At 41.5% G+C, this 57,671-nt stretch carries 47 protein-coding genes, 1 tRNA gene and 1 pseudogene; 27 read left to right on the forward strand and 22 right to left on the reverse strand.

The annotated features are described in order from the left end of the window. Positions 1–316 precede the first annotated feature (316 nt). Positions 317–2,305 carry a putative porin gene (locus D0S24_RS08025; RefSeq protein WP_117019372.1) on the reverse strand — a complete coding sequence of 663 codons (1,989 nt, stop codon included), beginning with the start codon at positions 2,303–2,305 and terminating at the stop codon, positions 317–319. Between the two features lie 406 nt (positions 2,306–2,711). Between D0S24_RS08025 and D0S24_RS08030 the strand changes: the two genes are divergently transcribed. From D0S24_RS08030 to D0S24_RS08045, 4 genes are all read left to right on the forward strand, one after another. Then, positions 2,712–3,308: a ribonuclease HII gene (locus tag D0S24_RS08030; protein ID WP_117019373.1), complete on the forward strand. Its 597-nt coding sequence runs from the start codon at positions 2,712–2,714 to the stop codon at positions 3,306–3,308. A 29-nt stretch (positions 3,309–3,337) separates the two neighbouring features. Next, positions 3,338–5,797: a ribonuclease HII gene (locus tag D0S24_RS08035; protein WP_117019374.1), complete on the forward strand. Its 2,460-nt coding sequence runs from the start codon at positions 3,338–3,340 to the stop codon at positions 5,795–5,797. Between the two features lie 291 nt (positions 5,798–6,088). Beyond that, the gene (locus D0S24_RS08040) at positions 6,089–7,432 is read left to right on the forward strand and encodes an OmpA family protein (RefSeq protein ID WP_117019859.1); all 1,344 of its coding nucleotides are present in this window, start codon (positions 6,089–6,091) and stop codon (positions 7,430–7,432) included. A 32-nt stretch (positions 7,433–7,464) separates the two neighbouring features. Then, positions 7,465–8,157 carry a hypothetical protein gene (locus D0S24_RS08045; protein ID WP_117019860.1) on the forward strand — a complete coding sequence of 231 codons (693 nt, stop codon included), beginning with the start codon at positions 7,465–7,467 and terminating at the stop codon, positions 8,155–8,157. Positions 8,158–8,205: 48 nt separating this feature from the next. Here D0S24_RS08045 and lipB read toward each other — a convergent pair whose 3' ends face one another. Next, positions 8,206–8,925 carry a lipoyl(octanoyl) transferase LipB gene (gene lipB, locus D0S24_RS08050; protein ID WP_117019375.1) on the reverse strand — a complete coding sequence of 240 codons (720 nt, stop codon included), beginning with the start codon at positions 8,923–8,925 and terminating at the stop codon, positions 8,206–8,208. Between the two features lie 44 nt (positions 8,926–8,969). After that, positions 8,970–9,125, reverse strand: coding sequence for a YqaE/Pmp3 family membrane protein (locus tag D0S24_RS08055; RefSeq protein WP_117019376.1), 156 nt, complete (start codon positions 9,123–9,125; stop codon positions 8,970–8,972). A 191-nt stretch (positions 9,126–9,316) separates the two neighbouring features. Between D0S24_RS08055 and lysS the strand changes: the two genes are divergently transcribed. From lysS to D0S24_RS08105, 10 genes are all read left to right on the forward strand, one after another. Next, a complete protein-coding gene (gene lysS / locus D0S24_RS08060) occupies positions 9,317–11,008 on the forward strand; it encodes a lysine--tRNA ligase (RefSeq protein ID WP_117019377.1) in 1,692 nt (563 codons plus the stop codon). Between the two features lie 495 nt (positions 11,009–11,503). Next, positions 11,504–14,242 carry a PSD1 and planctomycete cytochrome C domain-containing protein gene (locus D0S24_RS08065; protein WP_117019378.1) on the forward strand — a complete coding sequence of 913 codons (2,739 nt, stop codon included), beginning with the start codon at positions 11,504–11,506 and terminating at the stop codon, positions 14,240–14,242. 2 nt (positions 14,243–14,244) lie between these two features. Next, positions 14,245–15,753, forward strand: a complete 1,509-nt coding sequence (locus tag D0S24_RS08070) for a DUF1501 domain-containing protein (RefSeq protein ID WP_117019379.1) — start codon at positions 14,245–14,247, stop codon at positions 15,751–15,753. A 25-nt stretch (positions 15,754–15,778) separates the two neighbouring features. Next, a complete protein-coding gene (locus D0S24_RS08075) occupies positions 15,779–16,648 on the forward strand; it encodes a sugar phosphate isomerase/epimerase (RefSeq protein WP_117019380.1) in 870 nt (289 codons plus the stop codon). Positions 16,649–16,651: 3 nt separating this feature from the next. Continuing rightward, entirely contained in the window at positions 16,652–18,049 is a 1,398-nt protein-coding gene (locus tag D0S24_RS08080; protein WP_117019381.1) for a c-type cytochrome domain-containing protein, read from the forward strand. Positions 18,050–18,198: 149 nt separating this feature from the next. After that, positions 18,199–19,629, forward strand: a complete 1,431-nt coding sequence (locus D0S24_RS08085; protein WP_117019382.1) for a DASS family sodium-coupled anion symporter — start codon at positions 18,199–18,201, stop codon at positions 19,627–19,629. Between the two features lie 331 nt (positions 19,630–19,960). Then, positions 19,961–22,459, forward strand: a complete 2,499-nt coding sequence (locus tag D0S24_RS08090; protein WP_117019383.1) for a zinc-dependent metalloprotease — start codon at positions 19,961–19,963, stop codon at positions 22,457–22,459. Between the two features lie 317 nt (positions 22,460–22,776). Continuing rightward, positions 22,777–22,962 (forward strand): hypothetical protein, encoded by a 186-nt coding sequence (locus D0S24_RS08095; protein WP_117019384.1) that lies wholly within the window; start codon positions 22,777–22,779, stop codon positions 22,960–22,962. Between the two features lie 141 nt (positions 22,963–23,103). Then, the gene (locus D0S24_RS08100) at positions 23,104–23,283 is read left to right on the forward strand and encodes a hypothetical protein (RefSeq protein ID WP_117019385.1); all 180 of its coding nucleotides are present in this window, start codon (positions 23,104–23,106) and stop codon (positions 23,281–23,283) included. A gap of 459 nt (positions 23,284–23,742) precedes the next feature. Next, entirely contained in the window at positions 23,743–24,201 is a 459-nt protein-coding gene (locus tag D0S24_RS08105) for a hypothetical protein (RefSeq protein WP_117019386.1), read from the forward strand. Positions 24,202–24,273: 72 nt separating this feature from the next. On the opposite strand, the gene hemL is transcribed toward D0S24_RS08105, so the two are convergent. The 4 genes from hemL to D0S24_RS08125 are packed head-to-tail and all read right to left on the reverse strand — an operon-like array spanning position 24,274 to position 27,658. Then, the gene (gene hemL, locus D0S24_RS08110; protein WP_117019387.1) at positions 24,274–25,563 is read right to left on the reverse strand and encodes a glutamate-1-semialdehyde 2,1-aminomutase; all 1,290 of its coding nucleotides are present in this window, start codon (positions 25,561–25,563) and stop codon (positions 24,274–24,276) included. 3 nt (positions 25,564–25,566) lie between these two features. Further along, complete coding sequence (locus tag D0S24_RS08115; protein ID WP_117019388.1) at positions 25,567–26,415, reverse strand: glucosaminidase domain-containing protein; 849 nt, start codon at positions 26,413–26,415, stop codon at positions 25,567–25,569. Further along, positions 26,412–27,317 (reverse strand): 1-aminocyclopropane-1-carboxylate deaminase/D-cysteine desulfhydrase, encoded by a 906-nt coding sequence (locus D0S24_RS08120; RefSeq protein WP_117019389.1) that lies wholly within the window; start codon positions 27,315–27,317, stop codon positions 26,412–26,414. The genes D0S24_RS08115 and D0S24_RS08120 overlap by 4 nt, the downstream gene beginning before the upstream one ends. Then, the gene (locus D0S24_RS08125) at positions 27,305–27,658 is read right to left on the reverse strand and encodes a hypothetical protein (protein ID WP_117019390.1); all 354 of its coding nucleotides are present in this window, start codon (positions 27,656–27,658) and stop codon (positions 27,305–27,307) included. Before D0S24_RS08125 ends, D0S24_RS08120 begins: the two co-directional genes overlap by 13 nt. A gap of 180 nt (positions 27,659–27,838) precedes the next feature. On the opposite strand from D0S24_RS08125, the gene D0S24_RS21060 reads away from it, so the two are divergent. The 3 genes from D0S24_RS21060 to D0S24_RS08135 all read left to right on the forward strand — a co-directional run bounded on the left by D0S24_RS21060 (position 27,839) and on the right by D0S24_RS08135 (position 30,128). Beyond that, on the forward strand, positions 27,839–28,006 hold the full coding sequence (locus tag D0S24_RS21060) for a DUF5522 domain-containing protein (protein ID WP_181938054.1): 168 nt from the start codon (positions 27,839–27,841) through the stop codon (positions 28,004–28,006). Positions 28,007–28,073: 67 nt separating this feature from the next. Beyond that, a complete protein-coding gene (locus tag D0S24_RS08130; RefSeq protein WP_117019391.1) occupies positions 28,074–28,634 on the forward strand; it encodes a DUF4136 domain-containing protein in 561 nt (186 codons plus the stop codon). A gap of 228 nt (positions 28,635–28,862) precedes the next feature. Beyond that, a complete protein-coding gene (locus D0S24_RS08135) occupies positions 28,863–30,128 on the forward strand; it encodes an acetylxylan esterase (protein WP_251795751.1) in 1,266 nt (421 codons plus the stop codon). 27 nt (positions 30,129–30,155) lie between these two features. Here D0S24_RS08135 and D0S24_RS08140 read toward each other — a convergent pair whose 3' ends face one another. From D0S24_RS08140 to alaS, 7 genes are all read right to left on the reverse strand, one after another. After that, complete coding sequence (locus D0S24_RS08140) at positions 30,156–30,767, reverse strand: DUF4230 domain-containing protein (protein ID WP_117019393.1); 612 nt, start codon at positions 30,765–30,767, stop codon at positions 30,156–30,158. Between the two features lie 43 nt (positions 30,768–30,810). Continuing rightward, positions 30,811–31,461, reverse strand: a complete 651-nt coding sequence (locus tag D0S24_RS08145) for a response regulator transcription factor (RefSeq protein WP_117019394.1) — start codon at positions 31,459–31,461, stop codon at positions 30,811–30,813. 2 nt (positions 31,462–31,463) lie between these two features. Continuing rightward, positions 31,464–33,437 (reverse strand): tetratricopeptide repeat-containing sensor histidine kinase, encoded by a 1,974-nt coding sequence (locus tag D0S24_RS08150; protein ID WP_117019395.1) that lies wholly within the window; start codon positions 33,435–33,437, stop codon positions 31,464–31,466. Positions 33,438–33,590: 153 nt separating this feature from the next. Beyond that, positions 33,591–33,800, reverse strand: coding sequence for a hypothetical protein (locus D0S24_RS08155; RefSeq protein WP_117019396.1), 210 nt, complete (start codon positions 33,798–33,800; stop codon positions 33,591–33,593). Between the two features lie 245 nt (positions 33,801–34,045). After that, complete coding sequence (locus D0S24_RS08160; protein ID WP_117019397.1) at positions 34,046–35,098, reverse strand: hypothetical protein; 1,053 nt, start codon at positions 35,096–35,098, stop codon at positions 34,046–34,048. Between the two features lie 80 nt (positions 35,099–35,178). Continuing rightward, positions 35,179–36,135 (reverse strand): GSCFA domain-containing protein, encoded by a 957-nt coding sequence (locus tag D0S24_RS08165; RefSeq protein ID WP_117019398.1) that lies wholly within the window; start codon positions 36,133–36,135, stop codon positions 35,179–35,181. A gap of 78 nt (positions 36,136–36,213) precedes the next feature. Further along, complete coding sequence (alaS, locus tag D0S24_RS08170) at positions 36,214–38,856, reverse strand: alanine--tRNA ligase (protein ID WP_117019399.1); 2,643 nt, start codon at positions 38,854–38,856, stop codon at positions 36,214–36,216. Positions 38,857–38,960: 104 nt separating this feature from the next. Here alaS and D0S24_RS08175 point away from each other — a divergent pair, with 104 nt between their 5' ends. The 5 genes from D0S24_RS08175 to D0S24_RS08195 are packed head-to-tail and all read left to right on the forward strand — an operon-like array spanning position 38,961 to position 42,107. Further along, complete coding sequence (locus tag D0S24_RS08175) at positions 38,961–39,938, forward strand: M23 family metallopeptidase (protein ID WP_117019400.1); 978 nt, start codon at positions 38,961–38,963, stop codon at positions 39,936–39,938. After that, complete coding sequence (locus tag D0S24_RS08180; protein ID WP_117019401.1) at positions 39,938–40,267, forward strand: MerR family transcriptional regulator; 330 nt, start codon at positions 39,938–39,940, stop codon at positions 40,265–40,267. Before D0S24_RS08175 ends, D0S24_RS08180 begins: the two co-directional genes overlap by 1 nt. Positions 40,268–40,288: 21 nt before the next feature. Continuing rightward, on the forward strand, positions 40,289–40,888 hold the full coding sequence (locus D0S24_RS08185; RefSeq protein WP_117019402.1) for a LemA family protein: 600 nt from the start codon (positions 40,289–40,291) through the stop codon (positions 40,886–40,888). A gap of 6 nt (positions 40,889–40,894) precedes the next feature. After that, on the forward strand, positions 40,895–41,332 hold the full coding sequence (locus tag D0S24_RS08190; RefSeq protein ID WP_117019403.1) for a TPM domain-containing protein: 438 nt from the start codon (positions 40,895–40,897) through the stop codon (positions 41,330–41,332). Then, positions 41,313–42,107: a YgcG family protein gene (locus tag D0S24_RS08195; protein WP_117019404.1), complete on the forward strand. Its 795-nt coding sequence runs from the start codon at positions 41,313–41,315 to the stop codon at positions 42,105–42,107. The genes D0S24_RS08190 and D0S24_RS08195 overlap by 20 nt, the downstream gene beginning before the upstream one ends. 110 nt (positions 42,108–42,217) lie before the next feature. Here D0S24_RS08195 and D0S24_RS08200 read toward each other — a convergent pair whose 3' ends face one another. Together D0S24_RS08200 and der are read right to left on the reverse strand one after the other, a co-directional pair. Next, positions 42,218–44,980: an outer membrane beta-barrel protein gene (locus D0S24_RS08200; RefSeq protein ID WP_117019405.1), complete on the reverse strand. Its 2,763-nt coding sequence runs from the start codon at positions 44,978–44,980 to the stop codon at positions 42,218–42,220. Positions 44,981–45,113: 133 nt separating this feature from the next. Beyond that, positions 45,114–46,418, reverse strand: a complete 1,305-nt coding sequence (gene der, locus D0S24_RS08205; protein WP_117019406.1) for a ribosome biogenesis GTPase Der — start codon at positions 46,416–46,418, stop codon at positions 45,114–45,116. Between the two features lie 160 nt (positions 46,419–46,578). Between der and D0S24_RS08210 the strand changes: the two genes are divergently transcribed. Further along, complete coding sequence (locus D0S24_RS08210) at positions 46,579–47,001, forward strand: GTP-binding protein (RefSeq protein WP_258922825.1); 423 nt, start codon at positions 46,579–46,581, stop codon at positions 46,999–47,001. Positions 47,002–47,085: 84 nt separating this feature from the next. Here D0S24_RS08210 and era read toward each other — a convergent pair whose 3' ends face one another. Together era and D0S24_RS08220 are read right to left on the reverse strand one after the other, a co-directional pair. After that, complete coding sequence (gene era / locus D0S24_RS08215) at positions 47,086–47,973, reverse strand: GTPase Era (protein WP_117019408.1); 888 nt, start codon at positions 47,971–47,973, stop codon at positions 47,086–47,088. Further along, entirely contained in the window at positions 47,960–49,324 is a 1,365-nt protein-coding gene (locus D0S24_RS08220; protein WP_117019409.1) for a sodium:alanine symporter family protein, read from the reverse strand. Before D0S24_RS08220 ends, era begins: the two co-directional genes overlap by 14 nt. 182 nt (positions 49,325–49,506) lie before the next feature. On the opposite strand from D0S24_RS08220, the gene D0S24_RS08225 reads away from it, so the two are divergent. Continuing rightward, positions 49,507–49,579 (forward strand) — tRNA-Met (locus D0S24_RS08225). A 115-nt stretch (positions 49,580–49,694) separates the two neighbouring features. Here D0S24_RS08225 and D0S24_RS21435 read toward each other — a convergent pair. Continuing rightward, positions 49,695–49,811 (reverse strand): annotated as a pseudogene (locus D0S24_RS21435) (transposase); the annotation flags it as partial. Positions 49,812–51,146: 1,335 nt separating this feature from the next. On the opposite strand from D0S24_RS21435, the gene D0S24_RS21440 reads away from it, so the two are divergent. From D0S24_RS21440 to istB, 3 genes are all read left to right on the forward strand, one after another. Then, positions 51,147–51,488, forward strand: coding sequence for a WYL domain-containing protein (locus D0S24_RS21440; RefSeq protein ID WP_408912544.1), 342 nt, complete (start codon positions 51,147–51,149; stop codon positions 51,486–51,488). 845 nt (positions 51,489–52,333) lie between these two features. After that, on the forward strand, positions 52,334–53,887 hold the full coding sequence (istA, locus tag D0S24_RS08245) for an IS21 family transposase (protein ID WP_117019412.1): 1,554 nt from the start codon (positions 52,334–52,336) through the stop codon (positions 53,885–53,887). Between the two features lie 23 nt (positions 53,888–53,910). Next, complete coding sequence (gene istB / locus D0S24_RS08250) at positions 53,911–54,648, forward strand: IS21-like element helper ATPase IstB (RefSeq protein WP_117019413.1); 738 nt, start codon at positions 53,911–53,913, stop codon at positions 54,646–54,648. A 30-nt stretch (positions 54,649–54,678) separates the two neighbouring features. On the opposite strand, the gene D0S24_RS08255 is transcribed toward istB, so the two are convergent. The 3 genes from D0S24_RS08255 to ltrA all read right to left on the reverse strand — a co-directional run bounded on the left by D0S24_RS08255 (position 54,679) and on the right by ltrA (position 57,342). Further along, positions 54,679–55,365, reverse strand: coding sequence for a hypothetical protein (locus D0S24_RS08255; RefSeq protein WP_117019414.1), 687 nt, complete (start codon positions 55,363–55,365; stop codon positions 54,679–54,681). A gap of 35 nt (positions 55,366–55,400) precedes the next feature. Beyond that, a complete protein-coding gene (locus D0S24_RS08260; RefSeq protein WP_147321441.1) occupies positions 55,401–55,730 on the reverse strand; it encodes a hypothetical protein in 330 nt (109 codons plus the stop codon). Between the two features lie 205 nt (positions 55,731–55,935). Next, a complete protein-coding gene (gene ltrA, locus D0S24_RS08265; RefSeq protein ID WP_093977904.1) occupies positions 55,936–57,342 on the reverse strand; it encodes a group II intron reverse transcriptase/maturase in 1,407 nt (468 codons plus the stop codon). Between the last annotated feature and the right edge of the window lie 329 nt (positions 57,343–57,671).

Here is a 57,671-nt window from a genome sequence, read left to right on the forward strand (position 1 = left end):
AGGCATCTTTCCCGGCCCGTTATCTCGATTTCTTTCTCTGTGCCGCCTCCCCGTTTCCAAGAAGGCGGCACGCTGTCTTTACAATATATCAATGAACTTATCAAATTCTTTTTTACTCCCGCTCTTTCTCTAAGCGGGTGCAAATGTAGGATACTTTTTTTATTTACACAAAACCTTTTTTGAATTATTTTTTAAAGATTTTTTAATTCCCCTGTAACAAGCTGATTTGCAGCTGAAATATTTATATAATTTTTTTACGCTTTAAAGAACCATGAAAGTCATCATCCTCAAAAACTCCAGAAATATGATTATTGAACTAGGAAAAGAAATTCCAAACCAATCCAAATCGTATCACAAAATCCCTATAAGGATAATTGGGGGCCGTATAAAAATTGTTGTTGGAAAAAGAAGAGTTAAAATGCTCTGCCTTTAAAAATATCCTAGTTTGCTGCACTTTGGCATTGATGAAAAAGTCCAACATTGGGAACCCTCCCAATTCTTCCTGGTTCTGGGAATAAAATTCTCCCAATACCGGGTTATAGGCATCCGCATTATAAGATGTAAAATACTTGAGAGTCACCCCTGTTTGGAAGTATAGCGCCTTTTTAAACCCGAAGTTCGAATAATACAAGGTGTTTCTTGTAACTACTTCCGGTACATTTAAAACATTATTGTCCTGGGAAACATTCTGGTACATTACCGTATTGTTCAGCGCAAACCCCTTCCATTTAAATTCCTTTCCATATTTGACCTTTATGATATTAATGGTACCATCCTCCTGGAACGGTTTAACAAATGCCTGCTCCCCGCCTTCGACCACAGTTTCCGATGGATCCGAAGCTAAGTAGGTGTAATTGTCCAAAGAAGTGTACTTCGCCATTAGATTTCCAAAAACATTGGATTCCAGATCAAATTGGAATCCGTTATTGTTTATCCTATTGTAATCGCCGGTATGCTGCCAATTGTAATTACTGTAATCACTTTGATATAAAAGGAAATTAAAATTGGGCATATGTGAAGAGGAGTGTACAGAAAACTTAAGCCTGTTGTCCCTATTAATGTTATAACTGGCAAAGGCATCCAATAAATTTCCCGACAGATCCCCGGAGATATTGGCCTGTGCCGAGCCGTTCAACTGAAAACCACCTATCTTCTTTACGTATTTGGCACCGGCAGCGATTTCATCGCCCCGAAGCTGACTTTGGATTAGCTGGGTAGGGGTTTGCAATACCGAATTAAAAAAATAATTGTAGCTGTAATGATTAACAAATCCTGTCAATACCCCTAATGTCTTATTTGAAAATTGGGCATAGAGCTGATTATAGGTCGTTTTTAAGCTGGCCTTATCCAATATACCCGAAGCATAGGCATCCCCAAAATAATCATTTTGGGCGGTTTGCTTATATTGATAGTATTTGGTCTCATACGTAAACTCATGCCCAAGGGCCAAAGAGGTTGTCCTGGTCCTGCCCGAATCCAGTTCACTGCCAAATACTATGTACTGGTGATCCAAATAATATCTTTTCCCCAAGAGCCGATTGGTGGCATCGGAAAAAAGTACGTCCAATCTGGAACGGTCCCTAAAGTCGGAATCTCCCGATTCAAATTGCAGTTCCTTATTGGAAAGTCCGCCATTTTCCTCCCACAAGGAGTTCTGGGCCGCCCCATGCGCTCTTAGATTGTAGCGCTTATTCTTGCTCTCATAGTTGGCCGTCATCTTAAAATTTCCCGACTCGGCTTCACTAAATTGATATTTGCCCATGGACCTAAAACCTTTAAATCCAATCGAAAAATTTAATCTTGGCGAAGTATTGAAAGCCAATAAGGCATCCAAAAGCTGTCCCTGCTCAAAGGTGGTCTTGAACATGAGGTCGCTCATAGGGGTTGCCACATTGTAATAATGAATATCCCTAACCTCCATATAGTTGTAATGCTTCGCACTGGCACCTAATTCGGGATAGGTATCCCCTACATCAAAATTAACCCCCAGTTTATTATATGGCTGTCCTACATTGGCAAACGGCATCAGCTCAAAATCGTCCCTCCTTAAGAAATTGTATTTATACTCCTTCTGTATGGAGATGGTAGTATCCAAAAATGTAGTATCCCTTTCGTAACCAATAATCTTGTAGTCCTTAATAGTTACTGCCTGACCCCTAGCTTCCCCATTTTTTTTGGCTGGAAGATTCCTTACTTTGGTCTCCTTACCGCCCTCAAGCCCATTCTTTGAGGGAGGAATGGAATCTTCCTGTGCACTAATGGCCTGACTAAAACACACTATTAAAAATGTCAACAAATATCTCATGTTACAAACTTACGCAGACAAAGTTAATTTTTTTGTCCTTAATGAAATGTGAAAGTTTATAAAACAGAAAAACAACCTATTATATATAGTTCAACTATTAATCCGAAAGGTAGTTTTTACATCTTTTGTATCCATGTTTTGCAATTTTAAGGAATCAACTGACCCTTATAATCCCTACCGCCAAATTCTTTCTTAGCCAGATGGGTAGGGATCTATTCGGAAACAACACTGTTATGTATATAAGAGCCTGTTTAGATTTTGTATCCTATGGCACTTATCCTCTTTATAAATTTTTATCTTTGACAAGGGTTGGATCAAACATTGGCCTTTGTTATGTTTAATTCTGTAAAACTGAACCTATTGATGGAGTTTTTCCAATTCCAAGCGATATCAGAACAATACTTAAATGTTAAAAGCCTTTTACAAATATGCGCTGGAAGCCGGAACGGATGAAGCCGGCCGCGGTTGTTTGGCCGGACCTGTCACCGCTGCAGCCGTAATATTGCCAAAAGGTTTTTCAAACAAGACCCTCAACGACTCCAAATTGTTGTCCTCGGCAAAAAGGGGGCTACTTAGGACAATAATCGAAACAAATGCCACAAGCTTTGGGGTTGCCCATATATTTCCGGATGAGATTGACAAAATCAACATTTTGAACGCTTCATTTGCAGCAATGCACAAAGCCCTTGATCAATTAATTACAGACCCGGAATTTATCATTGTGGACGGCAACAGATTCAACCCATACCATAACATCCCCCACGCCTGCATTGTAAAAGGCGATGCCAAATACCTGAGCATAGCCGCCGCTTCCATCTTGGCAAAAACCTTCAGGGATAACTATATGGAGAAAATACATTTGGAATACCCTATGTACAATTGGATAAAAAACAAAGGTTATCCCACCAGGGAACATCGGGAGGCCATACGAAAGTACGGTATCACCAAATATCATCGGAAAACTTTTAGACTATTACCAGATCAGTTAAAACTGGATGTTTAAAAATCCTAACTTTGTTCAAAGTTTTATTTATGAAATTCAATTTAGCTTCGCTACTGTTCTTACTTTTTATCGGATGTGCAAAACAAAGCACCAAAACCTCGCCAATACTCCATTACGTTCCTCAGAACAGTGCCGTTATTGTAAAAATAAACGATAAGCCCTCCTTTTCCAGTGAACTGGAAAACAGTGACCTCCTAAAAACCTTATCCACTACATCCAGCTATGCCACTGTATTGGATAAACTAAAATCGCTAAAATATATCCAGCCCAATGGCGAGAGCATTTTGGCTTTCGTGGAATTGGGAAAGGCCAATTTTGAATTGCTATTGATTGCCCAAAACAGTGATGATCTCCTGGACATTGGAGATGAAAACAATAAAGTTGTCGAAAACATAAGTTATGAGGGGAAAAGTTTTGACCGCTATACTGTGGACGGGGCCAATTTCTTTTCCACGATCCTGGATGACAAAATTATAGTAAGCTCCGCCCAGATGCTTATTGAAAATATACTTCGCAAGGAAAGGGATTTAACGGTTGACGAATCCTTGAATAAATTATATCAAATCGCCAGTAATCAGAGTAGTGCCAATATTTTTATAAACACTAATAAAAGTAACCCCCTGTTCAACCACATTTTATCCGAAGGACATAAGGTGGATATTTCCAAATTTACGGACTGGGTATCTCTGGATTTCAACACCAACAAGGACCACTTAAAACTGAATGGCATTAGCATGGCCAATGATTCCATTATTAACTACAGTAATCTTTTTAAGAACACCCATGCCCTGACCCCAAAAACGCCCACCCTTGCACCAATGTCCTCCGATGCCATCATGGCCTTTACTTATGACAATTATGAAAACTTTGCCCAGAACCAAAAAAAATATTTGGACAGGTCCATTGTTATAGACACCACTTTTAAGGCAGTTGAAGAAATTGGATTTGTATACCTCAACAAGGAGAAAGCTATTGTTCTGCACACCTACGGTTCAGAGAATATCCTTAATTATCTGGATGAATTGGAAAAAACTTCGGAAGAATACCAAGGCAATGAAATTGTTGGACTCTCCAAGTCCAATTTCCTTGATCATTATTTCAATCCACTTATACAGGATTTTAAAGCCAATTATTATACCATCATTGAAAATGCATTCGTGTTCTCCCCAACTCCGGAGACCTTGAAGACCTTCATTGGAAATTTTAAAAATGGTTCCACCTTTGAAAAAACATCGGTCTACAAAACCGCTAAAGAACAATTGGCGGACGAATCCTCCATGCTTTTTGTTTCCAATGCCGATGGTGTAGAATATTTTTTGGATCAATATATGGACAAGAACATCGGGAAGGACGTTAAAACCAAAGAGCTATCCGAATATTCCTTTGCAGCCCAAATGGTCTCGGACGACAATTTTCACCACACCAATATACTTTTTCAAAAAATTGCCCACGAAACCACCTTGAACAAAACCATTCCCTATTTTACCCTTCAATTGGACACAGAAATAGTTACACCTCCCCAATTTGTAAAAAACCACAGGACCAATAAAGACGAAATTATAGTACAGGACCAGGACAACAACCTCTATCTCATTTCTACAGATGGCAAGGTAATTTGGAAGAAACAACTTAATGGCCGTATCCAAGGACGTGTAGAGCAGGTAGACCTGTACAAAAATGGAAGATTGCAACTGGCATTCACAACGGATAACCAGTTTATGATCGTAGACAGGAACGGCAAGGATGTACCCCCCTTTACCTTCACCTATGAAGGAGGCAATTTAAACCCTTTGGCGGTATTTGACTACGACCGTAATAAGGACTATCGGTTTTTGGTGACCCAGGGTACAAAACTATTTATGTACAATAGTTCGGGCCAAATTGTAAAGGGTTTTAAATATACCAAAGCTACAAACCCCGTTCTGGGCACACCCAAGCATTTTAGGGTTGGCAAAAAAGATTATCTGGTCATTAAAGAGGAAGGTGGCGAATTAAAAATATTATCAAGGACCGGTGATAAAAGGGTTAATGTGTCCAATAAAATAACTTTTTCAGACAATGGGATTCTGATTCACAAAAACAAGTTTACCGTTACCGACACCAAAGGCCATCTCTTTCAAATAGATGAAAATGGTAAAACAACCACGGCCAATTTAAATCTACTTCCAGACCACGGATTGGATGCTACAAGCAATACCCTGGCCATTATGAACGATAATGTACTGACCATAAGGAGCAAAAAAGTGGAATTGGATCTTGGGGTATATTCAAAACCGCGGATTTTCTATTTGAACGACAAAATATATATCAGCGTTACGGATATACAGAACCAGAAAATATATCTTTTTGACAGTCAGGCAGAAACCGTTTCCAACTTTCCCGTTCCGGGAAACTCCAGTATCGACCTTATTGATATGGACAACGACCATAAGCTGGAGCTTGTGGCAAAAGATCAGGACAACTCGCTCATAGTATATAAGATCAATTAGAACTCATTTTGAATTTTCCACATGACCGAATAAGAAAATAGTTCTTTTTAGTACGAATATTCCTATAACTACAGGAGATTCTACACCTAATTAAAGCACTTTTTTTTTAACCTACTTTAGTTCAAATGTTAACCATAAGGTTTAGCCTGCTATTAATACATAAAAGCATGCAAGATATACACCTATAAAGGCTCAAGCCCGAAATTTCGCTAATTTTAATTCATAATTTGAACTGTAGTGAATTGTTCAATAATACAAATGTCACAAGCATATATTACAAATATTAAGACTATGAATCGCTTCAAAATTTCCCTAAAAGTAATTTTATCCATTTCGTTAATTTTCTTTTTTACAGCTGGTGTTCAAGGCCAATTTTTAAAAAATTTGGGCAAGCGTGCAGAAAGGGCCGTAGAACGTACTGTGGAAAACAGGGTAGATAGGGAGGCCTCAAAAAAAACCGATGCCGTCTTGGACAGTGTTTTGGAGCCGGACTCTAAAAAATCGCCTACTGAAGCACCCATAGATAGCCCAATACCTTCTTCGGGCCAGCGAAACACAGGAAATGAAGTTAAAAATTCGGACAGTGGCACTATGGCACCCCCCGCCCCAGGTACTGCCAAAACCATCCAGGTATATGGTAAATTTGACTATGTACCGGGAGACAAGCCTTTATTCTCTGATGATTTCTCAAGTGATTTCATTGGCGACTTCCCTTCCAAATGGAATACCAATGGTGGTGGTGAAGTCGTATCCATAAACGATTCTGGTGAAAAGTGGTTGGAATTAATCCCGGGACACAACATCTATTTTATTCCGGACGTACCCGATCTACCGGAGGAATACACCATTGAGTTCGATATTTTGACACTTGGATTGGATAAGAAGACTTCATCAACCAGTTTTCTTAAAATAGCGTTAAGTGATGATGACAAATTTAAGGAAGGCGCCAATTTCGTACATGCCCATATCCCTTTTTGCCTATATTCCCCGGTAGGTATCACCATGTCCAACCACATAGATAATAAAAGGGAAATTTACAGTGTTGTCAAAGCCGATCTTAGAGAGGAGATTGTAGAACAGCCCCATATTTCCATCGCCGTTAACAAACAGCGGTTTCGGTTATGGGTCAATGAAGAAAAACATATCGATATCCCAAGGATGGTGCCCCAAGGAGCCATATTGAAGGCCTTAAAGTTCCATATCAACAATTTGAAAGATGGAAAGGAGCGTATTTTTATCAGCAATTTAAAAGTGGCCGAGGGAGGGGTAGACCTTAGACGGAAATTGATTTCAGAAGGGGAAGTCTCTACCAATGGCATATTGTTCGATTCCGGATCGGCCAATATTCAACCCTCGTCTATGGGGGTCATTCGACAAATTTCCCAAGTTTTACAGGAAGACAACGGAATAAAGCTAATGATTATTGGACATACCGATGCCGATGGCCCCGGAGATACCAATCTAGAGCTGTCCCAAAAAAGGGCCGCTGCGGTAAAAAATGCCCTTGTAACCGTTTATGGCATTGAAGACAACCGGCTTCAAACCGAAGGAAAGGGGGAAAGCGAACCCATAGCGGACAATAGTTCTCCCGATGGCAAAGCCCAGAACAGGCGTGTCGTTTTCAAGAAAATATAATTTCAAATCAATATAAAATCAAAATGAATATTATGAGAACCCTTGCCTTAATTTATAGCTTTTTCCTTTTCACCTCTAACGCTTTATCACAAGACTGTAGTAAATTCTATCCCATGGAGGAAGGCTCAAGTTTTCAATATACCATGACCAACAAAAAAGGCAAGACCGAAGGCATTACCGATTACACCATTACCAAAGTTGAAAATTCGGGCGGCGTTACCAACGCCACCATGAATATGAGGTTTACCGATGAAAAAGGCAAGGAAATTATGATTTCCGATTATAAAATGAGCTGCGCCGGGGGGGCAGTGAAAATAGATTACAATTCCCTTGTTCCATCACAAATGATGAAACAATATACAGATATGGGAATGGAAATGGATATCAGCGGAACAGATATAGAACTGCCCAATGACCTCAGCGTAGGACAGGACCTGGCCGACGCCAATGTAGCCATGACCATTAAAATGACCGGCATGAACATGACTGTTAAGGTAGACCAGCTGAATAGAAAGGTAGAAAAAAAAGAAAGCATCACCACCCCTGCGGGAACCTTTGATTGTTATGTACTATCACAGGAGAACGTTTCCGAGACCATGGGAGTAAAACAAATTATGCCGTCCAAGTTATGGCTGGCGGAAGGTGTAGGAATGGTAAGGCAAGAAACGTATAATAAAAAAGGGGAACTCTCCAACCAAATGCAACTCACCAAGTTCAATAACTAAATTGGTGGATTTTAGCCTAAAAAACCCAAGACCAATGTTTTGGGTTTTTTAGCTCAATTGTCTGTTACTACTGTAAAATTCTGCCTCAAAAAGTGTTTCAAAATGCTTCATTAGCTGCTGTTTCACTTCTGTCATTTCCACTTTCTTTCTGCCCAATTCTACGTTCAGGGAAGTAACCGCCTTGCCTTTGATACCGCAAGGAATCATCAGATCAAAATAGCCCAGGTCGGTATTGACATTCAGGGCAAAACCATGCATGGTGACCCATCTACTGGCACGGACGCCTAGGGCACATATTTTTCTGGCAAAAGGGGTGCCTACATCCAACCAAACCCCGGTCTCCCCTTCGGAACGCTCTCCCTTAAGCCCGTAGTCGGCCAAGGTCAGGACAACCATCTCCTCCAGAAACCTAAGGTATTTATGGATATCGGTAAAGAAATTATCCAGGTCCAGTATAGGGTATCCTACAACCTGCCCGGGACCATGGTAAGTGATATCCCCGCCCCTATTTATTTTGTAGAATTTCGCTCCCTTTTCGGCCAAGACCTGTTCCTCTACCAATAGATTGCCCATATCCCCACTTTTTCCCAAAGTATACACATGGGGGTGTTCTACAAACAAAAAATGATTGGGCGTTTCCAATTGGGAATCCCCCCTCCTATTTTTTATTTTTATGTCCAGGATGGATGTAAACAATTCTTCCTGATATTCCCAAGTTTCCTTGTAATCCTTATGTCCCAAATCTTCTAAGAGAATCCTTTTGTTCATCCTGCAAAGATACAAACTCCGCCAATAAGGCAAACTGCCAGATTTTAGTTCGGATTGTTCAAAATGATCAGGGCGGCGATAACGCCCGGCACCCATCCGCAAAGGGTAAGTAGAAAAACAATTATAAAGGACCCGCAACCCTTGCCAATTACGGCCAAGGGCGGAAAAACAACAGCTAATAAGACTCTAAGACAGCCCATGCCTTTTTCGATTTTTTGATTGACCCCTTCCCTTATCGGGAAAGGTTTACCAATAAGACCCTAAAAGAGACATTTTGTTACAGGAAATAGGGAATAATTTAAATATGCCATTTTGAAAGCCATCAATTCTATATTTTGGATTGATAGATTAATGCATTGTGCCTATATTTGCAGCCTTAATTTATACACATATGCAACTTTCGGAACAAGAAGTAATTAGAAGGGAAAAACTTGGCAAGTTACGGGAATTGGGAATTGACCCCTATCCCGCGGCACTATACCCAGTAAACGGCACTTCTAAGAAAGTCAAGGAGGGTTATGAAGAAGGCAAAAAGGTAGTTCTCTCCGGAAGGCTCATGTCCAGAAGAATACAAGGTAAAGCCTCGTTTGCGGAACTGCAGGACAGCGAAGGCAGGATACAAATCTATTTCAACCGGGACGAAATTTGCACTGGGGACGATAAGACCTTGTACAATGATGTATACAAGAAATTATTGGACATTGGCGACATTATTGGTGTAGAAGGGGAACTGTTCACCACACAGGTAGGTGAAAAAACCGTCATGGTCAGGAATTTCACCCTGCTTAGCAAATCCTTACGGCCCCTGCCCCTCCCAAAAGTGGATGCCGACGGAAAAGTGTACGATGAATTTAACGACCCGGAATTGCGATATCGCCAACGATATGTAGATTTGGTAGTGAACCCAAGTGTCAAGAAAAATTTTATAAAACGCACTAAAATCACCAATAGTATGCGGCAGTTTTTTAACGATGCCGGCTATTTGGAAGTGGAGACCCCAATACTACAACCCATTCCCGGCGGGGCGGCGGCACGTCCGTTTATGACCCACCATAATGCATTGAACATCCCTTTGTATTTAAGGGTGGCCAATGAGCTTTATTTAAAAAGATTGATTGTTGGTGGCTTTGACGGCGTATACGAATTTGCCAAGGATTTCAGGAACGAAGGTATGGACCGCACACATAATCCTGAGTTTACCGTCATGGAGCTATACGTAGCCTATAAGGATTATAATTGGATGATGGATATGACCGAAAAGCTTTTGGAAAAGGTGGCCATCGACTCCAACGGCACTTCCAAAGTAACCGTAGGCAAAAATGAAATAGAGTTTAAGGCCCCTTACCCCCGAGTACCCATTTTGGAAGCCATTAAAATCCATACCGGTTTTGACGTTGCCGGGATGGATGAAGTGGAACTTAGGGAGGTTGCCAAAAAACTACATATTGAGATTGATGATAGTATGGGTGTCGGCAAGCTGATCGATGAAATTTTCGGTGAAAAATGTGAACATCACTACGTACAGCCCACCTTTATAATAGATTACCCCAAGGAAATGAGTCCCCTCACCAAGGAACATCGAAGCAATCCCGCATTAACGGAGCGTTTTGAACTTATGGTCAATGGAAAGGAATTGGCCAATGCCTATTCCGAGCTGAACGACCCCATTGACCAGCGGGAAAGGTTCGAGGAACAACTTCAACTATCGGAAAAAGGGGACGATGAGGCCATGTTCATTGATCAGGATTTCCTAAGGGCCTTGGAATACGGGATGCCCCCAACCAGTGGTATCGGTATCGGAATTGATCGTTTGGTCATGTTGATGACGAACAATGCCTCTATACAAGAGGTACTTTTCTTTCCTCAAATGAGACCGGAAAAGAAACAACTGGAGCTTAGCGAGGAAGAAAAAGAGATTCTTGACCTATTGAAACCGGAAGGCAAAATGACCTTGGATGGGCTTAAGACCAAGGCGGGCCTAAGTGGCAAAAAATGGGATAAATCCATGAAGGCACTTTCCAAGCACGAGTTGATCAAGATAACCACCGAGGGCGATACCAAGGTGGTGCTTCTTAGAAAATAATTTTAAAAGACCCCAAAAAAAAGCATTACTCATCTTAGGCAATTCTACCAAAGCGGGAGAATTGCTTAAAAACGGATACCCAAAAGCAATATCTCAAGTATGTAATTTTGAATTGACATTATCATTGTAATTTCATTTATTTAAAAAATTTTATTAATTTGAAATGAGGATAATAACTTTTTTTGCATGAATCAATCATCACACTAACACTTGCCATAAATATTTTTTAACAATTAGCGGGTAGGTTCGCAAAACCTGCAGGCAGGGATATCTCAGAACCTCCAGATCTCACCTTTAAAGGACCGATCCGAACATTTAAACCCTTTTTTTGGATAAATAATATCAGGAATCGCTTTTTTATTGGTTGCGTATTTGATTATTAGTCACTAATATTAGGAACATAAAAATTAAAACCTAATGGTATACTCTTAAGGTTGATTTTTATTATTACAGATTGAAATTGTTTAGATTAATGGAACACCAAAAAATACTAAAGTGAAAAATAAAGTATCATATGCCCTTTTATTTATAGGTATTATCATACTTATTACTTCCATTTGGAGCCTTCTGAAACCTTCGGATACCGTAGACTTTAGTGCCGATATAAAGCCTATTCTGAACAAGAACTGCATTACCTGCCATGGGGGGGTCAAAAAAAGTGGTGGTTTCAGCCTTTTGTTCGAAGAGGAAGCCTTTGCCATTACCGAATCCGGAGAACCTGCCATAATCCCTGGCAATGCTGCCAAAAGCCCATTTATCCAACGGTTAAAGGAAGATGACCTGGAATTGCGCATGCCCTATAAGAAATCCAAACTTTCAGAGGAGGAAATAGAACTGCTGACCAAGTGGGTAGATCAGGGAGCCAAATGGGGCAAACATTGGGCCTATACCCTACCCGATAAGGTAGAAGTTCCTGAAACGGTACAATCGGCCGGTATTTCTTCCGGAGATGGTGCAGGATTTGTCCAAAACAGTATAGACCACTTTATCTTAAGGACTTTGGAGAATAACGACTTGGAGCCTAGTCCAGCTGCCGAGCGGAACGTTTTGGCACGAAGACTGTCCCTGGACATAACCGGACTTCCCCCTGACGATTCCCTGTTCAAAGATTTTACCTCTGGAAAGATCCCCTATGAAGATATGGTGGACGAACTATTGTCACGCGGGTCCTATGGTGAAAAATGGGCCAGTTGGTGGTTGGACCAAGCCAGGTACGCGGACACCAAAGGCTATGAAAAAGATGTGGGCAGGACCATGTGGCAATATAGGGACTGGGTCATACGATCCCTGAACAGGGATATGCCCTTCGACCGGTTCACTATTGAACAATTGGCCGGGGACCTGCTGCCCGACCCTACGGCCGATCAGTTGATAGCCACTGCCTTTCATAGGAATACAATGAACAATGATGAAGGAGGTACCGAAGATGAAGAATTCAGGGTAGCCTCCGTAATCGATAGGGTAAATACCACCTTCGAGGTTTGGCAGAGCACCACCATTGGCTGCGTACAATGCCATAGCCACACCTATGACCCCTTCAAAAATAAAGAGTACTACAACCTTATGGCATTTTTTAACAATACCAGGGACGAAGACACTTCGGAGGATGAACCCAATTTAAGATTTTATTCCGAGGAACAACAAGGGGAAGTGGATAAGATCCACCAATGGATCGCTAAAAATGAGGATAGTGAAGTTGCCAAAGCCTATACCAATTTCCTACAATATTCCGAACCTATTTACCATGCCCATTTGGCCAAGAACTATACCAACGGAAATTTGGCCGACACCAAATGGCTGGCCCTAAGGGACAATGGCTCCTGTCACCTCCCGGACGTATATACCCAAGGTGCCGATTACATCTACCTGAGATATTCCTCCGATATAGATGGGACCAAAGTTACCATTAGAAAGGACAATGCAGATGGCGACATTTTGGCCCAGTTTACAACCAATAGGACAAATGGCAGGGAAATACAAAAGTTCCCTTTCAAAAGGACCAACGACAGATTGAACCTATACATTGAGGCCGATAACGACAAGATATCCCCAAAAACCCCCACCAGTTACATTTCGTGGTTTGCTTTCCTACCAGAAATAAAAGCCGGGATCAATTCCGGATATTCCCAAATCGATGACCGTTTTATGCAGCTGTTGAACACCGACACCCCAACACTGCCCATCATGATAGAAAATCCGGAATATCTAAAAAGGACCACCCAGGTCTTCGAAAGAGGCAATTGGCTGATGAAGACCGACACCGTAGGGCCCGCAACGCCCCAAAGCCTGAACCCTTGGAACGATGCCTGGCCAAAAAACAGGCTGGGATTGTCCAAATGGCTGGTCAGCAAGGAGAACCCGTTAACGGCCCGTACCCTTGTCAACAGGGTATGGCAGCAGATCTTCGGCCACGGCATAGTAGCCTCTTTGGAAGACATGGGATCACAATCCGACCCCCCCTCACATCCCGAACTATTGGATTGGCTGGCCCTAAGGTTTATGAACGAGCACAATTGGAGCATCAAGGCCCTGATAAAGGATATAGTAATGAGCGGTACCTACAGGCAGAGTTCCAAGAACAACGCCAAACTGTACAATCTGGACCCCGAAAACAGGCTCTATGCCCGAGGCCCCAGGATTCGTTTGGATGCCGAGCAGATCAGGGACCAGGCCCTGGCGGTGTCCGGGCTGTTGAGCTCCAAAATGTACGGCCCCAGCGTTATGCCGCCGCAACCCGACGGTATTTGGCAGACCGTATACAACGGTGGCAATTGGGTGGAAAGCAAAGGTGAGGACAGGTACCGGAAAGGGGTGTACACCTATTTAAAAAGGACCAGCCCCTACCCCTCCTTCCTGACCTTCGACGCAGGGAGCAGGGAAGTATCAACGGTGCGCAGAACGGTGACCAATACCCCGCTCCAGGCCCTGGTTACCCTAAACGACCCCGTATATCTGGAAGCTGCCTATTATTTGGCCAAATTTATGGGCCAGGGCAACAATGTGGACGAAAGTATCAGGGATGGCTACAAAAAGGCCGTTTTGACCGATATTACGGAAGAAGAACTAACGGTCCTAAAGGAACTGTACAACAGATCCCTTTCCGATTTCCGAGAAAAACCGGGGAATATTAAGGAATTCATTCCATTTGAAACCGATACGGATGCCAATTTGGCCGCATTGACCGTAGTGGCCAATGCCATTATGAACTTGGACGAATTTTTAACAAAATCGTAGTTATGAACAGTTTGGACAGATTGATAAAAGAAAAATTACAACGGGAAATCCAGGCAAAGACCCGAAGGCACTTCATCAAGGATTGCGTTGCCGGGATGGGCGGCCTGGCCCTGGGCTCCTTTTTCATGTCCTGTAATTCCTTTTTGGGCAACAGGGACACCGCCAAGATAGCCTTGACCGAAAGGGACATCAACCCTCTGGCCTCCATGGCACCACCTTTCCCTGCCAAGGTAAAATCCGTTATTTATCTCCATATGGCGGGCGCCCCGTCCCAACTGGAAATGTTCGACTATAAGCCTACCCTACAAAAACTGAACAATCAGGCCTGCCCCCAATCCCTATTGGAAGGCAAAAAATTTGCCTTTATCCGCGGTACCCCCAAACTATTGGGGCCCCAAGCGGAATTTAAGCAGCACGGGGAATCCGGCAATTGGGTCTCCAACTTTCTGCCGCACTTTTCCAAGGTCGTGGATGAAGTGGCCTTCCTGAAAGCGGTAAATACGGATCAGTTCAACCATGGGCCCGCCCAATTGTTCATGCATACCGGAAGCCCTAGATTGGGCAGACCAAGTATAGGATCCTGGGTCACCTATGGCCTGGGTTCCGAAAATCAGAACCTGCCCGGTTTTGTAGTACTTACCTCCGGTGGCAAAACACCGGATGCGGGAAAAAGTGTTTGGGGAAGCGGTTTTCTGCCCTCGGTGTACCAAGGAGTGCAATGTCGGTCAAAAGGAGATCCGGTGCTCTACATAGACGATCCCAAGGGCATTACCAGGAACCTTAAAAAAAGTACCATTGATGCTATAAACAATATCAACAAAAAAGAATTTGACGAATATTCCGATCCCGAGATCCTGGCCAGGATCAACCAGTACGAAATGGCCTACCGCATGCAGACAGCTGTACCGGAGGTGATGAACATCAACAATGAACCGGAGCATATCAAGGAGATGTACGGGGTACGACCGGGAAAGGAATCCTTTGCCAACAATTGTCTCCTGGCCAGAAAACTGGTAGAGGACGGGGTGCGCTTTGTGCAATTGTTCGATTGGGGCTGGGACAGCCACGGGACCGGACACGATACCGCCGTGGACCTGGGACTCAGGAACAAGTGCACCGAAATAGACAGGCCCATGTCCGCCCTGCTCCTAGATCTTAAACAAAGGGGACTATTGGACGAGACCTTGGTAGTTTGGGGCGGCGAGTTCGGCCGGACCCCTATGCAGGAAAACAGGGAAGGCCAGGAAATGGCCTATAAGGGCAGGGACCACCACGGGGACGCTTTTACCATGTGGATGGCCGGAGGGGGCATAAAGAAAGGGGCCAGCTGGGGACTCACCGATGAAATTGGATTTTCCGCACTGGAGGGCCAGGTCTCGGTACACGATGTACACGCCACTATGTTGCACCTCCTGGGGTTCGACCACGAACAATTTACCTTTGATTTTCAAGGAAGGCCCTTCCGTCTTACCGATGTGGAAGGACATGTAATACACGAGATCCTTGCCTAAAACATAAATCAACCAAACCAATAAAATGCGGCTATTCATAATACTTTTTGGGTCCTTGTTATTTTCCTATGGCCAAGAAAAGGTTCTTTTTTTTCAAACCGATTGGGGCAACCAATTATCCTGGGATGCCTTTTGCGAACGGGCCAAGACCTCTGGCTATGACGGAGTTGAATTATGGCTGCCTTCGGGAGCCGATAAACAGGAAGCCCTAAAAGCCGCCTTGAAAAAACACGACCTCCTTTTAAACCTACTTCATGGCACCAATAAGGGCCTGCCTTTTAAGGAGAGTTTGGAACAGTACAAAAGTGTTTTGGAGGCCTTAATGCTATGGAAACCGGTACTGGTCAACAGTCAGACCGGCAGCGATTTTTTTACATTGGAAGAAAACAGGGCCTTTATCGAGGCAGCAAATTCAATAAGTGCCAAACACAACATTCCCGTCTATCACGAAACACATAGGGGCCGTTTTAGTTACAACCTACCGGATACGAACAAGTATCTGGCCCTAATTCCCGACCTTAAGCTTACGCTGGACATTAGCCATTGGATGGTAGTCCACGAATCCCTCCTGCAGGGCAAGGACGAATTATTAAAGGAAGTAATCAAAAGATCCAACCACATACATGCCCGTATCGGTCATGCCGAAGGTCCGCAGGTAAACGACCCCCAAGCCCCTGAATGGGCGAATGCCCTGGAAAGACATTTGGGTATTTGGGAAAAGGTAATCCGCCAAGGCTGGAAGGAACATAACGGCGTTGTAACGGTTACCACAGAATTTGGCCCGGCAGATTATATGCCGACCCTGCCCTATACCCGGATACCGGTTTCCGATCAATGGCAGGCCAATGTTTTTATGATGGAGTCCTTAAAAGAACGCCTAAAATTGAACCACTAATTTATGGAAGCAATTCTACAATTAATAGGCCGCCTACACCCACTTGTAGTACATTTACCAATAGGATTCATTATGGCCGCCCTACTATTGCAATGGTACGATAGAAAGAATAAGGAGTGGTCCAATATAATCGGGGTCCTTTTCCAATGGGCCTTTGTTTTCGCCACCATAGCTTGTATCAGTGGTTACCTATTATATAAGGGCGAAGGTTATTCCTTTGAAACGGTAAAAATTCATTTATGGATGGGCATCTTTACCGCTATTTTTTCTTTGTTGATGTATCTCCGGTTGGCGACATCCCCAAAGATCATATTTATAAGGCGGGTGCCAGTGGTCCTTTTTTCGTTCTCCCTATTATTTCTAATATCCTTCACCGGACATCTTGGAGGAAATATTACCCATGGATCGGATTACCTCATTGAACCACTGCCCAACAACATAAAATCCCTCTTGGGCGTTGGCCCCGAAGTTTATGAAATGCCCACCTTGGAAGAAGAAAATTGGGAAGCGGCAATTCTATATTCGGACCTTGTCCAACCCATCCTCAACAACAGATGTGTAAGCTGTCACAATGCTAAAAAAGAAAAAGGGGAATTGCGGTTGGAGGAAGCAAATGGTATTCTTAAGGGCGGGGAAGACGGACTTGTAATTGAGCCGAACGAGCCCGAAAAAAGCTCCCTCTACGCCAGAATGATATTGCCTTTGGACCATGAAGATCACATGCCCCCCAAGGACAAGGACCAGCCCTCCAAGGAAGAATTGGATATTATTAAAATCTGGATAGCCAATGGCAATCCATTTGACAAGAGCATTGGGGAAATGGGCCTAAAAAAAGAATCGGTCCAGGCCTTCTTCCCAAAAGCAAAAGATGATACCTACCCAGATGTGGAAGTTGCCGAAATTCCACAGGATACTATTGCATCCCTGAAGAAAAAGGGCTTTCACGTGGAAAGGATAAGTAAGGAAAGTAACTTTATAAAGATCTCCTGCATCAACAAACCTTCCTTTTCCGATCAGGATTTTGATCTGCTATCCTCGGTCAAGGACCAAGTGGTCTATCTTGATCTGGGCGGTACCCGGATTACCGAAGCCATTTTCGAAAAAATAAGTACCCTGCCGCATCTAACCATATTAAAATTGGACAATACGGCAGTATCGGGAGAGAATATAGAAACTTTGGAAAAACTGGGGTATCTCAAAAACCTAAACCTTATGGGTACAAATTTTGAAGAGGTACATCTCCAAAAATTAAAAAGGTTTAAAAAATTACAGATCGTGTACCTGTTCAATACCCCTATTAAAAGACCGGATCATGTTGACGGTCCAAAAGAAGGGGAATTGTTTATTGATTACGGAGGTTACGACCTTCCCAAAATAGCAACCGATTCCATAGTTTACTGACCCATAATCCAATTAGAGACCAACAATTCCAATGCCCTTTCTGGCAAAGTACCGAAACGTCCATCTTTTATGGTAGTGTTAAAAGTCCCAAGTTTACATTTTTATAACTGACAGAAATATGCTAGTTTAGAAGACCATAAACCTCCCATATGGATTTGAGCAAAAAATTAGGATTATTACTAGGTCCCATTTTCTTTTTTATTCTTATAAATTTACCCAATACCCTTGTCTCCGAAAAAGGCGATGCCGTAATTGCCGTGGCGGTTTGGATGGTAACATGGTGGATAACCGAGGCCGTTTCCATTTCGGTGGCTGCACTATTGCCCCTAATTTTATTTCCCATTCTCAAGATCATGCCCATCAACGAGGTAGGCGCCAATTACGGAAGTCCTATTATTTTTCTATTTTTCGGAGGCTTTGTGATGGCTTTGGCTCTGGAAAAAGTGAATTTACATAAGCGTATTGCCCTCAACATCATAAGGATTACGGGAACAACACCGAACAAAGTGGTCCTAGGGTTTATGATCGCTACCGCTGCCTTAAGCATGTGGATCAGCAATACGGCAAGCACCGTAGTTATGCTCCCCATTGCCATGTCCGTTATTGGGCTTCTGGTCAACGACGCCGATGGCTTCACCAAGGATGATCGCAATTTTGCCCTGAATGTAATGTTGGGAATCGCATTTTCCGCAAATGCAGGAGGCATTGCCACTGTAATTGGTACGCCTCCTAATTCAATTTTAATCGGGTTACTGGAAAATGAGTACGATATCGAAATCTCCTTTCTTAAATGGATGCTTATTGGACTACCCTTCTCCATCATCCTGGTTACCATCTGTTATCTAGTACTCGTAAAATGGTTTTTTCCCAATAAGAAATTAAAATTTACTGGTTCCAAACAGATTATACAGGAAGAATTAAAAAAATTGGGACCAACGAGCCGCAAAGAAAAAATGGTGCTCACCATTTTTGGGATAACTGTGTTCCTGTGGATTTTTAGAACATTGATCAACAGTATATTTCCATCCTTGGGACTCTCGGACACCATCATTAGTATGGTAGCCGCAGTTTCCCTTTTTGCAATTCCATTTAACCTTAAAAAAGGTGATTTTATAATTGGTTGGAACGATACCGAAAAATTGGCCTGGGGAATCCTAATACTATTTGGCGGCGGACTTGCCCTTGCCGAAGGAATGTCTACCAGTGGTATTGTAGATATGGTGGCCAACGCCATTTCCACTAGCGAAATAAGTATCTTATTCACGGCAACCTTATTGATACTATTAATGCTGTTTATGACGGAATTAATGAGCAATGTAGCCTTGGTTGCAGTGCTGGCCCCGGTAGTTGCAGGTATTGCGATAGGTCTTGGGGTTCCTTTGCTCTATTTATTGATACCGGTGACCATCGCTAGTAGCTGCGCCTTTATGTTGCCCATGGCCACGCCCCCCAATGCCATAGTTTTTGCCAGTGGATATATAAAGGTATATCAAATGGCGCGGGTGGGAATTGTTCTTAACCTCATCTCGGTCATATTGCTGGTCCTACTGTTCCAATTCGTACTTCCCCTACTCTTTTGATCTATGGATTGTTGGGAAATCCAAACCGGATTTCTACCAACGAAAGTAAAGTCTTTGCTTCCACAAAGACTTTACACTAACTTAACTCAAGCAAACTATAAATGATATTCTCTATTTAAATAGACATATAAAAGATAAATATGTTACAGATTATCTGTAATTTTTTCTCCTTTTACCAAAATTATTCAAGGATTGGCGTCCCAAAAATCAGAAAAACAGATATTTCCGTTAATTATTTTGCAATTGGCTAATAATGATTATGCACTTCCATAATTTAAAATATTTTTAGTTCTTTGAAAGATTACAGCAATTCACAAATTTTACCTGAAATATGATTAAAAATTTACTCGCCAAGGCGTTATTTACATTTTTCCTCATAGGCTGCTGCCATAGTACGGAAGCGCAGATCTTTAAAAAGAAAAACAATAAGACCGAATCTTCGGACAGTAAGGAAAAATCAAAAAAAGGAGCCATAGAACCCTACGAAAAAGTAATTACCAAAGAGGCAAAAACGGATAAGGGCCTTTTTGATGTACATATTGTAGATGACAATTATTACTACGAAATACAGGACTCCCTTTTCAACAAGGAAATGCTAATGGTCAGCAGAATTTCCAAAACGGCCACAGGGATCGGTTTCGGAGGGGGAAAAATAAATACCAAGGTACTGAGATGGGAAAAGTTGCCAAAAAAAGTCCTTCTTAGGGTAGTAAGCTATGATATTGTTGCCGCCGATTCGCTACCGGTAAGTGAAGCCGTGGTAAATTCCAATTTTGAACCAGTACTGTATTCATTCGATATCAAGGCATTTAAAAAAGATAGCTTGCATCCCGCTACGGTAATCCAAGTGAACGATCTTTTTGAAAAAGATGTAAATGCCCTGGGCATGCCGGAGCATTATCGAAAAGAATATAAGGTTTCCCGTTTGGATGATTCCAGAAGTTATATCAGTACCATAAAAAGTTATCCCTTAAATATAGAGGCCAGACATGTAAAGACCTATGTGGCCAGCAATCCCCCTTCCAATGAAAGTTTAGGGTCTATTTCCATAGAAATAAACAACTCCATGATTTTGCTTCCGGCGAAACCTATGAAACGCCGCTATTTTGATGAACGGGTAGGTTGGTTTGCCAGAGGGCAGGTAGATTATGGCCTGGAAGCCCAAGAGAGCAAAACCGTGCGTTTCCTGGACCGTTGGAGGCTGGAAGTGAAGGAAGGGGACATTGAAAAATTTAAGAACGGAGAACTTGTAGAACCCAAAAAGCCCATAGTATATTATGTGGACAGGGCAACACCCAAAAATTGGGTCCCCTTTATAAAACAGGGGATAGAGGATTGGCAGATCGCTTTTGAGGCAGCCGGTTTCATAAATGCCATTGTGGCCAAAGACCCCCCAACACAAGAAGAAGATCCGGAATGGTCGCCAGAGGATGTGAGATATTCCGTAGTGCGCTACTTGGCCTCCCCTATTCCAAATGCCAATGGACCACATGTAAGCGACCCCAGAACCGGTGAAATATTGGAATCCGATATCAACTGGTACCACAATGTAATGACCTTGTTAAGAAATTGGTATTTTGTACAAACGGCAGCCATTAATCCTGATGCCAGGGGCGTAGCCTTTAAGGAAGAGGTCATGGGCCGCCTGATTCGATTTGTCTCTTCTCATGAAGTAGGCCATACACTAGGGTTACCCCACAATATGGGCAGTAGTGTAGCCTACCCGGTGGACTCGCTCCGCTCTGCTTCCTTCACCAAAAAATATGGTACCGCACCTTCCATCATGGACTATGCCAGATTCAACTATATTGCCCAACCTGGAGACGAGGGTGTGGCCCTTATGCCGGAGATCGGGATGTACGACAAATATGCCATTAATTGGGGGTACCGCCCCATATTGGACAAGTCCGACAAAGAGGAAAAAGAAACATTGGATAACTGGATTCTTAAACATGCGGGAGATCCATTGTACCGCTTTGGACACCAACAAGTTGGGGATGTAGTTGATCCAAGTTCGCAGACCGAAGATTTAGGGGACGATGCCATTAAGGCAAGTGCCTATGGCATTGAAAATTTAAAACGGATAACTCCAAAACTGATCGAATGGACAGCGGAAAAAGGCAAGGAATACGACGACCTAAACACCCTTTACGGTCAGGTGATTTCACAATTTAATAGATATATGGGCCACGTCAGCAATAATATCGGCGGTGTCTATGAGCACTATAAGACCTATGATCAGGAAGGGGCGGTATACACTCCCGTAGATAGAAAACACCAAAAAAATTGCCTGCTTTTTGTGCAGGAACAATTGTTCCAAACCCCGCAATGGTTGATCGTTCCAGATATATTCAATAAAATAGAATATTCGGGTTCGGTAGAGCGGATTAGAAGCCTACAGGTTAGGACGCTGGACAATATTCTGAGTTTGGGGAAATTGGCCAGGATGATAGAGGACCAAACTATCAACGGCACCGATGCTTATTCCCTATTGGAAATGATGGGAGATCTTAGAAAAGGACTATGGTCCGAAACACGAAGTGGGAATACAATTGATACCTATAGAAGAAATCTACAAAAGGCACATATTGAAAGATTGGCCTACTTGATGACCGCCGAAGGTGAGAGCAAAAAAGGAAATTCAGGCGGATATCAAAAATCTACCGCAATCAACACCGGGCAGTCCGATATTCGCTCCATTGCAAGAGCGGAGTTGAACATTCTTAGAAAAGACCTGCAAAATACCATCTATAGAACCGCAGATCCCTTGAGCAAATATCATTTACAGGATGCCCTGGAACGGATAAAGTTGATTTTGGACCCCCAATGATAAGTGGGCGGTAAGCAGTAGGCAAAAAAAATATTTCACTGATCAACATTGGATATAGAATATTTCTAAGTAAATGACAAAAATCATCTTAACAAGGTTTCTGGGAAAGGGCGGGTCTGCCCGAATACGTTCAGGCGGGGTTTTAAACTTTAAATAAAATGGGCTGTCTTAACCAAAAGCCCATTTTTTAAACCCAAATTCATATTCTTCCGTTGAACGGATACCTTTTGACGATAAAACGTAAAATTTAACACTATTTATTTTTTGACGTATAATATTTTTCCTACTTTCAGACCTTTGTTAATACCCCCCAATCTATGTCTTACAAAGTTAAAAGCTTATTGTATTTTGTTTGTTTTGTAGCCTCGGCTGTTTTATACTATGCCTTGGAACCCGAATATAATAATAAAAACAATAGGGATTCGGCCGAAATCATTCAGTTACAATCCGACGACATGGATCTTGACAACAAGCTGGCAGAATTGGAAAAAGTACAGGAATAAACCTCCTTCTTACTTCTTTTTAAATTAGCTACCACATTTATTGGGCGTTTTACCACATTTTTAAACGGGTTTCACAACATTGGCCCATCCGGGAACAATAGATGATATATCTTAGAGGTATAATACAAAAGCCCCAAAGCTATGTCCTACAAAATAAAAAGTCTTTTATATTTTATTTGCTTTTTGATATCCGCAATAGTCTACAATAATCTATCGGACAACTCTGAGGCAACCATAGACCGAATTTCAATAAAGAAATCCAAAGTTACTTTAGAAGCCTTGGCCGATAATTCTGCAAATCAATTTAAGAATATTCAATAATAAGAATCCCATAATCATTTTAAAAAAGGGCATAACCTAAGGTTGATGCCCTTTTTTATTGGCTAAAAGCACTTGTCATCAACTCTCAGGAATTGGGACAACTACATTACATTTGCGGCCGTACACCCTTATGGCCCATCTGTTAAAATTGCCCTAAAACAATCTTTCCCATTAAACCAATCTGTTATTGCATTGTCCTATAAATAAAATAGAATATTAATTATGTTATGACCCATTATTATCAATGGTGAAATACATAAGACATTCAAAAACCAATAAATTATCGTACTATGAAATGAGCATAAACTTTTTTAAGCATACCATACCAATATGATTAAAATAAGTTTTTGCAAACCCGCCCGAACGTACCTTTTCGGTATGGGCGGGAACGAAGTGGTTACATCTGTTTGTAAATTTTGTAATCACTTATTTTTTAGCTAATTATAAAATTTTAAACAGATGAAAAAATTAATTGTATTTGCAGTATTAATGGCCGCGGTAACCGCTATGGCACAAACACCGGAACGCAGTAGGAGGGACAGAAACCCTATGAAGGACTTGACTCCCGAACAAATTGCTACCCTTCAGACGAAACAAATGACATTGGCCTTGGATCTTACCGATGACCAACAAAAGAAAATGCAAGATCTCAACCTGGAAAATGCCGTGAAACGCTCTGGGAAAATGAATGAAATAAGGTCGAAAAAGGAAAGCGGTGAGCTTAGAAAACTAACTTCTGAAGATCGTTATGCTATGAAAATAGCTGTGCTGGACCACCAGATAGCCCAAAAAGAAAAGCTGAGGAATATATTGGACAAGGAGCAATATGTAAAATGGGAGAAGATGAAAAAAACTAGGGAAGACTATAGAAAAAGAAGGGGAATGCATCACTATAATAAAAGATCGGCTAAGAAATAAAACCCTTCCCCTTATGAAAGTAGAAGGCTAAATAGGCAAAAGGAATCTATTTAGCCTTCTTGCTTTTATGCATCAATGTAAATCTTTGGCTATATTGGACAGAGCCGCAATGGTCTCATCCAAATCGTCATAACTGAGGGCATCGTTTAGGAAGTAGCTCTCAAAGGCACTTGGGGGCAAATATATGCCCTGGTCGAGCATTCCGTGGAAATATTTCTTAAAAACTGCATTGTTCCCCTTGGCCGAGGATTCAAAATCCACCACCGGTTCTTCGGTAAAATGAATCGAAATCATGGATCCGAACCTATTCATCTGAAAAGGAATATGATTATCGGTCAGTACCTTTGCCATACCCTGCCCCAAGTATTGGGTCTTATCGGCCAAACTCCTAAAAATTTCCGGCCTGTTGTTCAATTCGGTCAACATGGCCAGTCCGGCACTCATTGCCAAAGGATTTCCGCTTAAAGTTCCCGCTTGGTAAACAGGGCCATCCGGAGCCAAATGCCCCATGATCTCCTCTCTGGCGGCAAAAGCACCAACAGGCAACCCACCTCCGATTACCTTTCCGAAGGTTACAATATCGGCATTTATGCCCAATACTTCCTGGGCACCTCCTTTTGCCAATCTGAATCCGGTCATAACCTCATCAAAAATCAGCAATATATTTTCTTGGTCGCAAAGTTCGCGCAATCCCTTTATAAAGTTTTCTTCCGGAATAATACACCCCATATTACCGGCTACCGGCTCAATAATAATGGCAGCAATTTCTCCTTTATTGGCGGCCGCCAGGGCTTTTACACTTTCAAGATTGTTGTAGGTTGCCAAAAGGGTATCTTTTGCGGTACCCTGGGTAACCCCCGGGCTATTGGGGCTACCAAAGGTAACCGCTCCACTTCCGGCCTGAATCAAAAAGGAATCCGAATGACCGTGATAGCATCCTGCAAATTTTATTATTTTGTCCCTTCCTGTAAATCCCCGGGCCAAACGCACGGCACTCATACAGGCTTCCGTACCACTGTTTACAAAACGAATCTTATCAATATTGGGAACCATGGACACTGCCAGCCTGGCCAATCGGGTTTCAATTTCGGTAGGCATTCCAAATGACGTTCCCTTTTTTGCCTTTTCAATAACCGCCTCTATTACCGGAGCATAGGCATGGCCCAATATCAGCGGTCCCCAAGAGGCAATATAATCTATCAATCGGTTACCGTCCTCATCGTATAAATACGCCCCTTTGGCCTCCTTCACAAATACAGGATTGCCTCCAACGGCCTTAAAGGCCCTAACTGGAGAGTTTACCCCTCCAGGAATATAGCGCTGTGCTTCAGCAAATAAAGCACTGCTTCTTCTATAAATCATAGATTATCTAATTTTTTCGGATTTTACCATCAATTTCTGGCCCTCGGCCAAATTGCTATTGTTCATATTGTTCAACTTCATCAATTCAGGAATAGAGACAAAATAGCGTTTGGAAATGGAATAAAGGGTATCTCCCTTTTGAACTATATGAATTTTATGTTCGTACAGTTTTGGCTCCCTTTTTACAATACCACCGGCCTTTACTACCGTCCTGTCATACTTATCCAATTCATAGCGTTCTATAAGCGCGATCAACTTATGGGGATATTTACGGTCCGTTGCATAGCCTGCCTGTTTTAAACCATAGGCCCACCCTTTATAATCATCATGGTCCAAATGGAACAAAAACGCATACCTGGCCCGTGATGACAAGAATATACTATGGTCCCTAAAGGAATACATTGGATGGTTATATTTCCTAAAACACTCCCCTTTTTCATCGTCATCGTGAAAATCATAATCCCCTTCCCAATCCGTATGACATTTTATGCCGAAATGGTTATTGGTCTTGGCGCCAAGAACGCCCCTTCCAGCACCACTTTCCAAAATGCCCTGTGCCAAGGTGATGCTGGCCGGTATACCGTAGGCCTTCATTTCAAACTGGGCTATTTCCGCAAAGGTTTCTATATATTCCTCGGTAGAACTGACCGTGAACTTTACAAACTGCCCATTGTCCTCCGGCAAGGCATAAATGCCCTCGCTTTTGGATTCGCTTACAGGTTTGGACTCCGGTTTGGTCGTGGAAACGGTAGTCCTTGGATCTGGTTTTTTGGCATAGGTTGTCCTCTTTTTAACACCGCAGCCCACTAGGAACAAACCCAGTATTGTTGTTATTGCAATTCTTTTTATCATACTTTTATTAATGGCAGATTCTTCCTTTTTAAAACTAAATTCATTCCTGCTATCCCTTGTAGACCACCACTGTGTATTGCCAAAATTTTGGTCCCGGGTTTAAAATAATCATTTTTTACCAGATCTAAAATGCCGTATAAAAGCTTGCCGGTATAAATGGGATCTGTAGGGATATTGGTGCTTTCCTTAAAATAATTAATAAAATCGATAAGCGTTTCGGAAACCTTTGCATATCCCCCAAAATGATAATCCGTGTTGATTTCCCAATTTTCTTTTGCCGTAAAATTACGAATATCTTTTCTTAAAAAATCCCCTTTTAGGGCAGGAAAGCCTATAATACTTTGATGATTAAGGGAAGAATTGATAATCCCGGCCAAGGTTCCGCCGGTTCCTACGCTTGAACAGAGGATATTAAAATCCCTATCCTGGGCAGTCAATATTTCTTCACATCCTTTAACGGCCAGCAGATTGGTACCCCCCTCGGGAATCAGGTAACAGTTACCGAACTCCTTCTTCAACAACTCCAGAAAAGAGGTATCCGTCTTACGCCTATAGGCCTCCCTGGAAATAAACTTAAACTCCATTCCATGGCTATGGGCCCGTAACAGCGTTGGATTGAGCTTCCAATTTTGGGCCAGTTCCTCCCCCCGGATTAGCCCGATGGTCCTAATCCCGTACAAATTTCCGGCATAGGCAGTGGCGGCAATATGGTTGGAATAGGCCCCTCCAAAGGTTAAAATAGTATCCAGGCCCCTTTGCTTGGCCTCCAAAATATTGTACTTGAATTTTCGGTATTTATTCCCAGAAATATAAGGGTGTAAAAGGTCTTCCCTTTTTACCACTAGGGTAAGCCGTTTTTCCCTTAAGATAGAAAGGTTTACTTCTTGATTTATTCCCTGCACTCCAAAGGCTTTTGGCTCCAAAGATATTTAATAAAACTAAATGTCCTTCTCTCCCTTAGATAATTTAAATTTGTTTCATTGTGATAGGCCTCCCTTTCAAAGCTAATGCTCCGGTAGGCCCTATAGGCATCAAAATACATGAGATACCTCATAATGCCCTCCAATAAATACAAAAAATAAAATGGCATTATCAATAGTTCCCGTTGTTGCCTAAGATGTATTTTTTCGTGATTAAGCAGGGTAGTATCCTTTTTTAAGGAAGAGTTCTTCAAAATAATGAAGGGCCATAGGGAAAGACCAACATAGTTCTTGAAAAAAAAGTATTTAAATACTACAATCATTCCAAATAATAAAAATCACACTTATCAAAGATAAAAGGTCGTTTCATAAAAACTAACCATAATCGACTTACTACGAACAAAATAGGTTCAAATACAAAAAGTATGCTAAACTCTGTTAAATTGCCCCTACTTGGTCCACCAGCCTTAAATATTTGACATAAATCCCATAAATTTACAGCAATGAAGAAATTTATACCACTGGAGGAAGGGGATTTTTACCTTTCGGAGGACGGATACAAAGTTTTCACAAAACAATACCATCTTAAAAGGGGATATTGTTGCGAAAGTGGCTGTAGACATTGTCCTTACGGCTACAATCAAAAAACGAACGCAAGGGGCCATAAATAAGGGTTCGGCATGGTTTTTGAGCTTGATTACCTAGAATATTACCAGTACTAATTCAAATATAATAGCTATGAAAAAAATTAAATTTTTGGTCCTTCCGATCGTGGTACTGCTCTTCGCCAGTTCCTGCACTTCGGTGCGCGTATTATCGGATTATGATAAAGAAGTCAATTTTAATTCGTTCAAAACCTATGCCTTTTATAAAACCGGGATAGACAAGGCCCAGATTTCGGATTTGGACAAAAAAAGAATATTAAAGGCCATTGATACCGAAATGAGCGCTAGAGGTTATGTGAAATCCGAAAATCCCGATATGTTATTAAGTATATTTACCAAGGAAAAGCAACAGGTAGACGTGTACAGCAACTATTGGGGCGCCGGTTTCTACGGTTGGGGCTGGTCTCCCTTTTACTGGGGATCCCCATTTTACGGAGGAAACAATGTTAGCACAAGGACCGAAGGATCCCTGTATATAGACATCATTGATGCCAAGAACAAGGAACTGGTTTGGCAGGGAAGGGGTGTTGGCACCTTGAACAATATTAGAGATATGGAGAAAAAAGAAAAAAGGATAAAGGAATTTGTTTCCGAAATACTGGAAACTTATCCTCCCGGATCGGAAACGAAATAAATAGTTTCTTTAAATTTTGTTTTTTATACCACCCAGGACTGCCCGAAAAGGCAGTTCTGTCCATTATTGGTAAGAGGTGAATTGGAAACCCTTGATCACCAAAATCCATAACCTGGCCACCTGATAGTCGGCCTGTTGAATTTGTTGGAAAATGCTTTGGCAAAAATAACTTTGGCCCTTATTCTCATCTGAATTCCATATATTTATCAGTAATTTTAATTGATTCCGATGAAGCTTTTGGCCTGTTTAATTTGTTCTTTTTTTATTTTATGCCTGTCCCCAATGCTATCCCAAACCAATTACGACGAAAACAAAGTGCCTCCCTTTGAGGTACCCGATCCGTTACTAACTTTTAACGGAAAAAAAATCGAATCGGTTAAAAAATGGGAAAATACGAGACGGCCGGAGCTGCTTCACTTTTTTGAAAGCAATGTATATGGCAAGCTTCCAAAATCCCTTAAGATAGATTCCTATACCATTTTAGAACAGGATAACAATGCCCTTAATGGAAAAGCCAAGCGCAAACAGGTGGAACTTACTTTTAAGAACAACAACAAAACATTGAGGTATACCATTTTGATCTATTTGCCAAAGCATATTGTGAAAGCTCCCATCTTTTTGGGCTATAATTTTTACGGCAACCACACCATAACGGAAGACAAAGCCGTATTGATATCAACGGCCTGGGCCAATAACAATGAATCGTTCGGCATAGAAAACAATACCTTGACCAAGGAATCCAGGGGAAAAAGAGCCCATCGTTGGGCAGTCGAAAAAATATTGGATGCCGGTTATGGCCTGGCTACCATCTACTACGGAGAAGTAGATCCGGATAAAAATGATTTCTCGGACGGGGTACACCACCTTATGTATCAACAAAACCAGAACAAGCCCAATCCTGAGGAATGGGGCAGTATTGCGGCTTGGAGTTGGGGCATGGTCAGGGCGTTGGATTATTTTGAAAAAGATCCTGATCTGGATGCTTCCAAGGTTATAGCCTTCGGCCATTCCCGCTTGGGCAAGACATCTCTTTGGGCCGGAGCCACGGATACCAGATTTGCCGGGGTAATTTCCAATGACTCCGGATGTGGGGGAGCGGCCCTGTCCAAAAGGAAATTTGGTGAAACCGTAGGCAGTATCAACAGTAGTTTTCCCCATTGGTTCTGTGATAATTTCAACCAATACAGCAATAATGAAGAAGCCCTGCCAGTAGACCAACACCAACTTTTGGCCCTTATAGCGCCAAGACCCCTGTATGTTGCCAGTGCAGAAGAAGACCAGTGGGCCGATCCCAGGGGCGAGTTCCTTGCTGCACATTATGCATCACAGGTCTACCATCTTTACGGTAAAAAAGGAATAGAATCCATGGAAATGCCAAAGGCAAATGAGCCTATCCACAATACCGTTTCCTACCATATCCGTACCGGAAAACATGATGTTACCGACTACGACTGGAAAAACTACATTGAGTGGGCCAATTCCTTTGTGAAATAGTGGCGGACAATGTTGTTCCAAACCTATTTAATCCAATAACTTTAATTCCTCAAAATTTTGGATATCCCTATCCCCATAGGTTAATGTCCAGCCCATGGAATTGGTGAGTACCAAAAATTTGGACAGCTCACTTAAGAGTCGGTTCTCCGCATTGGATCTTAAAGAGGAGGCCTCTATTTTTTTCAGCAGGGAGGTATTAATGTTGCGCTTAATTTTGTTGTAGTCCTCGGCATCGAACTGGTTTAAATAATCCGAAGTAACATCATAATATTCAAAATCGGGGTTAATTTTAATTTCAGGTGCAGGAATATCCTTTATTCGAAGTGTTTTGGTTTCCCCATCTATTTCAAATTTTATCAGACTTAGGTCATAGGCCACGATCACCTCGGCATTCACCACCACCAAAGCCTTTTTATGGGCAGTTATCAATGGGCCGAACAATTGCTGGGAATCCTTATAGTTATAAACCTCGGCAAAATGTCCTTCGGTTACGATCAATTTGGAAACATTGTTGATCTGCTCCTGAATAAGCATGGAATTCTCCTTTAAAATGGACTTTCTTTCATTGTCCTTAGAACAGGATCGAAAAATCAAAACAATGGCCAACGTAAATATAACACCAACAAAAAACCGTTTCATACCTTTAAATATATGCTATAATCCAACAATTACCATACTAATTTTAAATTAGATTATTGCGTTTTGCCTTTTGCACCGCTTCCAGTTTACTATGCACTTGAAGTTTTGAATAGATATTTTCAATATGCTTACGTACGGTACTTGGGGATAAAAACAGATTTTCCGCAATTTTGGTATAACTAAGGCCTTTGGCCAGCTGTTCCAAAACCTCCACCTCCCGATTTGTAAGGAAAACTTCTTCCTGTGTTGCAATATGGTCTATCGCCATAGGGTTTCTGAGTAACCGGAGGGTTCTAAGGGCTACGGAAGGAGTCATAGCCGCCCCTCCGTTAAGGGTATCCACAATTCCTTTGTACAAGGTATCCGGATCAACATCTTTTAACAAATAACCATCGGCCCCGGCCTTTATTGCATTAAAAATATTCTCATCATTATCGAAAACGGTCAACATCACTACTTTTATCTGAGGGTACTTTGCCTTGATTCTTGTAGTTGCCCCTATACCGCCTAAAACGGGCATTTCTATATCCATCAGGATAAGATCCAAATGATGATCTTCCTCCAGTTTTTCCAAGCATTGCAGACCATTGACCGCTTTCCATTTCACTACTATGGCCTCAAAAAAGGCGAGCTTATCCCCTACTGCTTTCAACAGAAAAGAATTGTCGTCTACAATGGCTAATTTAATATTCATTTTTATTCTCGGACAGGGACGTTAAAAACAACCGAAGTTCCTTGGCCCAACATGGAGGTTAACCTTAATTCGCTTTTTAGGTCCTTGGCTCTTTTTTGCATATTGGACAGGCCATTGCCCAACGTAACTTCAGACAGTTCAAAACCTACCCCGTTATCGGTCACTTCAACATGAAAAAAATCCATAGTTTTATGAATGCATACCTCCATAGTATGATCCAATCCCTCTCTGTCAACAAAGGCGTATTTTAGGGCGTTATTAACCGCTTCTTGAATGATTCGATATAAATTCACCCCTTCCTCAGCTGTGAAAGAATAGGTGGGGTCAATATCCGAATCTACCGTGAAATCCAATTTCAAGTGTTCCGATGCCCTGTTTACCGTTGCCATAAAGATGTTTAATCTATATTGCAAGTCTTCAAAAGTGATGTTTTCCTTGTTCATGGCCCAGATCGTGTCCCTTAATTCATTGATCGTGGTTTTGGTGAACATCCCGATTTCATTTAATTTGTTCCCTATTTTATCCTCACCATTGGTTAAACCATACTTTAAGGTATCTATGGAGGAAATTATAAAGGTTAATTGACTCCCTATATTATCGTGCAAGTCCCTTGATATCCTTAACCTCTGATCCTGTAATCTATTTTGGGTCTCAATGTGGACCAAAGCTGTTTTTAATTCGTTTTCTTTTAACAGCTGCCTGTTCTTCAATCGTTGTTGCCCGTAAAAAAGATACCCTATCAGCCCTAATAAAAGAGCAAGGGAAAGCAGACCGTAAATTAGATTGTTTTTTTTATTGATCTCCAATCTATTTTGTGCCAATTGCAATTGTTGTTCGGACAATTCCTTCTCTTTTTTTTCAGCCCTATATTTTGCCTCCAACTCAAAAATGGCCTTGGTTTTGGCCATTTGGAACAAACTATCTTTTTTAGCAATTAACGCTTTCCCGGTACTATAGGCCAGATCGGTATTCCCTTTTTGATAATAGGCTTCAGATAGCAATTGCAGGGCATTCACCTCAAACTCCTTAAAATCTTTCTGCCGGGCTACTTCCAAGGCTAAGGCCAATTGGGCTATGGCAAAATCATATCTCTTAAAACCCAATTGGTTTTTTGCAAAACCTATCCTAGTATTGGTTAGTTCATAGTCGTTGTTATCTATAGTAAACATTTCTATGGCCTCCAAATAAATTTTCTCGGCTTTTCCATGTTGGCCCAAACTATCTTCCGCTACTGCAACATTGTTCAACATATATGGCACATATCTATTGTACCCTAATTTTTTATACCCCTCCGCCGCATCAAGGGAATAACCAATGGCATCCTCAAATCTTTTTAAACGCAACATTGCCGAACCTATATTACCGGTAGTTACCGTAACCCCGAAGGCATTCTTATTCCTTTTATATAATTCAAGGGCTTGTTGGTAGTAGTCCAACACCATTGCATATTCTCCCTGCTTTTTATACACAATGCCAATATTGCCCAATACCATGGGAATGAGGTCCGGATCTGTGGCATTGTTCCCATAAATTCCCAATGCCTTAAAATAATGCTCTAAAGAAGTTTCAAAATTTCCCCGTTCATCCTCTATAATCCCTAAATTATTATGGGTATCTGCCAAACCAATACTATCTGCCCTTAGATAATTGATGGAAAGACTTTTAGAGTGGTAATAAATGGCACTATCATACTCTGTTTTGGCCTGATAAGCACTGGCTATAGAGTTATAGGCCGATGCATACAGTTTTTTTTGATCCGTTTTTTTCGATTCCAATAACGCAGTCCTGGCATAGGCCAATGCACTATCCAAGTGTATGTTCCTGTAATACCAAGAAATCTCGTTCAACGTACCTACGAGGAGTTCCCCGTTTTGGGTTTTTGAAACCTTCAAAAGGCTGTCCAGCTTTTCTTGCTGAGCACAACATTTTAATATCGTTAGAACGGCCAACAAAAAAATTAGACCTTGCCTTTTCATTAGTACAATTATCGTAAAAAATTCTAATTTATACTATGAAAGCGCTTAAGTTTTCTGCTTTGGTTCTTTTAGCTGCCATACAACTTTGGCTATATTTCCCTAAACACTTTTATTTGACGAAATATTGATTATAAAATATTCCTAAAATAAAATTTAAACTGTTGCTTTAATTTGATCAATCAATGATTCCCTAAGATTATACCTTATAAAACTATATCTCTTTAATCTCTTTTCCCTGGCAGCAAAGGCGTTACGATGAAGTACTATACATTCCTGATAATACCCAACAAGTTCCCTATGGGCTTTTTTCAATGCATTATTTCTATTATTGAAATATAACCATGCTATCAAAGCTAAGGCCATAGCGGATAGAACTATCAAAATTGAAACTAACATGCTTTTGTTATTATATACAGAATATTATTAAACGTGGGTTTCATTTAAAAATTAAAAAAGCCCATTGACGATTAAAAATAAATTAGACCCACGTTTGTTTTAATAAATTAATCCCGATACTGTAAACCCATATCCATATCTAAACTTGTATATTCTCTTGGGATCTAGGAGTAAGTCGCTTTAATTCCCCATATTACCACCAGCGGTATTCTTTACTTGCCCAAGGCTTCGTTGGTATGGTAATCAAGCAACTTTTTACCTGCCAAATACATTCCTTCTGCGTATTTACCTCCATCCGGCTCAAGCCATTTGGTGGTTTGGCTGTAATTATCCCCTCTAATGGATACGATCGGGTTCAATAAAGTGGCCGTAGCCTGGGTTTGCGTTGAATAGGCTACAATCTTCTCCTTTTGCAATACCCCGTCAATTTCCAGATCCGATTTCATTCCACCCAAATATTGCGATTCCGGGCTGCCTCCAATTTTCATTTTGCCACGTGTAAAATTTACATAACTGGCAAGTCCGACCGCCTGCTTGGATTTATCGAACATACTAGTTATCCCTGCCGAGGTTTTTTCATCGGTAACAGTATAAGAGTTGGCCAATCTATAATTCACAAAGAGTTTTACCTTGGCTTGGTTGCCTATATTCCAATCGGTCCCCAAGGCCGAAAAAACATATACCAATGAGACATCTGCTATAAGTGCATCATCCAGTTCCTTGGATAAATTTTGGGCAGTCTTATCAAATCCGTCCAATTTGGAGGAAAAGGCATTTCTATCCTTATAGTAATACGAGTAATTTGTTGGAACAACTGCAATAATCCCCGTCATATCGGTTTCAAACAGCATAGGGCCAACTGCCTTTTCCCAGCCTTTAAAGCTATCTGTTTTCCCTGCCTCTTCAAAAGATATAATTTCATATCCCTTATTTTTGAACTCCGAAACAAACTCCGTGTATAATTGATCTGTTTTTGCCTGAATGGCATCTTTATCCAGGGACGCCAGACCAACGGCCGCTTTTGCCTTTGCCGCATTTTTAATGCTTCGGCCAAATCCGCCCGCTTCTTTTTTATCGACAGCTTCCTTATAAATTTCAAAATTTACAGTGAAGCTGGAAATGAATATTTTCTTTGATCCATCAGCAATATTATTGGCTTTAAAGCCATCATCCTTTGGTTTAAACTCACCCAATTGCTGTGCCCGAACCGAGACCACAACAAAAAGAAAAACTATTAGGTGTAAAAAATTAAATTTTGATTTCATGAAGTTTAAGGTTTAAATTATTTACCACAAACCTCCAATAAAAAAGAAAGCAAAACCATAAGGCAATTGCCCTATTCCGATCAAAACCCCATAAAAGGAAACTGCTTTTGAAGTAGAAACATCCTTTCATTAAGATGCTGTAGAAATTTTTGATGCTTTTCCGACTCCATATCAAAAGGGCGGTGCAGCAATCCTTTTTGAATAGCTTCCACTTGATCCATGGTCTTAAAGGACGTTTCGGAAATCCATACCCTTTTAAATTTTTCCCAGATGTAGCTAATCGCCAGATCATTGGGATGCACCATATCAGTCGCAAAAAAACGATAGTCCCTAAGTTCGTCCATCATAATTTCATAACTCGGAAAATAAAGCCCCCTAGTACCCAATGGGGGGCTACAGAGCATCCCGTGTAGGGCCGTAATGAGGTGCGATTTGCTTCTTTGATTTTCAATAAACCCGTCTTTTAGGTGCCGAACAGGGGAAATGGTAAACACAATGGCTGTCCCATGGTTTATTGTTTCAATTTTTTGTACCATCCTCTGTAGACTGGCACTGATACCATCAACGCTTAGCAGGCGTTTCCCAAACTCCTTTTGCGGCACTTTATGACAATTTGCCACAACCTGATTCCCTTTTTCATGTTGATATACCCATGCGGTACCCAAAGTAATTATTATGTGGGAAGCCTCCTTTAAGTACCTAAAAGTAATGGAAAGCGCATCGTTCAAACGCTTTAAAAGTTCCTCTTTGGAGCCTGAACTCAAATCTGAATGGGCATCAAAACAATACCAGCGACCGTTTAATTGAAAGATATCCCTTTCCGAATAATCATATTGGTCTATAGCCTTCTGAACCAAATTTTCGATGGCCAAAGGATGAAACAATATTCCAAATGGATTTTGTAGGGTCTGAAATTTATAATACCCCAACTTGGCCCCTATATTGTTGGCAAAACAAGACCCCAGTACCACTAACCGACTGTTATAATCAATCCGGTCTTCCGCTTCTTTTAGAGGTACAGGTGTTTGAAGTTTCATGGTTCAATTTTAAACATTTCCTTCCTTAAGAAGCTTTAAGTCCTCCTTAATAGTATACAAATTTTAAGGTCATTACAGTTATCCCGATACAATATAGTTCTTTGCTTTCTTTAGCGCCTCTTCAATCCCACCCGGGTTTTTACCTCCTGCGGTAGCAAAAAACGGTTGTCCGCCCCCACCTCCTTGAATATATTTTCCAAGCTCCCGAACTATGGTTCCGGCATTCAATTTCCTATCTTCCACCACTTCTTTAGAGATATAACAGGACAAAAATGCTTTCCCTTCGTCCTCGGAAGCAAAAAGTAAAAATAGGTCCTTCCTATTCTGTCCTATCTCAAAGGAAATATCCTTTATACCTCCAGCATCCAAATCTACTTTCTTGGCCAGAAACTGGATTCCGTTTACTTCAGCAAGTTCACTGAGCAACTCTCCCTTCAAGCTTTTAGCTTTTTCTTTTAAGAGGTTTTCCACTTCTTTTTTCAGCCTTAAATTTTCTTCCTGCAAAGTTATTAAGGCCTTGACAGGTTCCTGGGAATTGTTCAAAAGCTCCTTAACTTCCAAGAGGGTGTTGTTGCTTTCTGTATAAAAATCCTTAACGGCATCCGAGGTTATGGCCTCTATTCTGCGTATTCCTGCGGCCACGGCCCCTTCAGACCTAATTTTAAAATGCCATATATCGGCCGTATTCCGTACATGGGTACCCCCGCAAAGTTCTATGGACCGGCCAAAGCGAACGGTTCTGACGGCATCGCCGTATTTTTCTCCGAACAGTGCCATTGCCCCTTGCTCCAAAGCCTTTTCCATTGGGACATTGCGCTGTTCCTCCAAAGGAAGTCCATTGTTTATCCGCGCATTGACAAAACTTTCGATTGCTGCCAATTCATCCGCACTAAGTTTGGCAAAATGGGAAAAATCGAAACGCAGGTATTTGGAATGCACGGCCGAACCTTTCTGTTCCACATGTGTCCCTAGAATTTCACGTAGGGCCTGGTGCAATAAATGCGTAGCGGTATGATTACATTCGGTGCGTCTGCGCTGGGCTGCGTCTACCACTGCCTTAAATTTATCCGTAGTATCCCTAGGTAAATTTTTTGCAAAATGGACAATCTCGTTATTTTCCTTTTTGGTATCCAATATATATACCACGTCCCCATTGGGGGCTTCCAAATATCCCTTGTCCCCAACCTGTCCTCCCCCTTCGGGGTAAAACGGGGTTAGGTTGAATACGATCTGATATTGCTCCCCTTCCTTTTTGGAAGTTACCTTTCTATATTTTACAATTTTTACCGAGGTTTCCAAATTATCGTACCCTACAAATTCCTGCTGAGGATCCTCTGCAAGAACTATCCAATCCTCTTTGGTTACTTCTGATGCCGATCTGGAACGGTCCTTTTGCTCCTTCATGGCCGTTTCAAACCCTTTTTCATCCAGATCAAATCCTCTTTCACTTAATATAAGCGCTGTTAAATCGATCGGAAACCCAAAGGTATCGTATAGCTCGAAGGCCTTTCTCCCATCTATTTTCTTGCCCTTGTTTTCTGCCACAATATTGTCCAACAATAATAATCCCTGGTCCAAGGTCTTCAAAAATGAGTGTTCCTCCTCTTTTACCACATTTTCTATTAACTGACGTTGGTCCTTAAGCTCTGGAAAGGATTTTCCCATGGTTTCGGAAAGCACCTTTACCAATTGGAACATAAATGGCTCCCTGGTCATTAAAAATGTAAATCCGTAACGAATGGCCCTTCTCAAAATTCTACGTATTACATAGCCCGCTCCGGTATTACTCGGCAACTGTCCGTCCGCAATGGAAAAAGATACCGCCCGTATATGATCGGTAATTACCCTTATGGCAATACTTACTTCCTCATCCTTCCCATATTTGGAATTGGTAATAGTCTCTATCTCTCTGATAATCGGGGTAAAAACATCGGTGTCGTAATTGGACTGCTTTCCCTGCATTACCATACACAAACGCTCAAAACCCATTCCTGTATCCACATGTTTTGCCGGCAAGGTTTCCAACTGGCCGTTGGCTTTCCTATTGTACTGCACAAATACCAGGTTCCAAATTTCCACGACCTGCGGATGGTCTTGGTTGACAAGAGTTGCACCGGAAACCTTTGCCTTTTCCTCGGGCGAACGGATATCCACGTGTATTTCCGAACATGGCCCGCAGGGTCCTTGGTCTCCCATTTCCCAAAAATTATCCTTCTTGTTCCCTAAAAGAATCCTTTCCTTATCCACAATTCCGCTCCAAAGCTCAAGGGCCTCGGTATCCAGATCCAACCTATCGACATCCTTGCTTCCTTCAAAAACGGTTACATAAAGGCTCTCCCTATCAATTTTGCACACTTCGGTTAAAAACTCCCATGCCCAGGCAATGGCCTCGGCCTTAAAGTACCCTTCTCCCGGACGGGCAGGATCACCAAAACTCCAGTTCCCCAACATCTCGAACATAGTATGGTGGTAGGTATCCTTTCCTACCTCTTCCAAATCGTTGTGCTTGCCACTTACCCGAAGGCATTTTTGGGTATCGGCCACACGAGGGTACTTAGGCACCGAGTTTCCTAGGAAAAACTCCTTAAACTGGTTCATACCCGCATTGGTGAACATTAAAGTGGGATCATCTTTAATGACCATAGGTGCCGAAGGAACAATTTTATGTGCTTTTTCCTTAAAAAATTCTAAAAACTTGGTTCTAATTTCTTGGGATTTCATGTATATTGGTAAGCTTTTTATATATTTAACGGTTATTAGAAAACATTATGCAACTTTGTAAGTTATCTATGAAAACGACCACAAAAATAGGATAAATTAGATACATGTCTAAGGTAAAATATTATTACGATCCGGACACTCTATCTTATCGTAAGATAGAACCAAAAAAATCCAGAAGATTTAGAAATATTGCTCTATTTTTTCTTGGGTCGTTTCTATTTGGATTTTTGGGCCTCATATTACTTTTAAACACCAATTTGGTAAATACTCCCAGAGAACTTTCCCTGTCCAGGGAAGTCAAGAACTATGAACTTCAGTTCGAATTGCTGGGCAAAAAAATGGAGCAAATAGAAAATGTACTGGCCAATATTGAAGACCGGGACAACAATATCTACAGATTATATTTTGAGGCCAACCCCATACCTGAAGAACAGAGAAGGGCCGGATTTGGTGGGGTGAACAGATATAAATCCCTTGAAGGCTTCAACAATTCCGAAATGATCATCGCCACTACCAAAAGATTGGACATTATCCAAAAACAAATGGTGATACAATCCAAATCCCTTGATGAGATTACCAAACTGGCAGAGGAAAAGGAAAAATTATTGGCGGCAATCCCCGCCATACAGCCTATAAAAAATGAAGACCTTACCAGGATGGCATCTGGTTACGGTTGGCGTTCCGACCCATTTACCAAAGCCAGAAAAATGCATTGGGGAATGGATTTCACTTCTCCCAAAGGCACTCCTGTTTATGCCTCGGGCGACGGGGTGATTACCCGTGCGGACAACAACGCCTCAGGTTACGGAAAACATATTAGGATAGATCATGGTTATGGGTATATGAGCCTTTATGGCCATTTAAGTCAATACAACGTCAAGGTCCGCCAAAAGGTAAAAAGAGGCGATCTTATTGGTTTTGTTGGAAGCACAGGTAGATCCGAAGCGCCGCACCTACATTATGAGGTATGGAAGGATGAGGAAAAAATTAACCCCATTAACTTCTACTACGGCAGTTTAACCGCGGAAGAATTTGAAAATATGTTGAAATACGCAAACCAAGAAAACCAATCCCTGGATTAATGCATATAGATCTTCCGGAAAAGCGATATTACGGTATTGGTGAAGTGGCCGATGCCTTTGATGTGAACACCTCACTTATCCGTTTTTGGGAGAAGGAGTTTGATGTGCTCAAACCTAAAAAGAACGCAAAGGGCAACAGAAAATTTACACCACAGGACATTAAAAACCTACAGCTTATCTATCATTTGGTAAAAGAGCGCGGTTTTACACTGGAGGGTGCCAAAACCCATTTAAGGGAAGATAAATTAAAGACCCTGTCTACCTTTGATGTAATCCAAAAATTGGAAAAGGTAAGGGCAGAACTGATCAAAATAAAGAACCAACTATAAATAACGTTAAATACACTGATCATGAAAAAATGGTTAATTCCGGTAATTATCCTTGCCGTTTTGGGAATAGGCTTGTACCAATGGGCCGTAGGCTTTAACAACACAGCCATTAAACTTAAGGAAGCCTCTACCCAGACCTGGGCCAATGTTGAAAGCGCCTACCAAAGAAGAAATGATCTTATAGGCAATCTTGTTAAGACGGTACAGGGCGCGGCAGACTTTGAAAAAGGCACCCTAACTGCAGTGATAGAAGCTAGGGCCAAAGCCACCTCCGTTAGCATAGACCCTACAAACATAACCCCTGAGCAACTTGCAAAATTCAATGAGGTACAAGGTGGACTTAGCGGTGCCTTGAAAAGTCTTTTGGTAACCGTGGAGCGTTACCCCGACTTGAAGGCCAATCAAAATTTCCTGGAACTGCAGTCCCAATTGGAGGGCACGGAAAACAGAATAAACATAGAGCGAAATCGCTTCAATGAAAGCGTTTTACCCTATAACAACCATATCAAAACCTTCCCAAATTCGGTATTGGCAGGCCTTTTTAATTTTGATGAATTGGCTTACTTTAAATCGGAAGCCGGTGCAGAGCAGGCTCCTGACGTAAATTTCGAATTCAACTAAAACACCATGTCCAAAATAGAAGCTTTTTTAACGGCCAATGAGGAATTGGAAATAGTAAATGCTATTGTAGGGGCCGAGAAAAACACTTCCGGAGAAATAAGGGTGCACATTGAACCAACATCCAAGAAGCCCCATTTTGAAAGAGCTCAAGAAGTATTCCACTTTTTAAAAATGGACAATACCAAAGAAGAAAACGGGGTATTGATCTACATTGCCATAACGGACAAGAAATTTGTCATTTATGGTGACAAGGGCATAGACCGGGCAGTCCCCGATAATTTTTGGGACAACACCAAAACCATATTGGAAAATCATTTTAAAAAAGGAGATTTTAAGCAAGGTATCATTGAAGGAATATACATGGCCGGCAAAGAATTGGAAACCCATTTCCCCTGGCGACATAACAACACCAACGAATTGAGCAATGAAGTATCTAAAGGGTAGTCTCTTATTACTGATATTATGCAGCTGCCCTATAACTGTTGCCCAATTTAAAATTCCCGTAAAACCAGAACTTCAGGAACAAACGAGTGTTTTTGATTATATCAATTTACTTTCAGCCGAACAGAAAACCAGCTTGGAACAAAAATTGATTCGTTATTCGGATAGTACCTCTACCCAGATAGTAACGGCCATTATCGCTTCTACCCAAGGAGAAAATATCAACTTTCTAGGGGCCAACTGGGGACATGCCTGGGGTATAGGACAGGCCAAGGAAGATAATGGTATCTTAATTTTATTGGCTAGGGACGACCGAAAAATTGCCATCAATACGGGTTATGGCATAGAGCCTCTTTTAACGGATGCCCTTTCCAAACGCATTATAGAAAGCGTCATTATACCTGAATTTAAGCAGGGCAACTATTACGAAGGTCTCAATAAAGGGGCAGATGCCATTTTTAATGTACTTAATGGCGAATTCAAGAAAGAACCCAATTTGGACAAAAATCCCGGATTTCCATTTCAGGCAATACTCCCTTTCATTATTTTTATAGTAATCCTGATTATACTTTCGAACAAAGGAAGAAAAGGTGGCGGCGGCAAGGGAGGTCACCACAAGGGAATGGACCTTTGGGACATTATTGTACTCAGTAATATGGGACGGGGTGGCTACAGATCTGGATCCTCGGGAGGCGGTTTTGGAGGTGGAGGCAGTTTTGGCGGCGGGGGCTTCGGCGGTGGCGGTTTTGGTGGTGGCGGATCCTCAGGAGGTTGGTGATTTTTCAATGTACCGATGGAACAATTTACCAATGGAACGATGTGTCAATTTGGTGATTTGAAAATTGCGATGTGAAACCCTCAAAACCTGAAACCTTTCCAACCAAAAAATTAATTATAATACCGTCTTCCGCCCCCACTATTTGGACTTTTTCCTCCAAACTGATCAAACTTATAGGTAAAGCTGGCCATAAAATACTGTTGCAGTACGGTGCCCTGAAAATCCTGAATAAAGTCTTCCCCAGTAGTCCTACGGGTGTTTATATTTTGATCCAACAGGTCATAGGCAAGTACTTTAAGAGTACCTTTGTCCTGTAGCATTTGAAATCCTAAGCTCATATTCCAAAAAAGGGCATCCTTTTTAAATCCCGGACCCACATTGCCATTATAACTGTAGTTTAGGTCATTGCCCCATATCAAATTTTTGGGCCAATAAGTAGTAACCCTCAGACTGGCATTCTGTGAGGTAAATTTAATATCGTCCACATTATCCAGGTTATAGGTAGTATTGTTAAAGCCGATTCCGTATCCCGGTTCTATCTCTATCTGCTCCTTATAATTATAGGTGGTCGACACATAGGGATTTACGTCGAAGGATTTCGCTTTTAATTCCACTCCGTTGGTAAAACTTACCTGTTGGCCGAAACTTAGCCTAGGCCTAACATTAAATTTTAAGGTATAGAGACTGTCTTTCTTAATTTGCTTGGAATACCCTATACCTCCGTATCCACTATAATTGCCATCCACATTGGTATATCTTGTGGTTCTTAAAAAATTATCATCGGTCGTGGAGATGGCGGATACCCTATCTTCTTGAATATCCAATCCTGTATATAGAAAAACTCCGGTTCTTTCCTGCCAGTTGTAATTGTTATAATTAAAATCTATGCCATGGTTAACACTGGGCAGCAAATTGGGATTCCCTATTACCACGTTCAATGGATCATTGATATTGGGAACAGGTTGTAATTGATTTACCGAAGGCACATTGAGCCTGGAATTATACCTTAGGTACAAGCGTTTGTTTTTATCAATATTGTATCGAATATTACTCCTAAACATTAAATTCTTATAAGAATTGGAAAAAGAGGTGTTTTGAAGTATATCCTGATTTTTTAGATCTGTCATGATATAGGATGCATTGACCCTGAAATTCAATTTTTCACCGTTACTGCGTATCCCAAAAGATGGCGACTGTTGAATGTTTCCGAAGGTAAAATCCGAGCTTAGAGCCATATTAAAATCGGTATAGCCATTCGTAGCATCATTAAAATCCGTTACGTACTTGGCATTGTCCCTTTGGTCATTACTATAGTCATATCCAAAATCCAAGAACAGTTTACTGGTCAAAGGTTGCCTATAACCCAACTCCAATTGATAGGAATTTCTTTTGTTATCTATTTCCGAAAGCTGATCCAGGGTTTCTACACTGGGATCGTCCCCAAATATTTCCCGATAAGAATTTAGGTTGGCAGTATTCAAATTTTCAGAATTATCATTGGAAAAGGTAATGGTGATCATTTTACCAATGGTATCCAATTTTTTCATAATTCCAAGACGATTGGAAAAATTTCTTTGAAGTCCGTCATTGACGGATATTCTATCATTCCTATTTATCAAATCCCCATTCTCATCTGTAGAAACGCTGTTGTTACTGTTTACGGAGTTGGTCCTGTTTACACTCAAGGAGGGCTGTATAGTAACCCGAAGTGTTTCATCCACATCATAATCTATATTTGCCGCTCCCCGGTTGGAATTGGTGGAACCCTCAAAATTAGAGGTGTTATCCGTAAAATATCTACTATTGGGCAAGATGTTCTCCCTACTTGTCTTCTGGTCATTATAGGAATCACTATATCCAAAAAAGTAATTGGCATCTATTTTATATTCCCCCTTCTCAGAATTGGCATAACTGGTCCCCAGATTGGAGGAAGTAGTTATCCCATTACCAAAATTATTGATAAGACCGGATTCCCTGGCGCCGGAATAACCCCCATTGGTATTCCCGACCATGTCATAGATCTCGTCAAAAGAAAAACCTGAATTGTTTATATTATTGGAGCTTGCAATAAAACTGACCCTTTTCTTATCATTAAAATAATTGAGCAGGCCGTTTAGTTGATATCTTTCATCCGTACCATAGCCCGCAGCCATTCTTCCTAAATAGCCCCTATTCTTATCCTCCTTTATGGTAAGATTAATGGTTTTATTTTCCCCATCCCCTGCTTCCCCGGTGAACTCTTCGGTTTTGGTTTTGGTATCCATGATCTGGATCTTACTAATAATATCCTTGGGCAAACTTTTGGTGGCCACTTTGGGGTCGTTACTGAAAAACACCTGCCCATTAACAAGTACCTGATTTACTTCCTTGCCATTTACGGTAATCTTGCCATCACTATCCACCTCTACCCCCGGCAACTTTTTCAAAACATCCTCCACTGAGGCATCCGGCTTTGTTTTAAAGGAATCCGCATTAAATTCCAAGGTATCCTTTTTTATGGTAATCGGCACCCTGTCTCCCACAACAAGAACAGCATCCAATTCCTGTGCCTGCTCTTCCAATGATACGCTCCCCATATCTACCTTGGACTCCAATTCAACTTTTATATAATACGGCTTATACCCATTGTAGGAGAAGTATACATTTACCTCCTTGAGATTGGTATTCCCTTCCAAAAAAAACATCCCTTTTTGATCGGATACGGTATATGACACCAGGGAACTATCCTTTAAGGATTCCGCATAAATGGTCGAAGCTTCCAATGGTGCCTTGGTAATGGCATCGACTACCTTCCCGCTCAACACAAAATCCTGGGAAAAAGAAAGATTAAAAAATAAAAGGGATAATAGGAGTGAAAAGTAAAAATTCTTCATTTGAAAATGCGGTCTTGGATTCTTGATAGTATGGGTAAGCTATCAAAAGTAACCCATGCCCTACAATGACCCAAATGGTTAACAGAACTTTAAGACCTCACTTAAAAAAATACCCTTACACGAACAAAGATATCTACTTCTTTCTCATAAACACCGTAACCGGTACCCCTGTAAAATCGAAATTCTCCCTTAGCTTATTCTCCAAAAAACGCTTATACGGCTCCCTTACATATTGGGGGAGATTACAGAAAAAAGCGAACTGTGGATAGGGTGTGGGCAATTGGGTACAGAATTTTATTTTTACATATTTATCCTTATAGGCCGGTGGAGGATAGTTTTCTATAATGGGCAACATAATATCGTTCAGCTTTCTGGTCACCACCTTTTTGGATCTGTTTTCATAGACCTGTACTGCAGTCTCTATGGCCTTAAAAATACGCTGTTTGGTATGTACGGAAATAAACAGAATGGGCACATCTACAAAAGGCGCTATCGCCTCCTTTATTTTTTGGGTGTAGTGCTTAATGGTATTGGTTTCCTTGTCCTCTACCAAATCCCATTTATTTACCAGGATCACTATGCCCTTGTTATTTCGTTGTGCCAACCAGAAAATATTTTCCACCTGTCCGTCAAAACCACGGGTGGCATCCAACATTAGAATACATACATCCGAATGTTCAATGGCCCTTACCGACCGCATTACGGAATAGAATTCCAGGTCTTCCCGTACTTTCGCCTTGCGTCTTATACCAGCGGTATCCACCAGATTAAACTCGAAACCGAACCGGTTGTATTTAGTATCTATACTATCCCTAGTAGTACCGGCAATATCCGTAACTATGTATCTTTCTTCCCCTATCAGGGCATTGATGAATGATGATTTTCCTGCATTGGGCCTACCTACCACAGCAAACCGGGGCAGGTCGTCCTTCTCTTTTTCCTTTTCGGGCAGTACCTTTACCAAAGCGTCCAGTAAGTCGCCCGTACCACTACCGTTTATACTGGCAATGGTATAATACTCCCCTAGGCCCAAGGAATAGAATTCTACGGCATCTTCAGCTCTTTTGCCGTTGTCCACTTTATTCACTACCAAGAAAACAGGTTTATTTACACGTCTCAACAAATTGGCTACATCCTCATCCATTCCGGTAACCCCGGATTCGACGTCCACCATAAATATGATGGCATCGGCCTCATCAATGGCCAATTCTACCTGCTTATCTATTTCCTTTTCAAAAACATCATCGCTCCCCAACACATATCCACCGGTATCGATCAAAGAAAACTCCACTCCGTTCCAATCACATTTTCCGTAATGACGATCTCGCGTAACCCCACTCACGGCATCAACAATGGCCTCTCTTCTTTGAATTAATCTATTGAAAAAGGTTGATTTGCCTACATTAGGTCTTCCTACAATGGCTACAATAGCACTCATACTTTTAATTTGATGCAAAAGTACTATTTATATCCGAAGAAAAAACAGTATCTTCTCTCCTAATTATCAGTCCAATAGTTTGAATGTCCTACCCAACGAAATTGTTCTAAGACCAAGGTTCCAACTTAACCTAAAGGGTCCTGCCCTACCCATTCTACAAATGTTTCAAGAAGTAGACCATCCCCCTTTTATCCTTAAAATATCCGATCAACATATTTTTATACGGTTTAATAGGGCCGAAACCCATTTTTGGACGCCACAGTTACAAATCGAGATTGTGGACCAGGGAGACGGCAACAGTATTATTTACGGCTTGTTTGGTCCCAATCCTACCTTATGGACCTTCTTTATGTTCGTCCATTTCGGAGTAGCCTCATTTTTTATCATATTCGGGGTTTGGGCCTATTCCAATAATGCCCTTGGCAAAGAAGTAGGCCTTCAGATCGGGTTAATGGCTTTAATGGTGCTTACTTGGATTGTACTTTATGTATTTGGTAGGATAGGAAAAAGAAAGGGCAGGCCACAAATGCACCAATTATATGATTTTATGTTGAGGTATACCAAGGTTGACAACGACCTTTAGGACGGCATTGGGATAAGACCAGAGACTGGAAAGAAAAAATTTAGCGGCGTACTTTCGGTCCCTATCAGACAAGACATATATAATCTAACCCTGATTATACCCAAAGCGTTTCAGCTGATTGGGATCGTTCCTCCAGTTCTTATTCACCTTTACATAGAGTTCCAGATGTACCTGCTTATCAAAGAATTTCTCCAAATCCTTACGGGCCTCTACCCCAACTCTTTTCAGGGCGCTTCCTTTATGGCCTATGATAATCCCTTTTTGGGAATCGCGTTCCACCATAATGACAGACCGCATCCGGATAATATCCTCGTCCTCAAAAAACTCCTCGGTATCGATCTCCACAGCATATGGGATTTCCTTTTTGTAAAATTGAAGGATCTTTTCCCTAATGGTCTCGTTTACAAAAAATCGTTCCGGCTTGTCCGTTAATTGGTCCTTAGGGTAATAGGGCGGAGCCTCCGGCAGCAATTCCAAAATTCTAAGAAAGACTTCCTTGACATTAAAATTCTGCAAGGCGGATATGGGATGTATTTCGGCAGTTGGCAATTGATCATGCCAATATTGCACCTGTTCTTCCAAGATACCCTGTTCGGAAACATCGATCTTGTTCAATAAAAGCAGAACAGGGACTTTGGTATTTTTCAGTTTCTCAAAAAAGCGTTCGTCCTTTAAGGCCTTTTCCCCGATTTCTACCATATAGAGCAGTACATCGGCATCTTCAAAGGCAGATTTTACAAAATCCATCATGGAGGACTGCAATTCATAGGCGGGTTTAATAATTCCCGGGGTATCGGAAAGCACCATTTGAAAATCTTCCCCATTTACGATACCCAAAATTCGGTGCCGGGTAGTCTGCGCCTTGGAGGTAATAATGGATAATTTTTCACCAACAAAGGCATTCATGAGTGTGGATTTCCCTACATTGGGATTTCCAATAATATTTACAAAACCAGCTTTATGCGCTTTCATTTTTTAATTTTTTAAAATATGCCTTAGCAGCAACATTTACTTTAGGAGCTAACAACAAAACTGCAATCATGTTGGGAATTACCATTAAGGCGTAGGATAGATCTATTAGGTTTTTTACCAAATCCAGCGATGCTACGGCTGCAAAAATAACCATAATAACAAAGTACACATTATATAATTTACCAATTTTAGGATTCGTTAAAAAAGAAAGGCTTTTTACACCGTAATAAGAATAGGTAAATAAGGTAGATAAAGCAAAGGCGGATACAATAAGCATTAATAGCATATCACCATATCCAAAAAGTGTGCGCTCAAACGCTTCTATGGTCATCGTAATACCACTGATATCTTCGGTATAGGCACCACTTAGAATAATAACGATCGCAGTTAATGTGCACACCACAATGGTATCTATGAAAGGCCCTAACATAGCCACCAAACCTTCCTTAATTGGGTTGTCCGTTTTAGATTGTCCATGATACATAGGTGCACTTCCCAGGCCTGCCTCATTAGAAAACATGGCCCTACGGACTCCTATAATAACCAATCCCCAAAAACCCCCGGTGACGATTGTTTTAAAATTCCATGCTTCTGAAAAAATAAGTTCCAATGCAGGCCATACCTTTTCCATATTTATAGCCATCACCACAATAACTGCCAACAAATAAATAAATACCATAAAAGGTACTATTGTCGAGGCCACTTTTGCTATTTTGGACAACCCTCCAAAAATCACAAATGAAGTTAGGATTGCCAAAACAGCCCCAATGGTCCATTTCCAATTTTCATTCCCCATCGCAAACAACGTTTCCTCTGGCTTTACCACCAGCATAAAAGTCTCTGTAAATTGGTTGGCCGTAAAAACCCCTAAAAATCCAAATAGTCCACAAATGCAAAAGAAAGTTGCCAAAGGCTTCCATTTTTCCCCTAAACCTTGTGTAATATAATACATAGGGCCACCTTGCAGCTTACCATCTGCATCTGTAGTCCTAAACATAATAGAAAGGCTACAGGAATAAAATTTAATACCCATCCCGATCAAAGCGGTTATCCATATCCAAAAAACCACCCCTGGCCCACCATCATGAATTGCAATGGCTACTCCCGAAATATTACCTAAACCCACTGTAGCAGCAACAGCGGAAGAAAGTGCCTGGAATGAACTCACATCCCCTTTTGCATTTTTATCATCATATTTTCCGGCCGTTATGGCAATGGCATGACCGAAGAATCTGAACGGAACAAATTTAGAATAGATGATCAAAAATACTCCTCCACCTATTAATAACAGAAACATGGGCCATTCTGTGTATGGCAGCATTTTGGCCAAAAAATTATTTATGTAGTCCATATTAAAAGTATAAATTTCAAATAAATGGAAATTTAAGAATTTAAAGGGGACAGTCGAAAAATATTTCAAAGTATCCTTTGATAGTAATAAAAAAGCTTTGTATATTTGCAGTCCGAAATATGCCTGTCAGCATTATGAACTGAAAGTGTAAAAACTAAGTTGGATATTTTAGAAACGCACATCGCGGGATAGAGCAGTAGGTAGCTCGTCGGGCTCATAACCCGAAGGTCACTGGTTCGAGTCCAGTTCCCGCTACTAGGAAAGACAAGGGTTTCAAGAGATTGAAGCCCTTTTTTTATTTCCTTCCTAAAACATACCTAAAACAATTTAGTGGATTTCGGATCAAGTCAAAAAGTTGTGGGATTAAGGATTAAGCAAAAATAGTTGTCAGCCTATATAAGAAGAATTCTACGTTCCTGACGCCCCTGAACTGTGCCCTGAATGCCATTATTTTACCGTTGAATGATTCTGCCGAGGCATTTTTACCCGGATATTGGAAGGATTAAGAACAAATCTTGTGTTTATACAAAAATTGTGGTTAATCTGGAAAGGAATAATTCTACATTCATATTGATACAAGACCTTCAAGGGAATTTTCTTTTTTCTTTCCTTGCCCTATCCACAAAAAACCAACCCCGGGAATGCAAGGTACCATTTAACTTTTTCAATTCCGGGCCACTAAACCGAAACGTTTTGGTATTTGTCCCGTTTCTGATCCTCCAAACATTTTCTAGTGTCTATGTCGATTACACTCTTATACCTTGATATTCCTCCCGTCTTTCACTTCGTCAGAAGTAGGGTTTTAAGATGCTTAAAACATAACTTGCTATCTTCTCCGAAGATTAATATTTTCAATTCTTTTTTAATAATAAATTACTCAAAATGGGTGGGTCGGATTTGTTACTACTTTAAAATAAAAAATACCTTCCGATTACGCAGGTCCTACGAACATATAATAATATATGCATATACACATATATTTATATTGACATATTTGCATATATACATATATTGTGACTGCGCCAATCCATTTATTATTTATTCATTGGTGTTTTTAATCCTTTCAATTGCAACGAGGAGGCTATGTAACATTTCAATATACAGGAATGAATATGGCTAGGGAGATGAAAGATCAAGCAGCATATTCGCCGTTTTTTCATTCACGCGGACAGGAGGGTGTCCGGAATGCAGAGCGGAGAGACTTAAACAGAAGACGGACGAAACTTGTCTACACAGGGAAGATAGACGCTACAAGTTTACCGGACTTCCACAGGGGCTTGGAATAATGGAATTCCTTTGCAATTTGAGGTCGAGTATATTAGCAACCTATAGATATTGTAGCAAAATTAATTTGCAAACAGCCTTATAAAGTAGTCGTACGCTCTTTGCACAATAAATCCCATCTCAAATCAGCTATGGCAATTTACAATTATATGTTTTCCCTATTTTTAAAGAATAATTCCAAAAATAGGTCTTCATGGCAATAACGAAAAATGCTCTTATTAGGTACCATGCCTTGGACCGGTGTTTTAGCAATCCAGGTAAAAATTATGACGTTAATGCATTGTTGCAGGAATGTAATGATGATTTGTATGAATCAAATCCAAATTCGGATGGGATACAAAGAAGGCAACTGTATGATGATATAAGATTTATGGAATCATCCCAAGGATGGTCTATAGATTTAGAAAAAACCAAAAGTGGGAGAAATGTTTATTACAGGTATGCCAACCCCAAATTTTCAATAAAAAATGAACCAATTAATGAACTGGAAGCGGAGCAATTAAAATCGGCTATGCTGGTATTGACCCGATTTAAAGGTATGCCACAATTTGAGTGGATCAACGAGCTAATTCCTAAGCTAGATCAATCCTTTAAACTATCCAACCAATCCCAGGATATCATTAGCTTTGAATCCAATGAGTTCCTGGTTGGCACGGAGCATATTTCTCCATTATTTAATGCAATTCTATATAATCAAACATTGCAAATTACTTATCGACCCTTCAAAAGTAATATAAGAACCACTAATATTTTCTTTCCTTATCATTTAAAGCAATACAACAATCGTTGGTTTTTATTTGGAAGAACTGGGGGTTACGAAAGCCTAACCAATCTGGCATCAACTCCCTTGGAAACCTATATTTTGGGAGTCGGTTACTAATTGGGGAAAGTTTATGATGGAAATATGCATTAGCTTGTTTACGCCCCTTCTCTAAATCAGGAGTATTGATTTTTTTTCGATAACTCATACCCTGATGATGCGCTTCTATAATTTTTCTAAAATTGGCATCCTTTTTCTTTAAATGTGGCAACCAATAAATTAGTGTATCCATATCGATGAAAGTCAAATCCCTGATAAAGCTGCAATTATATTTATCCCCAAGTTTTTCTTTCACCAACTCCAAGTACCATTGATTTAAAATGTAATTCATACCTGGTATTTCGAAAATCCTATCACTTACTAAAAGAATGGGGTATATCGTGACATTCTTTTTTTTGTTGACATATTCATCGAAGGGGAATTTATTTTCTACAATCTGTGTTATTGACTTAACCAATTGTCCTATACCAATAGCTCTAGTATCGTCTTCTAAAAACTTTTTTTTCAGAAGCTTTTTGATTTCTTCAATATTGGATGAGCTTTTTATCCCAGCAGCAACCAAAATGTCTTTATTTTCAAAAAGGTAAACCCTGTTGTTGTGGCGCACATAATAATCAGGTTCATTATCTGTTATTTCTGCTACCTTCTTCCTTACAATATACTTCCAATGAAAAATGGATACTTCGGTTCATTTTGTGCCACCCATTTCGGTGTTATAGTGCCAGGCATTTCGGTTTGATCTGTGCCACTTTTGGCCAACGTCCCGATCCGTTTCGGTTCGTTTTGTGCCAGTGATATCGGTTCGATCCGTGCCACCTTTGTCGGGAACGGGACTTATAACGTTTCGTTTTGTGCCACTTTGAAAGATCAAGTAACAATTACCTTGTCGCTTAAAAACAAGCGATATGGCCAATACACTTGATCCAATGGACCTGAAACAGATAATTTCCCTGCACCTCGACGGGCTGAGTAACCGCAAGATAGGTGCGACCTTGGGCATCTCCCGTAACACCGTAAACAGTTATATGCGCCTTTTCGGGGCCTGCGACCGTTCCCTTAAGGAATTGCTGGCCCTCGACAATGGGGCCCTGGAGGCCCTCTTTCCCTCGCATACGACCATAGACAACGTTCGCTACGAAGAGCTCATGCGCTGTTTCGAGGGAATCAACAAGGCCAGGAACCACCCCGGCTTCACCTTCCTCCACCATTACCGGGAGTATGTCCGAACGGCGAAGGAACCCTATGGCTATACCCAGTTCCTCGAACATTACCGTCGCAAGTATGCCAAGATAAAGGGCTCGATGAAGCTCGAGCACGAGGCAGGGAACGAAATGTTCATCGACTTCGCCGGCAAGAAACTCCATATTGTTGATAGGGACACTGGGGAAGTGGTCCCGGTGGAAGTGTTCGTGGCCATCCTTCCCAATAGCCAGTATACCTACGTGGAGGCCTGCAGGAGCCAAAAACGGGAGGACCTGATCGCTTGTTGCACCAATGCCCTGAACTATTACGGTGGCGTGCCCAAGGCCATCGTCTCGGACAACCTGAAATCGGCGGTGACCAGGGCCAGCAGATACGAGGCGGACATCAACCGGAGCTTCAAGGATTTTGCACGCCATTACAACTGCGCCATAAACCCCGCCCGGGGGTATTCCCCGCAGGACAAGGCCCTGGTGGAGAACGCCGTGCACCTTGCCTACCAGCGTATCTACTACCCGATGCGGGAAATGGTGTTCTTCTCTTTGGCAGACCTGAACCGGGAGATAAAACGATTGTTGGTGGCGTACAACGACCTGTTGTTCAAACGAAAGGAGGCCAGCCGCAGGGAACTGTTCCAATCCGTGGAACGGGAATACCTCAAGCCCCTGCCCGGGAGTGCGTACGAGCTAAAGGATTACCGCAGGGCCAAGGTCCAGAAGATGGGCTATGTATACTTCTCCCCGGACAAGAGCTATTATAGCGTCCCCTACCGCTATATCGGAAAGGAGACCACCATCCACTATACGGGCTCCATGGTGGAGGTGTACTACCACCAGCGGCGGATCGCGCTGCACGGGCGCCATCCGGAAAAGGGCAGCTATAACACCAATAAGGAGCACCTTGGAAGTACCCATAAATACTATAGTGACTGGAGCCCGGAGTTCTTTAAAAGGAAAGCGGCCCGACACGGCGAACATGTACTGGGCTGTGTGGAGGCGATACTGGCAAAGGGGGACTACCCGGAAATAGGATATAAAAGGGCAATGGGGGTCATACAGCTCCATAAGGCCTATGGCTCGGAACGCCTGGACAATGCCTGCAAAAGGGCCCTGCAGGCGGATGCCGCCACCTATATGCGCATCAGGAACATACTGAGGAACAATTTGGACAAAAGCTCCCTGTTCTACCGGGACCTGGAAGAGGACAAGAGCCATATCCCGGACCACGGGAACATACGGGGCGCCTCCGCCTACCGATAATAAATAACTTAAATCAATATATTATGAACAATGAACAGACGATCGAAAAACTCAAACAGATGCGCCTTACGGCCATGGCCCAATTGCACCAACAGCACGTAAGGGACAACGGTTCGGCCGATATTACCGCCGATGAGTACCTGGCCATGCTCACGGACCACCAGTGGGAGGACCGCCAGAACAGAAAGATCCAACGGTTGTTGAAACAGGCGGGGTTCGCACAGTCCGCCAACCTGGCCGAGGTGAACCATGCCCAAGAGCGCAACCTGGACAGGAACATGTTCGCCCGCCTGGGAACCTTGGATTTTATGGCCCGGAAGGAAAACATCATCCTCACCGGGGCCTCTGGAACGGGCAAGAGCTATCTGGCACAGGCACTGGGGCACCAGGCATGTATGATGGAACACAGGGCCATATACGCCAATACGGCCAGGCTCCTTAAAAGACTGAAACTCTGCAAAGTGGACGGTACCTATCTCAAGGAACTGGACAAGATCCTGAAAACGGACCTGTTGATCCTGGACGACTTTGGACTGCAGAGTTTTGACAACCACGCCCGGGAGGCCCTGATGGATATCATCGACGACCGTTACAATAAGGCCTCCACCATTATAGCCTCCCAGATACCCGTATCGGCATGGTACGATATTATAGGGGAAAGTACCATTGCGGATGCCATATTGGACAGGATCGTGAACTCCTCGCACAGGTTGGACCTAAAAGGGGAAAGCTTAAGAAAAGGAATTATAAAAAACGCTTAACACATTTTTTTTGTATTATTGAAAGATCTTTCAAAGTGGCACTGTTTGACCGAAACAGGTGGCACCATCACTCCGAAATAGCCAAAAAATTTCGTCTAAAACTTTTTCCATTAAAAATTCTTCTGAAAACTTAGTGTTGTAAAAACCAAAGAAAGAACCGTCTTTTGGTTTTAGATTATGGTGCTTATTATATGCATCTTTCAAGATAAATCGCACACTCTTAAAAAACTTATCTACTACGAAAAAAAAGTCTACTATAGAAAAGGTATCTTCATCTATTTGATATATAGGATAGTTTTTGAGGTTTGTAAAATCAGGAGACTCTTCAATTTCAGCAGAAGCTAGTGATTTGAGAAATCTAATTTTATCGACCTCTTCCAGACGAAGCTTGTAACCATTGTTGAGTTTTAAATTTAGTAAGGCCGCAAACAGAAGTTTAACTTGCTTTTTAAGCCCTGCTATATCACTTTCCTCAAATGTAGAATAAAGTGCATCCTGTAAATATTTGTATTCATTATTTGAAGTTAAAAAGTCAATGAGGTATTCGAATTTGACCAATGTGGAGAAAAGCAATTTTCCAAATTCCAAATTTGTATCTGAGTAAATTCCAATATCGGCAGAAGAAAATGACATTGTAATGAGCATTTCCGCCATTCTGTCGACATTATCTTGGGCGTCTCCAAAGTTTTGTTTCTTATTAACTTCTTTGTTAATCACCAAAAATGCCTTTAGAATGTTTAGCTCATCAGCAGTTATATCATCATTGGTGTTTTTTCCAACAACTGTTCTCGGTTAGCTAAGATAATTTCAGCTATTCGCAAACTGGCCTCCCTAGATATTACCTCGGGCTTTTCTGGAATCTTATTCTCTTTACCATATTTGGTTACCCTTTGAATTATATCCCAGCTTACTTCAGGGTCAGAAATGAAATTATCAAAATTAGGATGAGGAACAGTAGTAGTAAAGCCTATAATCCCAAGTAATGTTGAAGATGATACTTGGTTTAAGTACTCAATAATGTCCCTTGGTTCTTCCTCGGGAAAAACATTTTCAAATTCAAGTCTTTGAACAGTTCTAATCATCTTAGGACTTTTATTTCTTTTGTTTAACAACCAATTCCATAACATTTGAAGGAAACTCATATCAAATGGTATTAATTTATATTAAGTATCAAAATAAGCAAAATGTTGTACCTATGTTGTACCTGAATCGGATAGGAGGAACGGGATTAATTCCCGCTCCGACCTTCCACAGCACCCAGCGTACGGATCCGTACTGGGCGCTTCCTTAAGTTTTGATACTAACCTTTCGATATTGGTCTGACAGCATTACATAGCCTGCTTTTCTCAGATTTTCCGTGGTGATTGTGGTCTTAAGGATAAAACTATTAGCTGTATGCCAATAGCTTTTCCTTGTATTTGCCCATTCCCAAGCCTTGGATTTCTTAACCCCTAGCTTGATAAGATTCTTCACTCCGGTTCGTATCCGTTTCCATTGTTTCCATATCACCATCCTGATTCGTCTTCGGTACCACTCGTCTATTTTAAGAAGCAGATTCTTCATGTCTGCCAATTTGAAGTAGTTCACCCAACCAGTGATGTACTGGCGAAGGGCTTCTTTTCTTCGGGCATTACCCCAGCCATTACTACGGGATGTCAGCTCTTTTATTTTAGCTTTCATTTTGGCTACACTCTTTCGGTGTATCCGTAGCCGTCCTTCTCCTTTGCTTTTGTGAAAGGAGTATCCAAGGAATTTGACCTTCCTTATGTGGGCACTTTGGCTTTTATCCCTATTCACTTTTAAGAACAGTTTATCCTCTATAAAGTGGATCATTGAGCCCATTGTCCGTTCTGCACTGCGTTTACTTCTGCATAGTATCAGAAGGTCATCAGCATAGCGCACAAATTTATGCTCCCTACTCTCTAGCTCTTTGTCCATTTCGTTCAACATAATGTTGCTTAAAATTGGACTTAGTGGACCTCCTTGCGGAACCCCCTCTTCACTAGTCCGTATTTTGGATCCTACTTGCACTCCCGCATTGAGATATTTATGTATCAGTGATATCACTCGACCGTCTTTTACAGTACGGGAGAGTATCTCTATCAGCTTGCTATGGTTTACCGTGTCAAAGAATTTTTCTAAATCCAAATCTACTGCATACTTGTAGCCTTCTGTGATATACGCCTGACATTTCCTTAATGCTCCGTGGGCGTTGCGCCTTGGTCTGAACCCGTAGCTATTGTCGCTAAATTGGGGTTCATACATTGGCGAGAGTACTTGGGCAATCGCTTGTTGGATACACCTATCTATAACTGTAGGGATACCCAGTTGTCGCTTTTGTCCATTGTCTTTGGGAATAAGTACCCTGCGAACAGGGTTGGGGCGGTAAGTACCCTTTAAAATGGATGCAATTAGTTTGTCCTTGTGCGTGACTAGATAATCTTTTAATGATTCGACTTCCATCTTGTCCACACCCCCAGATCCCTTATTCCGCTTTACCTGTAGGTAAGCTTTGTTAAGGTTTGAAGGGGACACAATCAGCTCTAATAGTCCATCTCCTAATTGATTGGTATCCGTGAGGTTATTTTCAGTTATCCATAGAAACGTCTGCCCTCCCACATAGCCTTCGGATGCCGTCCTGTTCTTTTGTGGGCAGGTCTCTTGTATTGAGATTTTCTGCGTTCTTCCGTTCATATGGTAACATTCATTTACTGCTCACTCCTTAAAGTTCAGTCCTTCCTTAAGTGAAGTCTACTTAAGTACTATGACCTCGGCTGACCCCTCATGACAAGCTTTACTCCGCGTTTCATACTTTGTTTCCACACGTTCATGAGGTCTCCCCAGGTAAGAACGATATCTTTCATCCCATCTACCTGCTACATTTACCATGTTGTCTCCGAGCAGTGTTGGACTTCGGTTTGTTGTGTAACTTTATCCAGACAACTTTGGCCTTATATGTAGTTCCTGTACGTCAGGCCAGGATTTTGCCTCCAGCTTCCTTCAGATTCCACCTCACGATGGAC

This window comes from Arenibacter sp. P308M17, assembly GCF_003426735.1.
In the GTDB taxonomy this organism is placed as follows: domain Bacteria; phylum Bacteroidota; class Bacteroidia; order Flavobacteriales; family Flavobacteriaceae; genus Arenibacter.

What these genes read in the sequence shown, in the direction of transcription:
- D0S24_RS08025 (WP_117019372.1), bottom strand. Translation starts at nt 2,305, where the DNA reads ATGAGATATTTGTTGACATTTTTAATAGTGTGTTTTAGTCAGGCCATT.
- D0S24_RS08030 (WP_117019373.1), top strand. Translation starts at nt 2,712, where the DNA reads ATGTTAAAAGCCTTTTACAAATATGCGCTGGAAGCCGGAACGGATGAA.
- D0S24_RS08035 (WP_117019374.1), top strand. Translation starts at nt 3,338, where the DNA reads ATGAAATTCAATTTAGCTTCGCTACTGTTCTTACTTTTTATCGGATGT.
- D0S24_RS08040 (WP_117019859.1), top strand. Translation starts at nt 6,089, where the DNA reads ATGAATCGCTTCAAAATTTCCCTAAAAGTAATTTTATCCATTTCGTTA.
- D0S24_RS08045 (WP_117019860.1), top strand. Translation starts at nt 7,465, where the DNA reads ATGAGAACCCTTGCCTTAATTTATAGCTTTTTCCTTTTCACCTCTAAC.
- lipB (WP_117019375.1), bottom strand. Translation starts at nt 8,925, where the DNA reads ATGAACAAAAGGATTCTCTTAGAAGATTTGGGACATAAGGATTACAAG.
- D0S24_RS08055 (WP_117019376.1), bottom strand. Translation starts at nt 9,125, where the DNA reads ATGGGCTGTCTTAGAGTCTTATTAGCTGTTGTTTTTCCGCCCTTGGCC.
- lysS (WP_117019377.1), top strand. Translation starts at nt 9,317, where the DNA reads ATGCAACTTTCGGAACAAGAAGTAATTAGAAGGGAAAAACTTGGCAAG.
- D0S24_RS08070 (WP_117019379.1), top strand. Translation starts at nt 14,245, where the DNA reads ATGAACAGTTTGGACAGATTGATAAAAGAAAAATTACAACGGGAAATC.
- D0S24_RS08075 (WP_117019380.1), top strand. Translation starts at nt 15,779, where the DNA reads ATGCGGCTATTCATAATACTTTTTGGGTCCTTGTTATTTTCCTATGGC.
- D0S24_RS08080 (WP_117019381.1), top strand. Translation starts at nt 16,652, where the DNA reads ATGGAAGCAATTCTACAATTAATAGGCCGCCTACACCCACTTGTAGTA.
- D0S24_RS08085 (WP_117019382.1), top strand. Translation starts at nt 18,199, where the DNA reads ATGGATTTGAGCAAAAAATTAGGATTATTACTAGGTCCCATTTTCTTT.
- D0S24_RS08090 (WP_117019383.1), top strand. Translation starts at nt 19,961, where the DNA reads ATGATTAAAAATTTACTCGCCAAGGCGTTATTTACATTTTTCCTCATA.
- D0S24_RS08095 (WP_117019384.1), top strand. Translation starts at nt 22,777, where the DNA reads ATGTCTTACAAAGTTAAAAGCTTATTGTATTTTGTTTGTTTTGTAGCC.
- D0S24_RS08100 (WP_117019385.1), top strand. Translation starts at nt 23,104, where the DNA reads ATGTCCTACAAAATAAAAAGTCTTTTATATTTTATTTGCTTTTTGATA.
- D0S24_RS08105 (WP_117019386.1), top strand. Translation starts at nt 23,743, where the DNA reads ATGAAAAAATTAATTGTATTTGCAGTATTAATGGCCGCGGTAACCGCT.
- hemL (WP_117019387.1), bottom strand. Translation starts at nt 25,563, where the DNA reads ATGATTTATAGAAGAAGCAGTGCTTTATTTGCTGAAGCACAGCGCTAT.
- D0S24_RS08115 (WP_117019388.1), bottom strand. Translation starts at nt 26,415, where the DNA reads ATGATAAAAAGAATTGCAATAACAACAATACTGGGTTTGTTCCTAGTG.
- D0S24_RS08125 (WP_117019390.1), bottom strand. Translation starts at nt 27,658, where the DNA reads ATGATTGTAGTATTTAAATACTTTTTTTTCAAGAACTATGTTGGTCTT.
- D0S24_RS21060 (WP_181938054.1), top strand. Translation starts at nt 27,839, where the DNA reads ATGAAGAAATTTATACCACTGGAGGAAGGGGATTTTTACCTTTCGGAG.
- D0S24_RS08130 (WP_117019391.1), top strand. Translation starts at nt 28,074, where the DNA reads ATGAAAAAAATTAAATTTTTGGTCCTTCCGATCGTGGTACTGCTCTTC.
- D0S24_RS08135 (WP_251795751.1), top strand. Translation starts at nt 28,863, where the DNA reads ATGAAGCTTTTGGCCTGTTTAATTTGTTCTTTTTTTATTTTATGCCTG.
- D0S24_RS08140 (WP_117019393.1), bottom strand. Translation starts at nt 30,767, where the DNA reads ATGAAACGGTTTTTTGTTGGTGTTATATTTACGTTGGCCATTGTTTTG.
- D0S24_RS08145 (WP_117019394.1), bottom strand. Translation starts at nt 31,461, where the DNA reads ATGAATATTAAATTAGCCATTGTAGACGACAATTCTTTTCTGTTGAAA.
- D0S24_RS08150 (WP_117019395.1), bottom strand. Translation starts at nt 33,437, where the DNA reads ATGAAAAGGCAAGGTCTAATTTTTTTGTTGGCCGTTCTAACGATATTA.
- D0S24_RS08155 (WP_117019396.1), bottom strand. Translation starts at nt 33,800, where the DNA reads ATGGCCTTAGCTTTGATAGCATGGTTATATTTCAATAATAGAAATAAT.
- D0S24_RS08160 (WP_117019397.1), bottom strand. Translation starts at nt 35,098, where the DNA reads ATGAAATCAAAATTTAATTTTTTACACCTAATAGTTTTTCTTTTTGTT.
- D0S24_RS08165 (WP_117019398.1), bottom strand. Translation starts at nt 36,135, where the DNA reads ATGAAACTTCAAACACCTGTACCTCTAAAAGAAGCGGAAGACCGGATT.
- alaS (WP_117019399.1), bottom strand. Translation starts at nt 38,856, where the DNA reads ATGAAATCCCAAGAAATTAGAACCAAGTTTTTAGAATTTTTTAAGGAA.
- D0S24_RS08175 (WP_117019400.1), top strand. Translation starts at nt 38,961, where the DNA reads ATGTCTAAGGTAAAATATTATTACGATCCGGACACTCTATCTTATCGT.
- D0S24_RS08180 (WP_117019401.1), top strand. Translation starts at nt 39,938, where the DNA reads ATGCATATAGATCTTCCGGAAAAGCGATATTACGGTATTGGTGAAGTG.
- D0S24_RS08185 (WP_117019402.1), top strand. Translation starts at nt 40,289, where the DNA reads ATGAAAAAATGGTTAATTCCGGTAATTATCCTTGCCGTTTTGGGAATA.
- D0S24_RS08190 (WP_117019403.1), top strand. Translation starts at nt 40,895, where the DNA reads ATGTCCAAAATAGAAGCTTTTTTAACGGCCAATGAGGAATTGGAAATA.
- D0S24_RS08195 (WP_117019404.1), top strand. Translation starts at nt 41,313, where the DNA reads ATGAAGTATCTAAAGGGTAGTCTCTTATTACTGATATTATGCAGCTGC.
- D0S24_RS08200 (WP_117019405.1), bottom strand. Translation starts at nt 44,980, where the DNA reads ATGAAGAATTTTTACTTTTCACTCCTATTATCCCTTTTATTTTTTAAT.
- der (WP_117019406.1), bottom strand. Translation starts at nt 46,418, where the DNA reads ATGAGTGCTATTGTAGCCATTGTAGGAAGACCTAATGTAGGCAAATCA.
- D0S24_RS08210 (WP_258922825.1), top strand. Translation starts at nt 46,579, where the DNA reads ATGTTTCAAGAAGTAGACCATCCCCCTTTTATCCTTAAAATATCCGAT.
- era (WP_117019408.1), bottom strand. Translation starts at nt 47,973, where the DNA reads ATGAAAGCGCATAAAGCTGGTTTTGTAAATATTATTGGAAATCCCAAT.
- D0S24_RS08220 (WP_117019409.1), bottom strand. Translation starts at nt 49,324, where the DNA reads ATGGACTACATAAATAATTTTTTGGCCAAAATGCTGCCATACACAGAA.
- D0S24_RS21440 (WP_408912544.1), top strand. Translation starts at nt 51,147, where the DNA reads ATGCCACAATTTGAGTGGATCAACGAGCTAATTCCTAAGCTAGATCAA.
- istA (WP_117019412.1), top strand. Translation starts at nt 52,334, where the DNA reads ATGGCCAATACACTTGATCCAATGGACCTGAAACAGATAATTTCCCTG.
- istB (WP_117019413.1), top strand. Translation starts at nt 53,911, where the DNA reads ATGAACAATGAACAGACGATCGAAAAACTCAAACAGATGCGCCTTACG.
- D0S24_RS08260 (WP_147321441.1), bottom strand. Translation starts at nt 55,730, where the DNA reads ATGATTAGAACTGTTCAAAGACTTGAATTTGAAAATGTTTTTCCCGAG.
- ltrA (WP_093977904.1), bottom strand. Translation starts at nt 57,342, where the DNA reads ATGAACGGAAGAACGCAGAAAATCTCAATACAAGAGACCTGCCCACAA.